The sequence below is a fragment of the Streptomyces sp. SCPE 10 genome (assembly GCF_051980735.1).
Taxonomy (GTDB): domain Bacteria; phylum Actinomycetota; class Actinomycetes; order Streptomycetales; family Streptomycetaceae; genus Streptomyces; species Streptomyces misionensis.
Genome location: NZ_CP197069.1, coordinates 4605888 through 4662974, shown reverse-complemented (window position 1 = coordinate 4662974; position 57087 = coordinate 4605888). Strand labels below are relative to the sequence as shown.

Here is a 57087-nt window from a genome sequence, read left to right as displayed (position 1 = left end):
ACACCGGTCTCGGCGGAGTCGCCGATGGGGCAGCCGCCCAGGAAGTGCGCGGTGAGCGGAGTGCCCATCAGCTCGCCCACGTTGCTGCCCGGAAAGCCGTTGATCTCGGCCGCGAGCGCGGAGGCGGCCTCGGTGGCGGCGCGGATCTGCTTGGGGTTGGGCGAGCCGTGCCCCTGCCGGGCGGTGAGCAGGCCCTTGCCGACACCGTCGGGCTTCAGATATGTCGTCAGCGAGTTGTCCAGGGACTGCATCACCAGACCGATGATGGTCCGCTCCGACCAGCGCCGGTTGGACAGGGAACGCAGGACGAGCACCGGGTGCCGGGCCGCGTTCGCCAGCCAGGCGAGCGCCCGGGAGGAGCCCTCGGCGTACGGCACCTGGAGGATGGACAAGCCGCCCATGGCGTTGGAGCCCTTGCCGTAGCGGACGGGCTCGATGTGGGTGTTCTCGTCCGGGTGGATCGACGAGGTGATCGCGACGCCCCGGGTGAAGTCGGCCCGCGCCGCGCCGTGCGCCTTGCGGTAACGGCGGTCGAGGGTCTGCGCACCCACCAGCGCCTCGGAGTTGGTGCGGGTCAGATCGCCCAGCCGCTTGGACAGGTACGGCAGTTGGCCACCCGCCCGCATGCGGTGCAGCAGCGTCTGGGTGCCGTAGGTGCCGGCCGCGAGGACGACCCGGCGCGCCGTGAAGACCCGGCCCTCGCCCTTCTTCCTCCGGTCGGTCGGCAGGGTGGCCACCGCGTAGCCGCCGCGCGAGTCGTCGGTGACGGACACCACGGTGGTCATCGGGTGGACCACCGCGCCCGCCTTCTGGGCGAGATGGAGGTAGTTCTCGTTCAGGGTGTTCTTGGCGCCGTGCCGGCAGCCGGTCATGCACTCGCCGCACTCGGTGCAGGCGTTGCGCTCCGGGCCCGCCCCGCCGAAGTACGGGTCGGGCACCCGCTGTCCGGGCGCGGCCTTGGCGGTGCCGTCCGCGTCCTTGCCGTCCCCGAAGAAGACGCCCACCGGGGCGAGATGGAAGGTGTCGCCGACGCCCATCCGCCGGGCCGCCGCCTTCAGATGGACGTCGGAGGGGGTCATGGTGGGGTTGAGCCGCACCCCGAGCATGCGCCGGGCCTGGTCGTAGTACGGCCGCAACTCCTCCTGCCAGTCGGTGATGTCCTTCCACTGGGGGTCGTCGAAGAACGCCTTCGGCGGCACGTAGAGGGTGTTGGCGTAGTTGAGCGAACCACCGCCCACGCCCGCACCGGCCAGCACCATCACATTGCCCAGCAGATGGATGCGCTGGATGCCGTACATGCCGAGCCTGGGGGCCCACAGGTAGTTCTTCAGGTCCCAGGAGTTCTTCGGCAGCGACGCCCGGGTGAAGCGGCGGCCGGCCTCCAGGACGCCCACCGTGTAGCCCTTCTCGGACAGGCGCAGGGCCGACACGGACCCGCCGAACCCCGACCCGACCACGATCACGTCGTAGTCGTACCCGTCGTTCTTCTCCTGCGACTGCGACACATGCACTCCTCGTCGGGAACGGATCTCAGCGGGGACCGGGTCTTCTCACGGAGGGGACCGGGTGTTCTAGCGGAAACGGAACGCCTTGAGCAGCCGCAGGCTCGTGGTCATGAAGCGGGCGTAGCCCTCGTCCGTCATGCCCAGCGACGGCGCCATCGGCAGCAGCCGCTGCTGGGCGACCGTCTGGGCCTCGGTGTACTTGAGGATGCCCTCGGAGCCGTGGCGGCGGCCGAGCCCGGAGTCCTTCATGCCGCCCATCGGGGACTGGACGCTGCCGTAGGCCGGTGCGTAGCCCTCGTTGACGTTCACCGTGCCGGTGCGCAGGCGGGCGGCGATGTCCCGGCCGCGGCGGGCACTGGTCGTCCAGACGGAGGAGTTGAGGCCGTAGGGCGTGGCGTTGGCCCGCTCGACGGCCTCGTCGTCGGACGAGAAACGGTAGAGGGAGACGACCGGTCCGAAGGTCTCCTCCTCGCAGACCGCCATGGAGCCGTCGACGCCGTCGAGGATGGTGGGCTCGAAGAAGAAGGGGCCGATGTCGGGCCGGGCGACACCGCCCGCGACCACCGTGGCGCCCTTCTCGACGGCCTCGCGCACATGCCGTTCGACGTTCTTCAGCTGGCGCTCGCCGACCAGGGACCCCATCTCGGCGCCGTAGGCGAGGGAGTTGCCGAGCCGCATGGCCTTGGTGCGGGCGGCGAAGCGCTCCAGGAAGGCGTCGGCGATCGACTCGTGGACGTACAACCGCTCGATGGAGATGCAGAGTTGACCGGCCGAGGAGAAGCAGGCGCGGACGGCGCCGGCGGCGGCCTTCTCGATGTCGGCGTCGTCCAGCACCAGCATCGCGTTCTTGCCGCCGAGTTCGAGGGAGGCGCCGACCAGCCGGGCGGCGGCGCCCTGGGCGACCTCGCGGCCGGTGCGGGTGGAGCCGGTGAAGGAGATGTAGTCGGCGTGCTTGACCAACTCGGGCCCCACCACGGGACCTTCGCCGAGGACGACCTGGAAGACGGCCTCGGGCAGCCCGGCCTCGATCAGCAGGTCGCGGGCCCACAGGGCGGTCAGGCAGGTCTCGGTGTCCGGCTTCATCACCACGGCGTTGCCCGCGACGAAGGCGGGCAGCGCGTCGCCGACGGACAGCTCCAGGGGGTAGTTCCAGGGGGCGATCTGGCCGACGACCCCGCGCGGGTGGCGCAGCTCGGTGACCTTCGTCAGGGTCGGCACGGCGCCCGTGTGCCGTTTGGCGCGCAGGTAGGAGGGGGCCTTGCGGCCGTAGTGGCGGGCCGCGACGGCGACGGCCAGCACCTCCTCGTGGGCGTGCAGCCGGGCCTTGCCCGTCTCCAGCTGGACCAGGTCGAGGACCTCGGCCTGGCGCTCCAGCAGCAGGTCGTGGAAGCGCAGCAGGACGGCGGCCCGCTGCCGTACCGGGGTCCGCTCCCAGGCGGCCTGGGCGACCCGGGCCGCCTCGAAGGCCTCCAGCACGTCCTCGGGCGTGGACTCCGGCAGGTCGGCCAGCTTCTCGCCGGTGAACGGCGTGTGGTTGGCGGTCCGGCCGGAACCGGTGACGCCCTTGGTCAGCTTGGCCACCAGCGCAGGGGTGACCACGTCGGCGGCGGTGCGGGCGCCCTCGGGGGCGGGGGCGAGGGGGTTGGTACCGGCGATGTCCGGGGCCTGCGTGTCCGTCATGAGGCGCAGGGTATGCCCCGCCACAGGCTTTGTGTACCCGTCGGTAACGGGGATTCACCGACTGCTCACACGCTGCCAGCGATCACTGGCATCGATTGCCCTGATCAGGGCGTTGCCGGCTCGAACACCCGGCCGATCAGTCGTCGGCGGGTTTTTTCGCGAGGAAGAGACCGAGGGCGGCGAGGGGGGTGCGGCGGCGGGGTGCGGCGAGGTCGGGAACGAGACGGCGCAGGGGGCCGGGCCGGGGCGCGGCCGGGGATTCCGTCCGCGGCTCGGCCCCGGGCGGCACCTCCGGCGCAACGTCCCTGACCTCCGATGCGTCCGCGGCACCGGATACGCCCGTGTCCTCGGGCGCGCCCTTGCCCTCCGGGCCGCCCGTGCCCTCTGCCGCACCCGTGCTCTCCGCCGCGTCCGTGCCGTGCGCGGCCACGTCGTCCGGGTCGTCCCCCACCCCCAGGTACTCCCGCAGCGCCCACGTCACCTGCTCCGCGCCGGGCCGGGCCTCCGGTCGCTCGGCGAGCAGCCGGTCCAGGAGGGGGCCGAGCGGGCCGGGGTCCGCGTCGCCGACGGCGGTGCGCAGCAGGGCGCCCAGACTCCACAGGTCGGAGGCCGGTCCGGCGCCGGGGCCCGCCGCGCGCTCGGGAGCGGTGAAAGCGGCGGGCGCGTCCCCGGCGGGCCCGTCGCCTATGCCGAAGTCGGTGAGGACGACCCGGCCGGTGCCGGACTCCAGCAGCACGTTGGCCGGCTTGAGGTCGCGGTGCACGATGCCGACGGCGTGTGCTGCGCGCAGGGCGCCGAGGACGGCGAGCCCGATGCGGGCGGCCTCGGCGGGCGGCAGCGGTCCGCGGCGCAGGGCCCGGGCCAGGGACTCGCCCTCCACCAGCTCCATCACGATCCAGGGCACACCGGCCTCGGTGACGACGTCGTACACGGTGACGGCGCAGGGGTGCCGCACCCGGGTCGCGGCGCGGGCCTCCCGGTAGAGGCGGTGGGCGAGCCGGCCGCTCTCCTCGTCCTTCGCCGGGTCGCCGGGCAGCAGGGGTTCCTTGACGGCGACGCGACCGTGCCCCTCCCCGTCCTCGTCCCAGGCCCGCCACACGGTCCCGGTGGGGCCGGTGCCGAGCCGGTCGGTCAGCCGGTAGCGCCCGCCGATCAGCCGTGCGCCGGGCGGGTGTGCGCCGTCTTCAGCCATGCCCCATCAGTACCCCGCGCGGCACGCCGTTGTCGAAGCGGAACGGTCCGGCCGTCCACCACCGCGGCGCGAACCCGCCACCCGCCACCCGGACTTCGACGACACCGGTGCCCGGGGCGTGCGCGGGTATCGCCAACACCCCTTGGTGCGCCGCCCTTTGCCGCACTCGCCGCCTGCTCGCGGCCGCCCGGTCCGGGTCGAGGCCCCTCTCCCTCCCGACGGCGTCGGCGTGTTCCCGTTCGGGAAGGTGGCCGGGTGCCCCCTGGGCGGCGGCCACGGAGCCGTGTGGGGTGCCCGGTTCAGGAACCCCCGGGCGTGAAGGTGTCCAGCGCGACGTCGAAGTACTCCCGTGCCTCGCGCACCTTCCCCACCGGTGCCGACACCCAGACGTCGTACAGCCGGCCGGACTCCTCCCAGCACAGGTCGTAGGTGTGCCGCGGGCCCTCCGCCGCGCTGTAGCCGTTCCAGGCGAACTCCCAGAGGGCGGCGGGGTGTCCGTCGTGCGTGGTGCGGGTGACCCGGCCGTCGTGGTAGCCGGGGTTGGACACGGTTCCGTCGGCCGCCTGCGCCCTCATCACCGCCTGCGGGCCGCCGGGCTGGGCTGCGGAGACCCTGACGCCGAGGCGGTACGTCCCCTCCGGCGAGAGGTAGAACACCCGCTCGCCCTGCGGGCTGCGGGTGAACTCCCGCGGCACGGCGAGCGAGAAGCCGGCCGGGTCCCGGGCCGTGCGGTAGCCGGAGGGCGCACCGCGCACTCCGGTGGTGGCGGTGCCGGTGGGACCCGGCACGGAGGGGGTCGCGCTCTGTCCGGCCGAGGGCGACGGGGCACGGCTCGTGCCGGGACCGGTCGCCGGGGGCGTCGCCGTACCGCCCGGGTTGCCGCCGCCCCCGCCCGCGTGCCGGTCGAGCAGCAGGGTCGCGGCCGAGACGCCCGCACCCGCCAGCGCGGCGACGAGCAGCGCCGCCACCAGCAGCCCGCGTGTCGACGACCGCGCGGGCACCGGCTCGGTGGCGGCCCCGGGCGCGCCGGGCGGCGGGCCGGGCACGCCGGGCCGGACCGCGGGCTCCGGCGCGGGCACGGTCTTCGGCGTCCGGCCCATCCCGAGCCGGTGCGCGCGCGGCGCGCCCACCGCCTCCGGGGTGTTCGGGGTGTGCCCGGTCTCCAGATACACGCGCAGCATCCGCTCGGCGGCCTGCGCGCCGAGCCGGAGGTCCGGGTCGCGCTCCAGCAGGCCCCGGACGACGGGCAGCAGCGGCTCGGCCTGGGCGGGCGGGCGGATCTCCGCGGTGACCACGGCGTGCAGGATGCCGCCGAGCGAGTCGCGGCGGAACGGCGACTCGCCGCTGAGCGCCGTGCACAGCAGCGCGCCCAGCGACCACAGGTCGGACTCCGGGCCGGTGCGCACCCCGGACATCCGCTCCGGGGCGGTGTACTCGGGCGAGCCGACGAAGGAGCCGGTCTCGGTGAGCGTGGTGGCGCCCGAGACCTGGGCGATGCCGAAGTCGGTGAGGACGACCCGGTCGGTGGCGGTCTCGATCAGCACGTTCGCGGGTTTGATGTCCCGGTGCAGCACCCCGGCCTCGTGCGCGGTGTGCAGGGCGCCGAGCAGGGCGATCCCGATGCGGGCGGCCTCCACCGGGGTCACCGGGCCGTGCCGGGCGATCCGGTCGGCGAGCGAGCAGCCGTCGATCAACTCCATGACCAGGTACGGGCGTTCGTCCTGCTCGACCACGTCGTGCACGACGATGATGTGCGGGTGCCGCAGCTGGGCGACCGCGCGGGCCTCCCGGAGGGTGCGGTCGCGGCGGCGCCGGACGTCGTCCTCGGGGAGCGAGTCGTCCGCGAGGAGTTCCTTGACCGCGACCAGCCGGCCCAGCAGCTGATCGCTCGCCCGCCACACGACGCCCATGCCACCGCGCCCGATACGCGCCTCCAGGCGGTAACGGCCGGCGATCACCCGGAAGTCGGCGCCCTCGGTCCCCATGGGGCCCATCATGCCGCACCGGACCCACCCGCTCCGTGGCCCCGATCGGCCAAGCCCCACCGCTCAGCGACTCGTTTTCAGCCGTTTCAGTCGCAAAGCGCACCCGTTCGGGGTAGAGGTCGTCAGCTCGTCGGGTTCGGCTGCTGCCAGCTCTGGAGGACCCACTTGAACTGCTTGGCGGTCCTGGGCCAGTCGGCGGCGGGGCCGGACATGTAGATGGCGTACTCGGCGCCCTCCCGGCCGAAGTACGTCTCCTCGACGGCGTGCCGGGGACCGGGCACATAGGGCGGGTCCTTCGCCAACGCGGTCCAGGTGTACTCCCACATCGAGCCCTTGCGGTCGCGGTAGACGTTCCGCTTCAGGGTGACCCGCCGGTAGTCGACCAGCCGCTGCAGCTGCTGCTCCAGGTCCGCCTGGTGCTCGTAGGGGTCGGCGAAGTCCGGTGAGGAGTCGATGGATATGCGGACGAAGTGCTTGCCGCCGTCCGGGGTGTAGTCGATCTGCTTCAGCGGGCCGTTGATGCCGTAGACCTGCCGCTTCCAGCCCTTGGGCAGGGAGATGCTGAAGCCCAGCGGATCGTGGTGGGTCTCCCAGCTGTCCGGGACGGTGCCGTCCGTGCCCGGCCGGTCGCCGGGGCTCGCCGAGGAGGTCGGCGCCGGGGCGGGATCGCCGGACGTCGCGTCGTCGTTCCGCGCGTCGTTCCACTGCTGGAAGCCCACCGCCGCACCGCCGCCGAGCACGGCCGCGACGGCGACGACGAGCGCGAGCGTCCGCAGCCGGCGTCGGGGGCGCACCGGTCGTGCGCCGGTGTGCGCCGGCACCGGGCCCACCGTCGTGGGTCCCACGGGCGTCACCCCGCCGGCCCCGTGACCGTAGCCGGGGGCCGCGGAACCGGCGCCGTGCCCATGGGTGTTCGTGCCGGAGCCGTACACCACGGTGCCGGCGGCCGGTGCCCCGGTGCCGGGCCCGCCCGGACCGGGACCCTGCGCACCCGGACCGGTCCCGTGCGTACCCGTACCCGGCCCGTACGCGCCCGAGTCCGGCCCGTTCAGGCCCGAGCCCTGGGTCGGCACGAACGCCTGGGCGCTGTGCGGCCGCCGGCCCTCCGCGGCCTCGGCGAGCATCTGCTCGGCCTCCTCCGCGCCCGGCCGCTGGGCCGGATCCTTGTGCAGCAACGCGGCGATGACCGGGCCGAGCGCCCCGGCGTGCCGCGGCTCCTCGGCGTTCTCCTCGACGACCGCCTGCATGGTGCTCAGCGGGGAGGTGCGGCGGAACGGCGAGCGCCCCTCGACCGCCGTGTACAGCGTGGCGCCGAGCGCCCACAGGTCGGAGGCGGGGCCGGGGTCGTGGCCGCGCACCCGCTCGGGCGCGAGGTAGTCGACCGAGCCGACGACCTCTCCGGTGCGGGTGATGGTGGAGTCGCCCTCGATCTGGGCGATGCCGAAGTCGGTGAGCAGCACCCGGCCGTCCCGGCCGAGGAGAACGTTGCCAGGCTTGACGTCCCGGTGCAGTACGCCGGCGGAGTGCGCCGCGCGCAGCGCCCGCAGCACCCACATCCCGATGCGGGCCGCCTCCCGGGGCTCCACGCGCCCCCGCTCCTTGACCTCGTCGGCCAGCGAGTTGCCCTCGACCAGCTCCATCACGATCCAGGGGCGGCCGTCGTGTTCGAGGACGTCGTGCACGGTGACGACGGCGGAGTGGTTGATGCGCGCGGCGGCCCGCGCCTCGGCCCGGGTGCGGGCCAGCAGCACGGCCTGCTCGCTGTCGGGGACGTAGAGCGCCGCGGTCAACTCCTTGACGGCGACCGTCCGGTGCAGCACCTCGTCGTGCGCCCGCCACACCCGGCCCATGCCGCCGCTGCCGATGGAGTCGGCGAGCCGGTAGCGGCCCGCTATGAGCAGGCCCTGCATCTGATTCACGTTGCCCCGCAATGCTCTTGTCAGGGTCAGACTAAGGACCGGCCCGTTCGGGGGGAACAAGCGGGGTCCGTTGGAAACCGCACTGTGACGATGGTCATTTCCGCGCCAGAAGGGGAACCGGCGCGCCGGGGCAGGGGTGTTGTGTACGCCTTGCTCAGCCGGTGTAGCGGTACGTCGCGGTAGCTTCCTCGTACAGCCGTGTCACCTCGTCCCGGTCGGCGTCCGGGCCGCGGACCTGGAGGACGTGGTAACGGCCGTTCAGCAGGATCGCCATGTTGCGCACGAACAGGTCCCGGCCCTGTCCGTCGGTCCAGGTGAACTGCCCCTCGGCCATGGTCCGTCCGCCCACCTCGATGGTGCGCAGCCCGGTGGCGGTGGCCCAGCTGGAGTCGCGGTACGGCTGGAGTTCGCGCTCCTTGTCCCGCTGATAGGCCATCGGATCGCCGCCGTACGAGGCGGCACCGTCCCGCCCGGGCACGACCAGCAGCTCGAAGTCGCCGTGTGAGTAGACGACTTCGCCGCTGCCGTTCTTCGGTGCGCGGGTCCAGCCCTTGGCCACGGCGATCTCGAAGCCCTCGGGGTCCTCGCGCAGGGTGAAGCCGTCGGGAACGGCGGAGGCGCCGCCGTTCTGGGTCTCGGTGGCGGACGGGCTGCCCTGGGTGCGCGAGGGCGCGGGGGCCGGCTGCCCGGTGGTGCGGTCCGCGCCGCCCGGTGCCCCGCTGTGCGCGTGCTGCTTCGGCATGAACAGCATCGCGTACGCGACCGCGCCGGCCAGCAGCAGGAGGATCAGCAGGAGCAGGATCCGGCCGAGCCGGCGCGGTGAACCCGCCTCCTCGCGGTCCCGCTTGTGCCGCCCGTGCGGATGGTTCTCGGGCAGCCGGGCGCGGCGGCGGCGCACCAGCTCGCCGCGGCGCCGCACGATCGGCAGCCGGCGCGGGTCGGCGGGCGGGACGGGTACGACCCGGGTGCCGGCCTCCGGCTCGGGCGCGGAGCGCACCAGCGAGCGCAGCCAGCCGCTCAGCTCCTCGAAGTCCGGCCGCTCGGTGGGGTCCTGACGCAGCAGCGACTCCACGACCGGCCGCAGCGGTCCGCACTCCTCGGCGTACGCGGGCGGCTCGGCGCACACCAGTTGCACCAGTTCGGCGGTGGACTCCTCGGGATACGGCGCGTGTCCCTGCACCGCCCGGAACAGCAGCGCGCCCAGCGCCCACAGATCGGTGGCGGGCCCGACCGGCGCCGCCAGCTGCCAGTTCTCGTGCACGGGCCCGGCCTGCTCCGGCGCCCACCGCTCGGTCACCGGTCCGACCACCGCCATCCGCGCCTGCCGCGCCCGCTCGGCGGCGAGCGCGCCGGCGGGCCGCCGACCGGCGGCGGTACCGGGGTGGTCCCAGCCGGCGCCGGTCTGCGGGGGGACGGCGGGCACGGGGGCCGGGGCCTGCCGCCGGGCGGGTTCCAGGTCGTGCCGGGCGATGTCCGGTGCGCCGCCGCGCACCCCGTAGGGGTCGGCGGTGAGGCCGGGCGGGGCGGCGGGGTACGAGGACTCCGCCGTGGCGCCGTCCCGGGCAGGGCCGGTGCCGTCCTCGGCGGGCCGCCGGGCGCCCGGCAGCGCGGCGCGTTCGTTCTGCCGGGCCTCCTGCACCCGGGCCGCGGCGCGGGCGCCCGCCCGGTACGCGGCGATGGCGCCGGCCCGCGCGGCACGGATGTCCGCGCCGCTCTCCAGCGCCTGCCGCCCCACCGGGCCGGGTCCTGGCGGCCCACCGGGTCCGGCGGGAGCGGCGCCGGGAGCCCCGGTGCCGGACGCCCGCGCCTGGATGGCGGCCCGGCGCGCGGCCTCGGCGTCCACGGCACCGGGCGCGGTCGCGCCGCCGCCGGGGAACCCGCCGTCCCGAGCCGGGTGCCGGTCCCCGGACGGCTCCGGGGAGCCCTCCGTGTCGTCCTCGCGCCCCGGGACCGGGTCGTAGCCGCACAGTGCCTCCTCCGCCGCGCCGGAGGCGAGGCCGGTCAGCAGGACGCGGCCGTCGTCGCAGACGAGGACGGTGCGGGCGGTGACGTTGCGGTGCACCCAGCCGTGGGCGTGCAGCACCCGGAGCGCCATGAGCACGTCGGAGGCGACCTCGGCCGCCCGGTACGGCGTCAGCGGCCGTTCGGCGAGCAGCGCGGACAGCGGACGCGCCGCCACCCACTCGCTGACGATCCAGAGCGACCCGCCCTCGGCGAAGACGTCGAACACCTGGTCGAGGCGCGGGTGGTCGGGGACGGCGGCCGCCGCCTGTGCGGCCTCGACGGCGCGCCGCACCGCGGGATCGGCGGGCTGCCGTGTCGCGGCACCCGCGCCCGCTGTGGGACGCGCCCCGCGCCCGCGCGCCGTGAACCCCTCGGGCAGTCCCTCCGCGTCGAGCACCTCCGCCTCGACGACCTCGGGCAGCGGCACCTGACGGACCAGCACTTCCTGCCCGCTGTAGGTGTCGAAGGCGCGGGTCTCGGTGAGTTCGTACGCGTCGGACGGCGGCAGCGGCAGACGGTAGCGGTCGGCCAGCACCCGGCCCGCGTAGTCGTCCATTCCGCCTCCCCCTCCCCCGGCTTCGTACGGTCCGCAACCATTCACGATACGTGCCGGAGGCAACCCGCACGGTGCGGATGACGGATTATCAGGCCTCGAACACGCCTCGATGGGGCTTCGAACGGGCCACGATCGGCCGTGCCCCGACTAGGACTTGGGCCGGAAGGACCCGGTCAGGGTCTGCCACGTGTCCTTGCGCAGGTCGCCGTCCCACGCGCCGGCCTTCGCGGTGTACATCAGCGCGTACCCGAGATGGCCGTTCACCACGAAGCCACGGTCGATCGTGCGGTACCGGGTGCCGCCGTCGACGTAGGTGAACTCCCAGTCGGCCGTGTTCCAGCCGCGGTAATCCACCTTCTCTATCCGGACCTTGTGGTACTGCGAGCGCACCATGTAGCGCTCCTGGTTCTTCCAGTCCGCCACCGGGTCGTCCTTGGGCGTGCCGGTCCAGGCGACGAGCAGCTTCTGCCCGTCGGGCCCGGTGTAGCGGTCCCCCGCGGACCCGTGGGACTGGTACGACCAGCCCTTGGGCAGCCCGATCGCATACCCCTGGCCGCCCTTGCGGGTGGTGACGGCGGGCGCGCTCCCGCTCGCGTCGGCGGTCGTGCTCGCCGCGGTGCCGGGCGCGGCCGCGGTGCCGGCGGGCGCGGAGGTCCCGCCGTCCGTACGGGTGCCGCCGTCCGGTTCCTTGCCCTGGCTGTGCCCGGCGGAGGCGCTCGCGCCGGCCGGGGTCTTGGCGGCGCCCTTGTCGTCCTTGTCGTCGCCGCCGAACGCGAGGGCCAGGACGGTGCCGAGCACGGCGAGGGCGACCACCACGGCGACGATCACCAGCGTGCGCCTGGGCACCACGTCGGTCAGCGGCGCCCTCGGGGCCTGCCGCGGCGGCAGGTCCAGGTCCGGCGGCGGCACCACGGGCCAGCCCGAACCGGCCTTCGCGGAGCCGGGATTGGCGGGGTTGCGCACCCCGGGGCCGGGCACGGCGGCGGCCTGGCCCGTGGGAACCGTACGGTCACCGGCCGGCCCGCCGGCCGCCGATCCGCCCCCGGCCTTCGTCCCCGCCGGGTCACCGCTCTTCGGCCGGGTCGTGGCCGCCGCGGCGCCGGCCGCGCCGGCCGCCTTGCGGACCGAACGCAGCGCGCCGCGCAGCTTCTCCGCGGCCTCCTCACCCCGCTTGCCCTCGCCGCCGGGCTGCACCGGCAGCGGCACCAGGCGGGTGGCGTCCAGCGCCTCCGGTTCGGGCGCGTGGATCACCTTGTTCAGCAGCGCCCGGGCCCCGGCGTCGTCGAGCCGCTTGGCCGGGTCCTTGCTGAGCAGGCCGTAGATGACGTCCCGCAGCGGGCCCGCGTTCTTGGGCTCCTCCAGCGGCTCGGTCATCACCGCGGTGAGGGTGGCGATCGCCGAACCCTTGTCGTAGGGGGGCACGCCCTCGACCGCCGCGTACAGCAGACCGCCGAGCGACCACAGGTCGGCGGCCGGTCCGGGCTTGTGGCCGCGGGCGCGCTCCGGGGAGATGTAGGAGGGGGCGCCGACGAGCATGCCGGTGGAGGTGATGGACGGGTCGCCCTCGACCTGCGCGATGCCGAAGTCGGTGAGGACGACCCGGCCGTCGTCGGCGATGAGCACGTTGGACGGCTTCACGTCCCGGTGCAGGATGCCCTCGCGGTGGGCGGAGCGCAGTACGTCCAGGACGGCGAGGCCCACCTCGGCGGCGCGCCGGGGCTCCAGCACGCCGTCCTCGCGGATGACCTCGGCGAGGGACTTGCCCTCCACCAGTTCCATGACGATCCAGGGCCGGTCGTCCTCGTCGACCACGTCGAAGACCGTCACCGCGCTGTTGTTGCGGATCCGGGCGATCGCCTTGGCCTCGCGCAGGGTGCGCGTGATCAGGCGCCGCTTCTCGTCCTCGTCGATGTTCGACGGGAACCGCAGTTCCTTGACGGCGACCGTCCGGCCCAGGGTCTCGTCCTCGGCGCGCCAGACCGTGCCCATGCCGCCGCGGCCCAGCACGTCTCCCAGCCGGTACCGCCCGGCGAGGAGACGCCGTCCGCTCTTGTCCTGACGAGTCTCCTGACGAGATGTCCCCGCCCGCTCCGCCTCCGACATGCGTCCCCTCATACAACCCGCCCTGACAGAGCCTCCATTGTCTCTCACCCGGCAAGTGGTCCATGCCCTGGGGCCCTCTCCGGCTCCGCCTCCCGGGCCCGCCGAAGCGCCCCTTGGGCCCGGTGGCATGACGGCCCGTGAGAATGCGGCGACCCGCGGTGCCGACCCTTCGGGCACACCCGGCCAAACCGCCGCCCCGGCCCGCTCCGAGGGGCGGCGGGGCCGCCGCCCCGGGTCCGCCGCCGGGCGCCCGCGGTCAGGTGAGCGGCACGATGTCCGGCGCCCCGAGCCGCGCCGCGTCCGCCGTCAGGTCGTCGGGCTGGAGCTGGGACTCCCGCTCGGCCTCCACGCGCTTGTCGTAGTGCTCGACCTCGCGGGCGATCCGGTCCTCGTCCCACCCCAGGACCGGCGCCATCAGCTCGGCCGCCTCGCGGGCGCTGCGGGTGCCCCGGTCGAAGGTCTCGATGGAGATGCGGGTGCGCCGGGTGAGGACGTCGTCCAGGTGGCGGGCGCCCTCGTGCGAGGCGGCGTACACCACCTCGGCGCGCAGATAGTCGTCGGCGGCGCGCAGCGGTGCGCCGAGCGCGGGGTCCGCGGCTATGAGGTCGAAGATCTCCTCGGCCATCGAGCCGTACCGGTTCAGCAGGTGCTCCACCCGGACCACGTGCAGTCCGGTGCGGGCGGCGATACGGGCCCGCGCGTTCCACAGCGCCTGGTAGCCCTCGGCGCCCAGCAGCGGGGTCTCCTCGGTCACGCAGTCGGCGACCCGCTGGTCCAGGCCGTGCACCGCCTCGTCGACGGCGTCCTTGGCCATCACCCGGTAGGTGGTGTACTTGCCGCCCGCCACGACCACCAGGCCCGGCGCCGGGTGGGCCACCGTGTGTTCGCGGGACAGCTTGCTGGTGGCGTCGGACTCGCCGGCCAGCAGCGGGCGCAGCCCCGCGTACACCCCCTGCACGTCGTCCCGGCCGAGTGGCACGGACAGCACCGAGTTGACGCGTTCCAGCAGGTAGTCGATGTCGGCGCTGGAGGCGGCCGGGTGGGCCTTGTCGAGGTCCCAGTCGGTGTCGGTGGTGCCGATGATCCAGTGCCGGCCCCAGGGGATGACGAAGAGCACGGACTTCTCGGTGCGCAGGATCAGCCCGGTGGTGGAGTGGATGCGGTCCTTGGGCACAACCAGGTGGATGCCCTTGGAGGCGCGCACGTGGAACTGGCCGCGCTCGCCCACCATGCCCTGGGTGTCGTCGGTCCACACACCGGTGGCGTTGACGATCTGCCGGGCGCGGACCTCGTACTCCCCGCCGCCCTCCACGTCCCGCACCCGGGCGCCGACGACCCGCTCGCCCTCGCGCAGGAACCCGGTGACGCGCGCCCGGTTGGCCACCTTGGCGCCGTAGAACGCCGCCGTGCGCACCAGGTTGGCCACGAAGCGGGCGTCGTCCACCTGGGCGTCGTAGTACTGGAGGGCGCCGACGAGGGCGTCCTTGCGCAGGCAGGGCGCCACCTGCAGGGCGTGACGGCGGCTCAGGTGGCGGTGCACGGGCAGTCCCCGGCCGTGCCCGCGGGCCATGGACATCGCGTCGTAGAGCGCGACACCGGAGCCCGCGTACAGCCGCTCCCAGCCGCGGTGCTGCAACGGGTAGAGGAACGGCACCGGTTTGACCAGGTGCGGGGCGAGCCGCTCCAGGAGCAGGCCGCGCTCCTTCAGCGCCTCGCGGACCAGCGCGAAGTCGAGCATCTCCAGATAGCGCAGACCGCCGTGTATGAGCTTGCTGGACCGGCTGGAGGTGCCGGAGGCCCAGTCCCGCGCCTCGACCAGGCCGGTGGACAGGCCACGGGTGACGGCGTCCAGCGCGGTGCCCGCACCGACCACGCCACCGCCGATCACCAGTACGTCCAGCTCGCGCTCGGCCATGGCCGCCAGTGCCTCGGCGCGCTGCGCCGGTCCCAGAGTCCCTGTCCTCACCGCTGCCTCCCGCTGTCGCTGCCTCGCGTCGGCCGCACCCGGTGGGCGAAGCCCGGATCACCCCCACCTCCTGCCCAAATTCTGACCGGCTTGCCCGACTTCAGCCACCACGGGCCCACGACCTGTGGACAACCGGCGCACAACCCCGGGAAGACACACGAACAGAATCCCACATAACGGTCATATTTACTCCTAGTGTGACAGTGCGCTCGCTCATCTCGTCCACAGCGGTTGCGCATCCGTTCCGCTTCGGTTAATGGGAAGGACGGCCCACGCCATGCCCGCAGACCTCGCCGTCATCGGACTCGGCCCCTACGGTTTGCCGCTGGCCCAGGCCGCGGTGGCCGCCGGCATCTCCACCCTCGGCTATGCCACCGGCCCCGAGGCGGGGCCGCTGAGCCCCGCCGAGCTGCGCCGGATGCACGCGTCCGGGTTCCGGCGCGCCACCGACCCGGCCCAGCTCGGCCGGGTGCGCACCGCGGTGATCTGCGCGCCGACCCCGCGCGGCGCCGACGGCGGCCCGGATCTCGGCCAGGTCGAGGCCGCCGCCCGCGCCCTGGCCGAACGGCTGCGCCCGCACACCACGGTCATCCTGGAGTCCGCCGTGCCGCCGGGGACCACCGAGGAGTTCCTGCGCCCGCTGCTCGAAGAGGGCTCCGGGCTGCGCGCGGGCCGCGACTTCCACCTCGCCTACTCCCCCAGCCGGGTCGACCCCGGCAACCGCGCGCACACCCCCGCCGGCACCCCCAAGGTCATCGGGGGCCTCACCCCGGCCTGCACCGAGTCGGCCGCCACCTTCTACGGCCGGCTCACCGACAAGGTGGTCCGCGCGCGGGGGCTGCGCGAGGCCGAGGCGGTGCAGCTGCTGGAGACCAACTTCCGGCACGTCAACATCGCGCTGGTGAACGAGATGGCCGTGCTCTGCCACGAACTCGGCGTCGACCTGTGGGACGTCATCCGCTGCGCGGAGACCAAGCCGTTCGGCTTCCAGGCGTTCCGGCCGGGGCCCGGCGTCGGCGGCCACGCCGTCCCGCAGGACCTGACCGGCCGGGCGAGCCGCGCCCTGCGCATGGTGGAGCTGGCCCAGCAGGTCAACAACCGGATGCCCGGCTACGTCGTCCAGCGCGCCGCCACCCTGCTCAACGAGCACGGCAAGTCCGCGCGGGGCGCGCGGGTGCTGCTGCTCGGCGTGACCTACAAGGCGGACCTCGCCGACCAGCAGGGCGCCCCCGCCCGCGAGATCGCCGCGCGCCTGATGGAGCTGGGCGCGTCCGTGAGCTACCACGACCCCTACGTGCCCGCCTGGAGCGTCCTGGACCGCCCGGTCCCGCGCGTCGACTCGCTCTACGAGGCCGCCGCGGACGCCGACCTGACGATCCTGCTCCAGCAGCACCGCACCTACGACCTCCAGGGCCTGTCCGTGAAGGCTCAGCTCCTGCTGGACACCCGGGGAGCCACCCCCACGGGAGCGGCGCACCGGCTCTGAGGGCGGGTCACGAGAGCCGCGCACCGGCTCCGAGGCGGGGTCACGATAGGAAAACAAACCCGGCGTTGTCAGCCCTGCCTGTTAATCTCCCCCGGACTTGCCGCATCCGAGTGCGCGCCGGTCGACACCTCACTTCATCCAGTTGTGCCACAGCACGGGGGGATTCCTGTCATGAGCCAGTCAGCACCACCGCCGCAGCCGCAGCCGGGCCCGGTGGCCGCCGATCCGTACGCGCAGTAGGCCCCGGCCGGCGCCCCGTACCCGCCGCAGCCGGGCGTCCCGGGCGCCGCGCCGATGGCGCCGCCCGCCGGGCCGACGGCCCCCGCCGCGCCCGCGCCGGTCCGCGACAACCTGGTCGTCGGCCTGGTCTCCGCGGTCGTCGCCGCCGTGGTCGCCGCGGCGCTCTACGGCGCCATCATCGGCGCCACCAAGCACGAGATCGGCTACGCGGCCGTGGGCGTCGGCTTCGTCGTCGGCCTCGCGGCGGGCAAGGCGGGCGGCCGCAACCCCGTCCTGCCCGTCGCCTCCGTGGTGCTGGCGCTGGTCGCGGTCTACTTCGGCCAGCTGGTGGGCGAGGCCATGATCGGGGCCAAGGCGACCGGCCTCGGCTTCTCCCAGGTCTTCTTCGACCACTTCGACGTGGTCCAGCGGGCCTGGAAGGAGGACGCCGACCTGCTCACTTTCGTCTTCTTCGCCATCGCCGGCTTCGCCTCGTTCTCGGCCGCCAAGAAGGCCGCGCTGTAGGACGCACGGCAGGGGCCCGGCCACCGCGTCGGTGACCGGGCCCCTGCCGTCGTACGAAGCCCTCGCGGCGCCGGGTCAGCGCTTGTGCTGGCTGTCCGCGACGGTCACCTCGACCCGCTGGAACTCCTTGAGTTCGCTGTAGCCGGTGGTGGCCATGGCGCGGCGCAGGGCGCCGAAGAGGTTCATCGAGCCGTCCGGGGTGTGCGACGGGCCGGTGAGGACCTCTTCGATGGTGCCGACGGTGCCGAGGTCGACCTTCTTGCCGCGGGGCAGCTCCTCGTTGACCGCCTCCATGCCCCAGTGGTGGCCCTTGCCGGGCGCGTCCGTGGCCCGGGCCAGCGGGGAGCCCATCATCACCGCGTCGGCGCCGCAGGCGATCGCCTTGGGCAGGTCGCCGGACCAGCCGACACCGCCGTCCGCGATGACGTGCACGTAGCGGCCGCCGGACTCGTCCATGTAGTCGCGGCGGGCCGCGGCCACGTCCGCGACGGCCGTGGCCATCGGAACCTGGATGCCCAGCACGTTGCGGGTGGTGTGGGCGGCGCCGCCGCCGAAGCCGACCAGCACACCGGCCGCACCGGTGCGCATCAGGTGCAGCGCGGCCGTGTAGGTGGCGCAGCCGCCGACGATCACCGGGACGTCCAGCTCGTAGATGAACTGCTTCAGGTTCAGCGGCTCGTGCGAGGACGACACGTGCTCCGCGGAGACCGTGGTGCCGCGGATGACGAAGATGTCCACGCCCGCGTCCACGACCGCCTTGGAGAACTGCGCGGTGCGCTGCGGGGAGAGCGCGGCCGCCGTGACCACGCCGGAGTCGCGCACCTCCTTGATGCGGGCGCCGATCAGCTCTTCCTTGATGGGCGCCGCGTAGATCTCCTGGAGGCGGCGGGTGGCGCGCTCGGCCGGCAGCTCGGCGATCTCGTCCAGCAGCGGCTGCGGGTCCTCGTACCGGGTCCACAGGCCCTCGAGGTTGAGGACGCCGAGGCCGCCCAGCTCGCCGATGCGGATCGCGGTGGCCGGGGAGACCACGGAGTCCATGGGGGCGGCCAGGAAGGGCAGCTCGAAGCGGTAGGCGTCGATCTGCCAGGCGATCGAGACCTCCTTCGGGTCCCGCGTACGGCGGCTGGGGACGACGGCGATGTCGTCGAAGGCGTACGCCCGGCGGCCGCGCTTGCCGCGCCCGATCTCGATCTCAGTCACGTCTGTGGCCTTTCCCTGATGCGTTTCAGCGCCTTCCAGTATCGCCGACGGGTACGACAAAGGCGGCCCCGGATGTCCCGGGGCCGCCTTCGGTGCGGCCTGGTGGTTACTTGGCGCTGTAGTTCGGCGCCTCGACCGTCATCTGGATGTCGTGCGGGTGGCTCTCCTTGAGGCCCGCCGAGGTGATCCGGACGAAGCGGCCCTTGGACTCCATCTCCGCGATGGTGGCGGCGCCCACGTAGCCCATGGTCTGGCGCAGGCCGCCGACGAGCTGGTGCAGCACGTTGGACAGCGGGCCGCGGTAGGGCACCTGGCCCTCGACGCCCTCGGGCACGAGCTTGTCGTCGGACGCCACCTCGGCCTGGAAGTAGCGGTCCTTGGAGTAGGACTTGCCCTGGCCGCGGGACTGCATGGCGCCCAGCGAGCCCATGCCGCGGTACGACTTGAACTGCTTGCCGTTGATGAACAGCAGCTCGCCCGGCGACTCCTCGCAGCCCGCGAGGAGGCTGCCCAGCATCACCGTGTCGGCACCGGCGGCGAGGGCCTTGCCGATGTCGCCCGAGTACTGCAGGCCGCCGTCGCCGATCAGCGGGATGCCCGCCGGACGGGCGGCGAGAGACGCCTCGTAGATGGCCGTGACCTGCGGGACGCCGATGCCGGCGACCACGCGCGTGGTGCAGATCGAGCCCGGGCCGACGCCCACCTTGATGCCGTCGACACCGGCGTCGATGAGCGCCTGGGCGCCGTCGCGCGTGGCGACGTTGCCGCCGATCACGTCCACGTCGACGGCGGACTTGATCTTCGCCATCCAGCTGAGGGCGTTGCTGTTGTGGCCGTGCGAGGTGTCGACGACCAGGAAGTCCGCGCCGGCCTCGGCGAGCGCCTGGGCGCGCTCCAGGGCCTCGGGGCTGGCGCCCACGGCGGCGCCGACGAGCAGGCGGCCCTCGGCGTCCTTGGCGGCGTTCGGGTACTTCTCGGCCTTGACGAAGTCCTTGACCGTGATCAGGCCCTTGAGGACGCCCTCGTCGTCGACCAGCGGCAGCTTCTCGATCTTGTGCTTGCGCAGCAGCTGCATGGCCTCGGGGCCGGAGATGCCGACCTTGCCGGTGACCAGCGGCATCGGGGTCATGACCTCGTGCACCTGGCGGGTGCGGTCGCTCTCGAAGGCCATGTCACGGTTGGTGACGATGCCCAGCAGCCGGCCGGCCGGGTCGGTGACCGGGACACCGCTGATGCGGAACTTGGCGCACAGGGCGTCGGCCTCGGCGAGCGTGGCCTCGGGGTGCACGGTGATCGGGTCGGTGACCATGCCGGACTCGGACCGCTTCACCAGGTCCACCTGGTTCACCTGGTCCTCGACGGACAGGTTACGGTGCAGCACGCCGACGCCGCCGAGGCGGGCCATGGCGATCGCCATGCGCGACTCGGTCACCTTGTCCATCGCCGCCGACAGCAGCGGGATGTTGACGCGGACGTTGCGCGAGATGTGGGACGAGGTGTCGACCGCGTTGGGGAGCACCTCGGAGGCGCCCGGCAGCAGCAGCACGTCGTCGTAGGTCAGCCCGAGTGTCGCGAATTTACCGGGCACTCCGTCGACGTTGGCAGTCATGACACCTTCCCCAAATGGCCTTGATCGGTGCGGATGTCCATGCTAACGGGAAGCGCGGCCAGCAAATTCCACGGCGGAAGATCACCTTCGGCTTCGTATGTTCATACGGTGTTGCCGTGAGGTTCCCGCTACTGCTCGGCCAGTGCCCGCAGCCGGCTCAGCGCCCGGTGCTGGGCGACCCGGACCGCTCCGGGTGACATTCCCAACATCTGCCCCGTCTCCTCCGCGGTGAGGCCCACGGCGATGCGCAGCAGCAGCAGTTCGCGCTGGTTCTCGGGGAGGTTGGCGAGCAGCTTCTTGGCCCACTCGGCGTCGCTGCTGAGCAGGGCGCGCTCCTCCGGGCCAAGCGAGTCGTCCGGCCGTTCCGGCATCTCGTCGGAGGGCACCGCCGTGGAACCGGGGTGGCGCATGGCGGCGCGCTGGAGGTCGGCGACCTTGTGGGAGGCGATGGCGAAGACGAACGCCTCGAAAGGCCGGCCGGTGTCGCGGTAGCGGGGCAGTGCGAGCAGCACCGCCACGCAGACCTCCTGGGCGAGGTCCTCCACGAAGTGGCGCGCGTCGCCGGGCAGCCGGGACAACCGGGTGCGGCAGTAGCGCAGCGCCAGCGGGTGGACGTGCGCGAGCAGATCGTGGGTGGCCTGCTCGTCCCCGTCGACGGCACGAAGCACGAGCGCACCGATCGACCCCTGGGCCGTGCCCGCATCGTCGTCGCGCATCGGTCCATGGTGCCTTGTGGCCGTCCGGTCCGTCGCATCGTGCTGATGGTTGTGCACCGAAGCGTTATGAGCAGGTGCGCCGGCACTCATTCCCTGCGCCCTCCCCTTCCGCTCGACCGACTCGTCCCCGAGAGACTCCACACCTCAAGGATGCGGCATCCGCGCCGAAACGAGCAGCGCCCGTCCGGTGGTCCCGCCCGCACACCGCCGCGCGGCGCCGGTCGAACACCCCTCCCGGCGGAGCGTACGCGGTGCCCACCGGACGGCGGCGGGGCCCGGCTCCGGGGCGGTGACCTCGGCCGACACCGAGGCCGACCGGGGAGGCCGACGGGTGTGGGAAACCGGTGGCGGCGCGGGCGGCCGAAAGGGTCGCGGCAGCGGTACGACCCGGCACGGGCGGCAGGTCCCGCCACCGCCTTCGACGGCGACACGGGGCAGCCGACGGGATCCCGACGCCGTCACCGGCCGACGCGGGGCAGCCGGCGGAGTTCACCCCCGCGCACGGGGCCCGGAAGCCGACGGGCCCGGCACCGGGCAGCGCGGCACCGTCACCGGTGCCCGCTCGCGGGAAGCCCCCGGCAGGCAGGCCGCGACGCGGCCGGTTCGGCCACCGCGCGGGGTGTCCGCCGGACGCCCGGACGGCGCGGGCCTCGGTTCGGCCCACCCGGCCGGTCACCCGGGCACGGAAAAGCGCGGGCGCGCCCCGGGAAGATGCCCGGCCCCGCGCGACATGCCGCGCGGGGCCCGCCGGGTCGTCCTACCTGACCAGGCCCCAGCGGAAGCCGAGGGCCACCGCGTGGGCGCGGTCCGAGGCGCCGAGCTTCTTGAACAGGCGCCGGGCGTGGGTCTTCACGGTGTCCTCGGAGAGGAACAGCTCGCGGCCGATCTCGGCGTTGGAGCGGCCGTGACTCATGCCCTCCAGGACCTGGATCTCCCGCGCGGTGAGCGTGGGCGCGGCGCCCATCTCGGCCGAGCGGAGCCGGCGCGGGGCCAGCCGCCAGGTGGGGTCGGCCAGGGCCTGCGTCACCGTGGCCCGCAGTTCGGCGCGCGAGGCGTCCTTGTGCAGGTAGCCCCGGGCGCCGGCGGCCACCGCGAGGGCCACGCCGTCGAGGTCCTCGGCCACGGTGAGCATGATGATCCGGGCGCCGGGGTCTGCGGACAGCAGCCGGCGCACGGTCTCGACGCCGCCCAGGCCGGGCATGCGGACGTCCATGAGGATGAGGTCGGAGCGGTCGGCGCCCCAGCGGCGGAGGACTTCCTCGCCGTTGGCCGCCGTCGTCACACGCTCGACACCGGGCACGGTCGCGACCGCGCGGCGGAGCGCTTCTCGGGCAAGCGGGGAGTCGTCGCAGACGAGGACGGATGTCATGACCGCCCTCCGCAGCTGATGCGCGTCACCTTGAGCCTCCAGGCTGGTACGGAATCGTCACCTGTGCGGTCGACCGTCTCGGACGCCTGCCCGAGCTCTTGTTTTTTCAACCGCCTCCGCACTCTCAACGACGGTCACTCGAAAGAGTTACGGGGCTGCATACCGTCATCGGCACTCTACGTGAGGGCACCGACACGGTGCAGACATGCCCAACGGACCCTCAACTTTTCATCACAACCTATGACCCATTCAGCTGCTTTTCTTCCCGTTTCGTAGTGTTCGGGGCTAGATTCGCAATGAGTCATATTTACATCTCCTTAGACCGGAGATGTACGGTCGTTGCCACCGTATCCGCCCAGAACGGCTACAAGGGGTCACGTAATGGCAGATTTCTCCCGCCTTCCCGGACCGAACGCGGACCTGTGGGACTGGCAGCTGCTGGCTGCTTGCCGCGGGGTGGACAGCTCGCTCTTCTTCCACCCGGAGGGCGAGCGCGGGGCGGCTCGGAGCGCTCGCGAGAACTCGGCCAAGGAGGTCTGCATGAGGTGCCCGGTCCGTGCGGAGTGCGCGGCGCACGCGCTTGCCGTGCGCGAGCCGTACGGCGTCTGGGGCGGCCTGACCGAGGATGAGCGCGAAGAGTTGATGGGGCGGGCACGCAACCGCCTGGTGGCGGCCTCGACCACCAGCGGCGATACCGCCCAGGATCAGTGAAGGAACGTTTCTGCATCGCACCTGCGGCCCGTCGGGTGCGCTGATGTCTCCACTCCACACCGGGCACGCCGAGTGCGTGCCCGCGACCTTGTGACCCCTGTTCCGCGTTACCCCGCGCGCCCGGCCGCGCGGCCCAGCTGTTCCAGCGTCGCCGCCACCGCCGGCACCTGCGCCAGGTCGGGCAGCGTGAGCGCGACGATCTCCCGGCGCACCGCCGGCTCCAGCCGTACCGTGCTCACCCCTCTCGGCCGTACCGACTCCACCGCCAGCTGCGGCAGTACCGCCACCCCCAGTCCCGCGCCCACCAGCCCGGCCACCGCCGGGTAGTCGTCCGTGGCGAAGTCGATGCGCGGCGCGAACCCGGCCCCTTGGCAGACCTCCACCAGCTGGCCCCGGCAGCGCGGGCAGCCCGCGATCCAGGGCTCCTCGGCCAGTTCCCCGATGGCGACGCTCCGGGCGCGCGCGAGCCGGTGCCGCTCGGGCACCAGGGCCACCAGTCGGTCGGTCAGCAGGGGGCGCACGACCAGGTCGTCCCAGTCCTCGGTGACCGCCGCCCCCTCGTAGCGGAAGGCCAGCGCGAGGTCGCAGTCGCCCTCGCGCAGCAGCTCGACGGAGCGCGGGGGCTCGGCCTCCTCCAGGGAGACCCGGGTGCCGGGGTGGGCGGCACGCAGGGCGGCCAGGGCGGTGGGGACGAGGGTGGAGCTGCCGCTCGGGAAGGAGACCAGGCGGACCCGGCCGGCCCGCAGGCCCGCGATGGCGGCGACCTCCTCCTCGGCGGCGGTGAGTCCGGCGAGGATGCCGGAGGCATGCCGGACCAGGGCCTCGCCGGCCTGGGTCAGCCGCATCTCGCGGCCGGTGCGGACCAGCAGCGGAGTGCCGACCGAGGCCTCCAGGGCCTTCATCTGCTGGCTGACGGCGGGCTGGGTGCAGCCCAGCTCGCGCCCGGCGGCCGAGAAGGAACCGGTGGCGGCGACGGCGCGCAGGACACGGAGATGACGGGCCTCGATCACCCCTCAAGCATAAGGCAGGCTTGGGGACCTCACTGGATAATCGCTCGACGCTTTGAGGAAGATCTCGTACGGTGCGGCCATGGAACTTCTCTCGGTCAACGTCGGGCGGCCGCGCCCGGTGCCGTACACGGACCAGGCGGAGGGCGTCACCGGCATCGACAAGCGGCCGGTGACCGGCCCGGTGCGGGTGTCGGCGCCGGGCCCCAAGGGCACCGGCGGGAGCGGGCTGGCCGGGGACGCGGTGTGCGACCTGCGCCATCACGGCGGTGACGACCAGGCGGTGTACGCGTTCGCGCGCGAGGACCTGGACCACTGGGAGCGCGAGCTGGGCCGTCCGCTGGCCAACGGCTGCTTCGGGGAGAACATCACGACCAGTGGTCTCGACGTCTCCGGGGCGCTGATCGGCGAGCGCTGGCGGATCGGTCCGACGGTGGTCCTGGAGGTCACCTCGGGCCGCATCCCGTGCCGCACCTTCCAGGGCCATCTGGGCGAACGCGGCTGGGTCAAGAGGTTCACCCGGAAGGGCGCGACCGGTGCCTACCTCCGGGTGATCGAGCCGGGCGAGATACGCGCGGGCGACCCGGTGGAGATCATCCACCGGCCCGGGCACGGGGTGACCGCGGCGATGGAGTTCCGCGCCGCCACCACGGAGCGGGAACTGCTGCCCCGGCTGCTCGCGGCGGCCGACGCCCTGCATCCGGAGACGCTGGCCGCGGCCCGGAAGTACGTGGCCGCGCAGACCCGCTGAGCGGCCGTCACCGCATGGTGGACGCCGGTGCTCCGCAAGCCCGCGATCACTACGCTTGGGTCATGACAACGGCTCTGATTACGGGATCGACCGCGGGGATCGGTGCCGCGTTCGCGCGGCGGCTGGCGGCTGACGGGCATGACCTCGTCCTGGTGGCGCGCGACACCAGGAGGCTGCGCGAACAGGCGACCGAGTTGCACGACCGGCATGGCATCGAGGCGGAGGTGCTGGCCGCCGACCTGTCCGAGGACAAGGGCATCGAGACGGTCGCCGACCGGCTCGGCGACCGCAGGAACCCGGTCGACCTGCTGATCAACAACGCCGGTTTCGGCAACAAGGGCCGTTATCTCGAGGTCTCCATGGCCGACGAGCTGACGATGCTCAAGGTGCACTGCGAGGCGGTGCTGCGGCTGACCTCGGCGGCGGCCGAGGCGATGCGCGAGCGGGGCCGGGGCGGCGTCGTCAACGTCGCCTCGGTGGCCGCCTTCGTGCCCCGCGGCACCTATGGCGCCTCCAAGGCGTGGGTCGTGCAGTTCACCCAGGGCGCGGCGAAGGACCTGGCCGGCACCGGCGTGCGGCTGATGGCCCTGTGCCCGGGCTTCGTGCGCACCGAGTTCCACCAGCGGGCCGGGATGGGCACGGACAACATCCCCGGCTGGATGTGGCTGGACGCCGACAAGCTGGTCGCCGCGGCCCTCACCGACCTGGCGCGGGGCAAGTCGGTGTCCATCCCGGACCCCCGCTACAAGGCGCTGATGGGTCTGGTGAAGGTCACCCCGCGCGGGCTGCTCGGTGGTGTCACCTCCCGCACCGGCCGCAAGTACGGGCCCCGGTAGGCGGCCCGCGCGCGAACGGGTGCCGTCGGCGGTCCGGTGGGAAAATGGAGGGACCAGCGAGGCCGGAGGCGGCGCCATGACGGACCTGGACGCGGTACGACAGGACAGACGGACGGCCGAGGACACCGTACGGCGGTTCTTCACCACGCTCACGGCCCCCGGCGAGCCGCCCCCGCTCAACGACCTGCTGGACGAGGACGCGCACAGCCACGACCCGATGAACCCGCAGGACACCATCGGCCTGGACAACATCCGCGCCGAGCACCGCATGTGGCACGCCGCCTTCGACGCCGCCTTCACCGTCGAGGACCTCCTCGCCCAGGGCGACCGTGCCTGCGCCCGCTGGACCTGGCGTGCCACCCACACCGGCGAGTTCCTCGGCATCGCCCCCACCGGCCGCCGTGTCGCCATGACCGGGACGACCTTCTTCCGCCTCGGCGCCGACGGCAAGATCGCCGAGCTGTGGTGGCAGCACGACCAACTGGGTCTGATGGAACAGCTGGGCGCGCTGGACGAGTTGGAGCAGTGAGGTCCGCGGCGGGCACCTCTTGCACCGGGGGCGTGATCATGGCATCTTGCGGACGACCACCGATCTCCCTGCGCGACCTGTAAGGGGGTCTTCGTTCCTCAGGAGGCCCTTGTGCACGTCACCGACGCGACCGTCATGCCCGGCAACTGGGAGCACTACCGGACCGCGGTCGTCGAGATCCGGTTCCCCGAGCGAACGGTTCGTGTCGAGCCGCGCGCCTCCGGTACGGCCGAGGGTGCCTTCCCGGAAGCGGCCGGCCGCGCGGCCGTGCATGTGATCACCGCCTGGAACCCGCGGGGTCGTACCGCGTCCGCCGGCGCCAACACGCGCGCCCACCGCCTGCTGCTCGGCGAGGTCCACCGCCTCGGTCTCGCCTGGTGGCCCGCGGAGGGCGGCGACCCGGGCGGTACGTACCGGGAGGAGAGTGTGGCCGTCGTCGGCCTGGACGATGCCGCGGCGCGCGGACTGGGCCGCCGCTTCGGACAGGACGCGGTCTTCGCCTGGACCCCCGGCGCCTGGCGAGTCCTCGCGTGCGGCACCGGTGCCGCGTCGGTGAGCGGCTGGGCGGCCCGCGCACGGGGCCGCGTCCGCTCGCGGCCGGCCGGCTGAGGCCCGCTCCGGCCGGCCCCGGACAGCACTTCGCCCCGCCGCGGCGCGACGGGGCGAAGTGACCTGGCGTCTACCGGCTGACCGGTCTCGCGTCAGTGGGCGTGGCCGTGGCTGTGGCCCGCGGCGGCGGCCGGCTCCTCCTCTTCCTTCTTCTCGACGACCAGGGTCTCGGTCGTGAGCAGCAGGGAGGCGATGGAGGCGGCGTTCTCCAGGGCGGAGCGGGTGACCTTGACCGGGTCGATGACGCCGGCCTTGATCAGGTCGCCGTACTCGCCGGTGGCGGCGTTGTAGCCCTGGCCCTTGTCGAGGTCCTTGACCTTGGAGACGATGACGTAGCCCTCCTGGCCGGCGTTCTCGCCGATCCAGCGCAGCGGCTCGACGACCGCGTTGCGGACCACGGCGACACCGGTGGCCTCGTCGCCGGTCTTGTCGAGGTTGCCCTCCAGGACCTTGGAGGCGTGGACGAGCGCGGAGCCACCACCGGAGACGATGCCCTCCTCGACCGCGGCGCGGGTCGCGGAGATGGCGTCCTCCAGACGGTGCTTCTTCTCCTTCAGCTCCACCTCGGTGGCGGCGCCGACCTTGATCACGCACACGCCGCCGGCCAGCTTCGCGAGGCGCTCCTGGAGCTTCTCGCGGTCCCAGTCGGAGTCGGTGTTCTCGATCTCGGCCTTGATCTGGGCGACGCGGCCGTTGAGGTCCTCGGCCTTGCCGGCACCCTCGACGATCGTGGTGTCGTCCTTGGTGACGGTGACGCGGCGGGCGGAGCCGAGCACGTCGATGCCGACCTGGTCGAGCTTGAGGCCGACCTCCTCGGAGATGACGGTGGCGCCGGTGAGGACGGCCATGTCCTGGAGCATCGCCTTGCGGCGGTCGCCGAAGCCGGGGGCCTTCACCGCGACGGCGTTGAAGGTGCCGCGGATCTTGTTGACGACCAGGGTCGACAGGGCCTCGCCCTCGATGTCCTCGGCGATGATCAGCAGCGGCTTGGAGGAGCCGGCCTGGATGACCTTCTCCAGCAGCGGCAGCAGGTCCGCGATGGCGGAGATCTTGCCCTGGTTGATCAGGATGTACGGGTCGTCGAGGACGGCCTCCATACGCTCCTGGTCGGTCACGAAGTACGGGGACAGGTAGCCCTTGTCGAAGGCCATGCCCTCGGTGAAGTCCAGCTCCAGACCGAAGGTGTTGGACTCCTCGACGGTGATGACACCGTCCTTGCCGACCTTGTCCATGGCCTCGGCGATCAGCTCGCCGACCTGCTGGTCCTGGGCGGACAGCGCGGCCACGGCGGCGATGTCGGACTTCTCGTCGATCGGACGGGCGGTGGCGAGCAGGTCGTCGGAGACGGCCTTCACCGCGGCGTCGATGCCCTTCTTCAGGGCGGCCGGGGAGGCACCGGCGGCGACGTTCTTCAGACCCTCGCGCACCAGCGCCTGGGCGAGCACGGTGGCGGTGGTGGTGCCGTCACCCGCGATGTCGTTGGTCTTGGTCGCCACCTCCTTCACCAGCTGCGCGCCGAGGTTCTCGTACGGGTCCTCGATCTCCACCTCGCGGGCGATGGTGACGCCGTCGTTGGTGATGGTGGGAGCGCCGAACTTCTTGTCGATGACGACGTTGCGACCCTTGGGGCCGATCGTCACCTTCACCGTGTCGGCCAGCTTGTTGACGCCGCGCTCAAGGGCGCGACGGGCGTCCTCGTCGAACTTCAGGATCTTCGCCATGACAGCGGGAGCCCTCTCGGAAATCTGTGGGTACAAAGACGAACTGCGCCCCGGGCGCCCGGCTTCGTTATCGGTCGCGGGGGCCAGGGGCGCAGCTCAAAGCAAAGGTTTGCTCGGGGTGATTACTTCTCGATGATCGCGAGAACGTCGCGAGCCGAGAGGACGAGGTACTCCTCGCCGCTGTACTTCACCTCGGTGCCGCCGTACTTGCTGTAGAGGACGACGTCGCCGACCTTGACGTCGAGCGGAAGGCGCTCGCCGTTCTCGAACCGGCCCGGGCCCACGGCGAGGACGGCGCCCTCCTGGGGCTTCTCCTTCGCGGTGTCCGGGATGACCAGGCCAGAGGCCGTGGTCTGCTCGGCGTCCAGCGGCTGGACCACGATGCGGTCCTCGAGCGGCTTGATGGCAACCTTGGAGCTGGCGGTCGTCACGATCCGACCTCCCCCTTCGGAGATCTCACGGGGTTAACTGTCTGAGGTGGCGACCAGGTCGATCCGTCGTCGCGGGTGCCGGACCTGCCCGTCGCGTTGTTGGCACTCTCCAGGGGGGAGTGCCAGACCCGAGACTATGACTGCGATTAGCACTCGGTCAAGCGGAGTGCCAATGACGTCGTGGCGCGTCGGCCGTTCCCGGTCCGCTACAGGTAGTCCTCGAGGCGGCCCACCGTCAGGTTCCGCCGCTGGATGCCGCGCAGGAGACGGGACGCGGGGGCCCTGGGGGTGACGCGGACGATGTCACCGGGGCGGAGGTGGCGGGGGCCCCGGGGGTAGGTCAGCCCGGCGGGGGTCAGGGTGGCGCGCCAGAGGGCGAGGGCGGTGATGCCGCAGCCGGCCGCCGCGCGCCGGGTGGTGCGGTCGTAGGCGCCGCCGGGCGGGCGGAAGAGGCGGGCGCGCAGCCGGTCCCGGCGGGCGCAGATCGCGGTGCGCTGGGCGGTGTACGGCCGGCCGGCCAGCGGTGGGCGGTCGGGGGTGCGGTTCTCCACGGCGGCACCGGCGGCGCGGAGCGGGGCGAGGGCGTCCGGCCGGGTGCCGTCGGGCACGAACAGGCTCACCGGGAGCCGGAGTTGGCGGACCATGGCGGTGAAGCCGGGGTCCTGCCCGGTGTCGTCGTAGGTGAGGAAGACGACCCGGTCGCGGGTGGGGACGTGGTCCACGACCGGGGGCAGCGGGGCGGGTCCCCGAGGCGCCGCGAGACGGCGGGCGGGGGGTACCGGGGGACGGGCGAGCGGTGCGGTCAGGCCCCAGCGGCGGTAGGGCGGGACGGACGCGGGGGCGTGCGGGTGCACGCCCTCGGCCGCCTTCCTGCCCAGCCGTTCGATGGGGTCGACGGACTGGGCGCAGCCCACGAGCAGCAGCAGCGAGCAGAGCGCCGCGGCACCGGCCGCGGCGCGGCCCGGGCGCCGCCGCGCACGGGCCGCCCGCCGGCCCTCCCCCGGTCGGCTCACCTGGGGTCCCCCGGCCGGCTCACAGGTAGTCCTCCAGGCGGGCCACGGCGTAACCCTCGCGGGTGACCTTGTTGAGGAAGCGGCGCATGTCGTCGACCATCGTGCCGTCCCAGTCGCCGCGGCCCCGGAAGTGGGTGAGCACGATGTCGCCGCGGCGCAGCTGCTGGTCGTCCTCGCGGAACTCCCAGTGGTCGACGTAGACCTCCTCGTTCCAGATCGGCGCGTACTTGATGCCGCAGGACTTGGCGGCGACCAGGGTGTCCTGGTTGTAGTTGCCGTAGGGCGGGCGGAAGAGCGTGGGGCGCTTGCCGTACTGCTTGCGCATGATGTCCTGCATGTCGCAGATCTCGTGGCGCTGCTCGTCGTAGGACAGCCCCGGCAGGTAGGGGTGGTGCAGGGTGTGGTTGTTGACGCCGTTGCCGTAGGACTGGGCCTTGCGGAAGTAGCCGTAGTCGTCCTTGACCAGGTAGTCGCTGAGGAACGCGGTGTACGGGACCTTCAGGTCCCGCATCATCTCCAGGAACCGGGGGTCCTTCTCCGAGCCGTCGTCGATGGTGAGGAAGACGACCTTGTTGTCGGTGGGGACGGTAGTGAAGACGGGGGGCAGGCCCCAGTCCTCCTGGTGGTCGACCTCGAAGCCCGCGCGCGCGGTGATGCGGGGCTTCTTCGCGGGTGGCGGCGGGGGCGTGAGCGGGACCTCGTCCAGCCCCCATCTCTTGGCCGCGGCGACCAGCCGGGCGTGTTCCGCGGCCCGCGCGGCCCGGGCGTCCGGGGCGTGGGCGGCGGCACCGCCCTGGCCCGCGGCCGGGCGCGGGGCGTGGGAGCCGGCCTCGGAGCAGCCGGTGACGAGGGCGGTGGAGGCGAGGACCGCGGCGCCGCAGCCGAGGGCGAGGCCCCGCCCGCGCGACCGGCTCCGGCCGCCCCGTACCCGATTTTTGTCATTTTGTACTACTAGACGCATGGTGCTGGATCTTCGCAGGCCCGGCGCCCGCGGCCCGGCCGACAACGCCGTCCGGAGGCGCACCATCCACCGACTGGCCCACAATGACCCGGTGAACGACCTCGCTCCCCTCCTCACCCCCGAAGGCCGGGCCCTCCTCGAAGAGGTCCGCGACACCGCCCCGGCCGACGAACTGGCCGTCGCCACCCGGCTGCGCCGCGACCACCCCGCCGCACTGGTGTCGGCCGCGCTCGGCCAGGCCCGGCTGCGGCAGCGGGCGGCGGCCAAGTTCGCGAAGGCGGACGCGGAGCGGATGTTCTTCACCCCGAACGGGGTCGAGCAGTCCACCCGGGCCGGCGTGGCGGCGTACCGGGCGCGGCGGCTGACCGATCTCGGGGTGACCTCGGTGGCGGACCTGTGCTGCGGGATCGGCGGGGACGCCATCGCGCTGGCGCGGGCCGGCATCCGGGTGCTCGCCGTGGACCGGGACCCGCTGACGGCGGCCGTGACGCGGGCGAACGCCGAGGCCCTCGGGCTCGCCGACCTGATCGAGGTACGCGAGGCCGACGTCACCGAGGTGGACACCGCCGGGTACGACGCCGTGTTCGTGGATCCCGCGCGACGGGGCACCTCGGCCAGGGGCGGCGGCCGGGTCTTCGACCCCGAGGCGTACTCGCCGCCGCTGTCGTGGGCGGTGTCCGCCGCGCGCCGGGCGCCGCACGCCGCGCTGAAGATCGCCCCGGGCGTGCCGCACGAGGCGGTGCCCCCGGAGGCCGAGGCCGAGTGGATCTCCGACGGCGGCGATGTGAAGGAGGCGGTGCTCTGGTTCGGCACCGGGTCGCCGGGCGCGGTGCGCGCCACCCTGCTGCCCGGCCCGCGCACGCTGCTCGGACGGGGGCTGCCGAACCCCGAAGTGCGGCCGGTGGGACCGTACTTGTACGAGCCGGACGGCGCCGTGATCCGCGCGCACCTGGTCGCCGAGGTGGCGCAGGAGGTCGGCGGGGGCCTCCTGGACGAGACCATCGCCTACGTCACCGCCGACACGCTGCACCCCACGCCGTACGCCACCGCCTACGAGATCACCGACCGGATCCCGTTCAACGTGAAGAAGCTGAAGGCGCTGCTGCGCGAACGCGGGGTCGGCACGCTGACCGTGAAGAAGCGCGGGTCGGCGGTCGAGCCGGAGGAGCTGCGCCGGAAGGTCAAGCCGCAGGGGCCGAACGCGGCGACCGTGTTCCTGACCCGGGTGGCGGGCGCGCCCACCATGCTGATCGGCGGTCCCGCCCGGCCGCCGGCGGCCCCCTGACGGGCCGCCCGGCGGCCCGACCCCCGGGCAAGCCTCCGAGCGCAGGGTCAGCGGCGCAGGGACTCCCACAGGTTCCGCGCGTCCGGCTCCTTCGCGATCACCCGGTTGGGGTCTGAGGGCGCCTGGACGACCGGCATCATCACCGTCTTCACATGGTCGGCGCTCAGCCCCTTCAGGCTCTGCCCCAGGCTGGTCAGTTCGGCGAGCGAGTCCAGGCCGGTGTCGGTGGTGATGCTCGCGGTGACCGCGTCGGCGACCTGGTAGAGCCTGGCCGGGTCGGCGAGCAGGTTCGTGCCGGAGATCTGCTCCAACAGGGCCTTCACCAGCAGCTGTTGGAGCCCTATGCGGCCCAGGTCGCTGCCGTCGCCGATGCCGTGCCGGGTGCGCGCGAGGGCCAGCGCCTGTGTGCCGTCGAGGTGGTGGGGGCCCGCCTTCAGATGGAGGTGGCTCTTGTCGTCGTCGATGTCCTGGCTCGTGGTGACGTCGACCCCGCCGAGCGCGTCCACCAGCTTGGCGAAACCGGCGAAGTCGATCTCGACGAAGTGGTCCATGCGCACACCGGTGACCGACTCGGCCGTCTTCACCGCGCACACCGGACCGCCCACCGAGAAGGCGCTGTTGAACATGGAGCCGTACGCCACCGCGGTCTCGCCCCCGGAGGGCAGCGGGCAGGACGGGCGGGTGACGAGGGTGTCGCGCGGGATGCTGACCACGGTGGCGGCGGTGCGCCCCGCGTCGATGTGCACCACCATCGCGGTGTCCGAACGGGCGCCCTCGCTGTCGCCGCCGCCCAGCGCCTTGTCGGCCTTGCCGCTGCGCGAGTCCGAGCCGAGGACCAGGATGTTCAGGGCGCCGGACGGGAGCGGCGCGGCGGCCGAGGACGCGCTCGGGGCCGGAGCGGGCGCCGGACGGTCGTCGCCGAGCGCGCTGTTGATGTCGACGCTCTTGATGTTGTGGTTGAGATGCCAGTACGCATAGCCCGCGGTGGCCGTGGCCAGTACCAGGGCGGCCGCCAGGGTGAGACCGGCGATCCGCAGCGTTCTCGATCGCCGGCGCACGCGTATGTCCGCGTCGCCGTGCTCCTCGTGTCGCGTCACGACAGGAACGTAAGTCCGAATTATTAGCGGGCCGTTAGTTGAAGCATCACAATTTGGTTTTCTTCCGAAATTTTCATGGAGCCGCCCGCACACCGGCCCCGAAAATTTCGATCACTGCGCCGGCCGCACCGGTGCCGTGCTCGACCGCACCACCAGGCTCGTGGCCAACTCCAGCCGGGTGGCCGCCCGTTCCTCCTGCGCACTGCCCAGTTCGAGCACCAGCCTGGCCGCCGCCTCGGCCATCTCGGTCAGCGGCTGCCGTACGGTCGTCAGCGGCGGGCCCACCCAGCGGGCCACCGGCAGGTCGTCGAAGCCGACCACGCTGAGGTCCTCGGGGATGCGCAGCCCCAGCTCGCGGGCGGCCTCGTAGAGGCCCAGCGCCTGGAGGTCGTTGCCGGCGAAGATCGCGGTGGGCCGGTCGGGGCGGCGCAGCAGCTCCAGGCCCAGGCGATAGCCGGCCTCGTGGTGGAAGTCCCCGTCCAGGACGAGCGAGGGGTCGACGGGCAGCCCGGCCGTCTCCATGGCGGCGCGGTAGCCGTCGATCCGGGCACGGCTGCACATCATCCGGGTGGGCCCGCTGATCGCGCCGATCCGGGTGTGGCCCAGCTCGATCAGATGGCGGGTGGCGGCCAGGCCGCCCTGCCAGTTGGTGGCGCCGATGGACGGCACGTCCGGGCCCGGGTCGCCGGCCGGGTCCACCACCACGAACGGGATGGACCTGCTGGTCAGCAACGCCTGCTGGCCCGCGTCCAGTTCGGACAGGACCAGCACCACCCCGTGCGGGCGGCGGGCGGCGACCTGGTCGGCCCAGGAGCGGCCGGGGGTGAGCCGCCCGGCGGACTCGGACAGCACCACGCTGAGCCCGGCCGACTGCGCCACGTTCTCCACGCCCCGGATGACCTCCATCGCCCAGGCGCTCTCCAGCTCGTGGAAGACCAGGTCGATCAGCGGCGAGCGGGAGGCCTCGGCGCGCCGCCGCCGGTAGCCGTGGGTGCGCAGCAGCTCCTCGACGCGGGTACGGGTCGAGGGTGCGACGTCGGCTCTGCCGTTGAGCACCTTCGAAACAGTCGGAGCGGAGACCCCTGCCTCTCGGGCGATCTCGGCGAGCGTCGCGGTCTGCGCTTCTGCGGGCTTCCCTGGCTTCATGTCCGCGATCGTATCCCTGCGCGACCCCTTGACGAAGCCCCTGTTCCGCCATACGTTCCCGGAACATTCGGAATCTCACTCGAAATATTGCGAGAGGCCAGGGTCAATGGAGTCCACCTCGTCCAACGGCGGGCACATGTTCAGCAGGCGCTGGGTGCTCGGCGCCGGCGCCACCACACTCGTCACCGCCGGAACTGCCGGACTCACGGCCTGCGGCTCCTCCGGAGGTTCCGGAAACGGGGGCGCGCTCACCGCCTTCGTATACGGCGACGGCGACGCCAAGGTCCAGGTCCAGGCGATCGACCGGTTCAACGCGTCGGCCGCCGCGAAGAAGGCCAAGGGCAAGATCAAGCTGGAGAAGGTGCCCGGCTCGGAGTACCCGACGAAGCTGCGCACCGCGATGGGCTCCCCCAACGCGCCGGACATCTTCTTCAACTGGGGCGGCGGCTCCATCAAGGCGTACCGGGATGCCAAGCAGCTGGTGGACCTCACCGACGTCATCGAGTCCGACCCGGTCCTGAAGAACGGCTTCCTGCCCTCGGTGCTCACGGCGGGCGGCCTCGGCGGGCGCAAGTACGGCATACCGATGCGCGGCATGCAGCCCGTGATCCTCTTCTACAACAAGACCCTCTTCGCCGAGCAGAAGCTCCAGCCGCCCACCACCTGGGACCAGCTGCTCGACATCAACAAGAAGCTCAAGCGGGCCGGGATCACCCCCTTCGCGCTGGGCGGCGCGGACATCTGGCCCGAGCTGATGTGGCTGGAGTACCTGGTCGACCGGATCGGCGGCCCCCAGGTCTTCGACCGGATCAAGAACGGCGACGCCTCCGGCTGGGGAGACCCGGCCGTCCTCAAGGCCGCCCAGACGGTCAGGGAACTCGTCGACGACGGCGCCTTCGGCAAGGGCTTCAGCTCGGTCGCCTACACCAACGGCGGCGCCCCGGCCGTGTTCGCCAAGGGCAAGGCCGCGATGCACCTGATGGGCTCCTGGGAGTACAACACCCAGCTCGGCAAGTTCCCGGACTTCGCCCGCAAGGAGCTGGGCTGGACCGCGTTCCCGACGGTCGAGGGCGGCGCGGGCGACATCCGCAACGTCGTCGGCAACCCCACCAACTACTGGTCGGTCAACGCCCGTACGTCCAACAAGGACGCCGCGTTCGCCTTCCTGCGCGACTGCGCCTCGGAGACGTACGCCAAGGAGCTGGTCGCCATCGGCGCCATCCCGACCACGGCCAACGCCGAGAAGCTGCTCGACGCCTCGCCGAACCCGGTGTTCGCCAAGTTCCAGTACCAGATGGTGCAGCAGGCGCCGGCGTTCACGCTGAGCTGGGACCAGGCCGTCGACCCGAACGTGTCGACGCCGATGCTCACCGAGGTCAACAAGCTGTTCGTCGGCAAGTCCTCGCCGAGCCAGTTCGTGTCGGCGCTGCAGGGGCTGAAGTGAGCGACACCGCGACGAAGGGCGGCTCGCGCACCGGCGCGGGCCGCCCGCGGCGGAGTGCCGGGGCGAACGCGGGCCGCCCGCACGCCGCCCTGGCCCTGCCCGCCGTACTGTTCTTCGCCTTCTTCGCCGTCGTCCCCATGGTGCTGGCCTTCTGCCTCTCCTTCACCAAGTGGAACGGGCTCGGCAACCCCGAGCCGGCGGGTTTCGCCAACTGGCAGAAGCTGTTCGACGACGGCCGGCTCACCCAGTCCCTCACGGTCACCGTGCTGCTCACGGTGGTCAGCTGGGCCTTCCAGACGGTGATCTCGCTGCTGCTCGGCGTCTGGGCGGCGGGCAGGCAGCGCAACCGCGCGATCCTGTCGGCGGTCTTCTTCGTGCCGTTCCTGCTGTCCTCGACGGCGATCTCGCTGCTGTTCTACGCCCTGCTCGACCCCAACTTCGGCATCGTGCCCGGCGACACCCTCGGCTCCACCAACGGCGCCTTCCTCGCCATCGTGTTCGTCGGCGGCTGGCAGTTCATCCCCTTCCACACCCTGATCTACCAGGGCGGGGCCCGCCAGATCCCCGAGGTCCTCTACCAGGCTGCGGCCATCGACGGCGCGGGCCGCCTGCGCCAGTTCTTCTCCATCACGCTCCCCCAGCTGCGCAACACCGCGACCACCTCCGGGGTGCTGATGGTGGTCGGCTCGCTGACCTACTTCGAGACCGTCCTGATCCTCACCCAGGGCGGCCCCGGCACCGACACGGCGATCGTGCCGTACCTGATGTACGAAGCCGGCTTCAAGAGCTACGACTTCGGCTACGCCAGCGCCATCGCCTCCTTCCTGGTGGTGGTCGCGACCGCGCTGTCGCTGCTGCTGGTCCGGCTGTCCGGCTTCGGCGCGATGCGCAGCACCCGGGAAGGAATGTGACGAGGTGTCTCACGACACACTGCCCCACCCCGTGAAGACCGGCGCCGCGCCCGCGGCCCGGCCGGACGGGCGCCGCCGCCGGCACTGGACCCAGCGGCCCAATCCGCTGGCCGGCCTCGGCTCCTTCGTCTGGCTGGTCGTCGTCATCGTCCCGATCTACGCGATGATCTCGGCCTCGCTCACCCCGCAGGACCAGGCGCTGGGCCACAACGCCCTGAAGCCGCCCGGCAGTCCGACCTGGTCCAACTACAGCACCGTGCTGCACAACTCCTTCTTCCACCTGCTGTGGAACACCGTGCTGGCGGCCGCCGCCGTCGTGGTGATCGTGCTGGTGCTGTGCGTACCGCTCTCCTACGTCGCGGTACGCACCCGCGGCTTCTGGTCGGGGGCCGCCTTCCGGCTGTTCCTGCTCGGCGTGGCCATCCCGGCGCAGGCGGTCGTCGTACCGCTGTACCTGATGATCACCAAGCTGAACCTCTACGACAGCCTGCTCGCGATCATCCTGCCGACGGCCGCGTTCGCGATGCCGGTGGCCATCCTGGTCCTCACCGGCACCATGCGGGACATCTCCGAGGAGGTGTACGAGGCGATGGCCCTGGACGGCGCCTCGCCCACCCGGATGCTGTTCCAGCTGGTCATCCCGATGTCCAAGGGCGGCATCAGCACCGTCGTGATCTACTCGGCGCTCCAGGCGTGGAACGGCTTCCTCTTCCCGCTGATCTTCACCCAGTCCGAGGGACCGCGCGTGCTGACCCTCGGTCTGTTCACCTACATGAGCCAGTTCGGCGTGAACATCCCCGCCCTGCTCGCCTCGGTCGTCCTCTCCGGCATCCCGATCTTCGCCGTCTACCTGGTGGCCCGCCGCGCGCTGGTGGGCGGCCTGATGGGCGTCGGCGGCAAGTGATCGCCGACCGGTCCCCCTTCCCCGACAGGAGTTCCATGAGCACCGCCCCCTGGCGCGACCCCGCGCTGCCCGCCGCCGCCCGTGTCGACGACCTGATCTCCCGGATGACCCTGGAGGAGAAGACCGCCCAGCTGTACGGCGTCTGGGTGGGCGCGGACACCGACGGCGACGGGGTCGCGCCGCTCCAGCGCGAGATGACCGCGGACTACGACTGGGACGAGCTGATCACCCTCGGCCTCGGCCAGCTGACCCGCTCCTTCGGCACGGCCCCGGTGGCCCCTGAGCTGGGTGCCCAGGCACTGGCCCGCGCCCAGCGCCGGATCGCCGAGGCGAGCCGCTTCGGCATCCCGGCGGTGGCCCACGAGGAGTGCCTGGCGGGCTTCACCGCGTGGCAGGCGACGGCGTACCCGGTGCCGCTGGCCTGGGGCGCGACCTTCGACCCCGCCCTGGTGGCGGAGCTGGGCGAGCGCATCGGCCACGACCTGCGCTCGGTCGGCGTCCACCAGGGCCTGGCGCCCGTCCTGGACGTGGTCCGGGACCTGCGCTGGGGCCGGGTGGAGGAGACGATCGGCGAGGACCCGTACCTGGTCGGCACGATCGGCACGGCGTACGTGCGGGGCCTGGAGTCGGCCGGGATCGTGGCCACGCTCAAGCACTTCGCCGGGTACGCGGCCTCGGCGGGCGCCCGCAATCTGGCGCCGGTGCGGGCGGGCGCCCGGGAGCTGGCCGACGTGACGCTGCCGCCGTTCGAGATGGCGCTGCGCGAGGGCGGGGCCCGCTCGGTGATGGCCGCGTACACCGAGACGGACGGCGTCCCGGCCTCGGCGGACCCCGCGCTGCTCACCCGGCTGCTGCGCGACGAGTGGGGGTTCACCGGCACGGTCGTCGCCGACTACTTCGGCATCGGCTTCCTCCAGTCGCTGCACCGGGTGGCCGCCGGCCCCGCCGAGGCCGCGCACGCGGCGCTGGAGGCGGGCATCGACGTCGAGCTGCCCACGCTGAACTGCTACGGCAAGCCGCTGGTGGCGGCCGTGCGCGAGGGGCGGGTGCCCGAGGCGCTGGTGGACCGGGCGCTGCGCCGGGTGCTGCTGCAGAAGTGCGAGCTGGGGCTGCTGGACCCCGACTGGTCGCCGGAGACCGGTGCGGAGATCGACCTGGACTCGGCCGGCAACCGCGCGCTGGCGCGCCGGCTCGCCGAGGAGTCGGTGGTGCTGCTGGACAACCCGGACGGGGTGCTGCCGCTGGCGCCGCAGGCGCGGATCGCGGTGGTCGGGCCGCGCGCCGCCGACGCGCTGGCGATGCTGGGCTGCTACTCCTTCCCGTCCCATGTGCTCACCCACCACCCCGAGGTGCCGACGGGCATCGACATCCCGACCGTGCTGGACGCCGTACGGGCCGAACTGCCCGACGCCAAGGTGACGTTCGCGGAGGGCTGCGGGGTGTCCGAGCCGGACACCTCCGGGTTCGCGGAGGCGGTGGCGCGCGCCGCGGAAGCGGAGGTGTGCGTGGCCGTCCTCGGCGACCGGGCCGGGCTGTTCGGCCGCGGCACCTCGGGCGAGGGCTGTGACGCGTCGGACCTCCAACTCCCGGGCGTGCAGGCCGAGTTGCTGGACGCGCTGGTCGAGACGGGGGTGCCGGTCGTCCTGGTGCTGCTGACCGGCCGCCCGTACGCGCTGGGCCGCTGGCAGGGCCGCCTCGGCGCGGTCGTACAGGCCTTCTTCCCCGGCGAGGAGGGCGGTCCGGCGCTGGCCGGGGTGCTGTCCGGCCGGGTGAACCCCTCGGGCCGGCTCCCGGTGAGCGTGCCGCGCGAGCCGGGCGGCCAGCCCTGGACCTATCTCCAGCCCCCACTGGGCCTTGCCGGGGAGGTGAGCAACCTGGACCCGACCCCGCTGTTCCCGTTCGGCCACGGCGGCTCGTACACCACGTTCGCCTGGGAGGACGTCCACAGCCCCGCGGCGGAGCTGCCGACCGACGGCTCGTACGACCTCTCGCTCACCGTGCGCAACACGGGCGAGCGCGCCGGGGCCGAGGTGGTCCAGCTGTATCTGCACGACCCGGTGGCCTCGGTGACCCGGCCCGACGTCCGTCTGATCGGTTACCAGCGGGTGGAGCTGGCCCCCGGCGAGTCCCGCCGGCTCACCTTCCACTTCCACCCCGACCTCTCGGCCTTCACCGACCGCACGGGCAGGCGGGTGGTGGAACCGGGCGACCTGGAGCTGCGCCTGAGCGGGTCGAGCGCGGACATCCGGCACCGGGCCCGGCTGCGGCTGACCGGGCCGGTGCGTCCGGTGGGGACGGAGCGGCGGCTGCGCTGCGAGGTGACGGTGACGGAGGGCTGAACCGGGGGCGCGGGGCCATGGGGTGTACGCCGAGGGCGCGAAACTCGGCAAAGAACAAGCCCTGTGCGCCCCGCGTTCAGGACTGGTTCGGCAAGCTCCTGCGAGGGTCGTCCCTCATCTGACATCCCCTCACAGGAGTACCACCCGTGACGACCCCGCACTCCGTGACGCGGAAACTGCCCGAGGTCACGCTCGCCTTCTGGATCATGAAGATCGCGGCGACGACCCTGGGCGAGACCGCGGGCGACCTGTTCTCCCAGACCCTCCGGCTGGGCTACTTCCTCACCACCGTCGCCCTGTTCCTGGTCTTCGTGGTGACACTGGTGGTCCAGCTGCGCTCGGCGCGCTACCGGCCGTTCTGCTACTGGACGGTGATCCTGTCGACCTCCATGGCCGGCACCACCCTGTCCGACTTCATGAACCGCGCGGCCGACGCGCGCTACCTGCCGGCCGGGGACACGAGGCTGGGCCGGGGCCCGCAGGGCCTCGGCCTCGGCTATCCGGAGGGCGCCGCCATCCTGGTGTCGGTCCTGGTGCTGGTCTTCCTCGGCTGGAAGCTCAGCGGGATGACCTTCCGGATCACCGAGATCGTCACCTTCCGGGGCGAGGCGCTGTTCTGGACGGCGATCCTCGTCTCCAACACGCTCGGCACGTCGATGGGCGACTTCCTCTCCGACAGCTCGGGCCTCGGCTATCTGGGCGGCGCCGCCCTGGTGACCGGGCTGCTGCTGGTGCTGGTCGCGCTGATCAGGGTGCCGGCGGTGCCGAACGTGCTGCTGTTCTGGATCGCCTTCGTACTGACCCGCCCGCTCGGCGCCACCGCCGGCGACCTGCTGACCAAGCCGGTGGCCAAGGGCGGCCTCGACCTGGGGACGACGGGGGCGTCGGCGGTGCTGCTCGCGGTGCTCGTCGGGCTGATGGTGCGGGCGACGAGAACACCCCGCCCCCGGGATTCCGGGAGCGGGGTGTGAGTGGAGCGCCGGGCAGGCCTTGCACCTGCATCTCCCCGCAGGAAGCGGGGCGTCTTTCCTTGGACCACCAACGCACTGCGTTCGTACCGGAGTTCCGGCCGTTCGCTGTGTGATGATCATAGACCGATGCGGGCGGGCACCGCAAACTCAGTCGGCGGCCACCGGCTCGAAGCGCCAGCGGTGCACCGGCCGGGAGATCAACTCGGGCCCCGGGTCCGGCAGTTCGGGCACCACGGCGTCGTACGGCGCGTCCCACCAGGTGATGACCAGCACCCGGTCCTGCGGGGCGCGGAAGATCTCGCGGCGCAGCGGCCGCTGCGGCAGGACCTGCCCGCGCGCCCACGCCAGCAGCTCCGGGCCCCGGCCCTCGGGGGCTCGTGCCTCCCACATCAGCGCGACCGTCATGAGTACAGGTTCTCCTTGCTGACCTCGTGCACATGGTCGTGGCCGTGGTGGTGGCTGGGCACGTGCGACTCGGTCACCGGCAGGGAGGAGTCCGCCGACAGGTCCCAGCTGGAGGCGGCCCGGTTGCGGGCGACCATCTCGGCGCCGAGCGCGGCCACCATCGCGCCGTTGTCCGTGCACAGCTTGGGGCGCGGCACCCGCAGCCGGATGCCGGCCGCCTCGCAGCGCTCCTGGGCGAGGGCGCGCAGCCGGGAGTTGGCCGCGACCCCGCCGCCGATCATCAGGTGGTCGACGCCCTCGTCCTTGCAGGCCCGCACGGCCTTGCGGGTGAGCACGTCCACCACGGCCTCCTGGAAGGAGGCGGCCACGTCACGCACCGGCACGTCCTCGCCGGCCGCCCGCTTGGCCTCGATCCAGCGGGCCACGGCGGTCTTCAGGCCGGAGAAGGAGAAGTCGTAGGCTGGGTCGCGCGGGCCGGTCAGACCGCGCGGGAAGGCGATGGCCGCGGGGTCGCCCTCGCGGGCGTACCGGTCGATGACCGGGCCGCCGGGGAAGCCCAGGTCGAGCACGCGGGCGATCTTGTCGAAGGCCTCGCCGGCGGCGTCGTCGATGGTGGCGCCCATCGGCCGCACGTCGGAGGTGATGTCGGAGGACAGCAGCAGCGAGGAGTGGCCGCCGGAGACCAGCAGCGCCATCGTCGGCTCCGGCAGCGGGCCGTGCTCCAGCTGGTCGACGCAGATGTGCGAGGCCAGGTGGTTGACGCCGTACAGGGGCTTGCCGAGGGCGTAGGCGTACGCCTTGGCGGCGGAGACGCCGACGAGGAGGGCGCCCGCGAGGCCCGGCCCCGCGGTCACGGCGATGCCGTCGAGGTCCTTGGCGGTGACGCCGGCCTCCTTGAGCGCGCGGTCGATGGTGGGGACCATCGCCTCCAGGTGGGCTCGGGAGGCCACCTCGGGGACGACGCCGCCGAAGCGGGCGTGCTCGTCCACGCTGGAAGCGACGGCGTCGGCCAGCAGGGTGGTGCCGCGCACGATGCCGACGCCGGTCTCGTCGCAGGAGGTCTCGATGCCGAGGACGAGGGGTTCGTCAGCCATTGATCTCGGTTCCTTGAACAGATGCGGAAGGGTCGGTCAGGCGCATCACCAGGGCGTCCACGTTCCCCGGCTGGTAGTAGCCGCGTCTGAACCCGATGGGGGCGAAGCCGAAGCGCTCGTACAGCTTCTGCGCGCGGACGTTGTCGACCCGGCATTCGAGCATCACCTCGCGGCACTCGAACGCGGTCGCCGCCCGCAGCAGGTCGGTCAGCAGCCGCCCGCCCAGGCCGGAGCCCTGCTGGTCCCGGGCGACGGCGATGGTCTGGACGTCGGCCAGTTCCCCGGAGGCGGCCAGGCCGGCGTAGCCGACGATGCGGCCCTCCGACTCGGCCACCACGTAGCGGCGGGTGGCCGCCGGGCCCCGGGAGTGGGCCAGCTCGGACCAGAACATGCCCCGGGACCAGGCGTCCTCGGGGAACAGGTCCTTCTCCAGCTCCAGGACCGGGTCGATGTCCCACCAGCGCATCTCGCGCAGTCGTGCGGTCACTTGGGGGTGACCACCTTGTAGTTCTTGGGCACCTGGGCGTCCGGGCGGCGCAGGTACATCGGCCGCGGCGCCTCCAGCTCCTCGCCCGCGGCCAGCTTCCCGGCGGCGAGCGCGGCCAGCGCGGCGGCGGACACGTGCTCGGGCTCGTGGGCGCTCGGGAACGTGTCCGGGTAGAGCAGGGCACCGGCGCCGACCGCGGGGAGCCCGGCGACCTTCTCGGCGATGTCGGCCGGGCGGTCCACGGCCGGGCCGGTCAGCCGGGTGCGGGAGTCGGCGTACGTCGCCCAGTAGACCTCCTTGCGCCGGGCGTCGGTCGCCACGACGAAGGGGCCTTTCTCGATGTCGGCGGCGTAGGCGAGGCCGTCCAGCGTGCACACGCCGTGCACGGGGACGCCGAGCGCCAGCCCGAAGGTGTCGGCCGTCATCAGGCCGACGCGCAGCCCGGTGTAGGGGCCGGGACCGGTGCCGACGACGATCCCGGTGACCGCCTCCAGCGTGCGGCCGGCCTCGGTGAGGACCCGGTCGACGGCCGGCAGCAGCAGCTCCCCGTGCCGGCGCGCGTCCACCTGGCTCGACGAGGCGATGACGTCCGTTCCGTCGTGCAGGGCGACGGTGACGGCGGGCGTTGCGGTATCCAGAGCGAGCAAGAGCACGCGAACAGCCTACGGCGCCCGCGCCTCGTGCACGCCCGCCCGGGGCGGACGGTCACCGGCTGCTACGGTCTGTACGAAGTACGACATATGGCGCGAGGCAGAGGTGGCGCAGGTGACAGGGACCAGCTCGGGAATCGTGGCGGGCCTCACCGCGGCGGCCATCGGAACGGTCGGGTTCCTCGCCTACCAGGCGCAGGCGACCGTACCGGCGGGCCTGGGCGACCGGCCGTCGGCGAACGGCTCGCCCGGTGCCCCGGCCACCAAGGCGCCCCGGGACCGGCGCCACCCGACCGCCCTGCCGGACGGTTCGGGCAAGGGTGAGCGGGTCGTGTACTCGGTGGACGACGACCGGGTGTGGCTGGTCGGCGCGGGCGACCGGGTGCTGCGCACGTTCCGGGTACGGCCGGGCACCGTGGACCCGCCGGTCGGCACGTACTGGGTGACCTCGCGCTCGCACGCGGTCACCGGGACCGACGGCATCCCCATCGAACACGTGGTCCGCTTCACCACCACGGTCGACGGCGTCACCATCGGCTTCAGCGCCCCCGTGCGCAGCGACGCCGTACCGGCCGCGGACGCGGGCACCAAGACGGGCGGCATCCGCGAGACCCGCCCGGACGGCGACGCCATGTGGAAGTTCGCGACGATCGGCGAACGGATCGTGGTGATCCGCTGACGTCCCGCCGGCCAAGTCCGGGCGAGCGTCGGGGCTCACCCCGCACGGGCCGGGCTCAGGCCGCGCGGCGCGTCCGGTCCGGGCGGCGAGGGGCGCGCGGTTCCGGGGTCCTCGGCGGGCGGGAGATCACCGCCGCGGCCGCGCAGGCCGCCAGCAGGGTCTGCATGGGCACCGGGGCGGGGCCGGGCTGCCGCGGGGGGCGGGAAGGGGGCATGGGGCGCCTCCTGAGGTGCGGTGCGGCGCAGTAAGGCATACCTCACTACGAGCTGAACCCCATGTCATCACGCCACGGCGGCCCGCGCAACATCTTGCCGACGGCCTGTCGGAAAAAACCGGCGGCTCAGGCCGCAAACCGGCGGCTCAGGCCGTGAGCGTCTCCAGGCCCGCGTCGGCCCACCGCTCCCCCAGCCCGGTCAGGGTCAGGTGCCGTACCTCGTCCGTGGTGTCGCCGACGGCGCGGTGGATGACGATCTGGAGCCGGTCCTCGGTCAGTTCCTCGACCTTGCCCTCGCCCCACTCCACGACGATCACGGAGTCCGGGAGCGAGACGTCGAGGTCCAGGTCCTCCATCTCGTCCAGGCCGCCGCCGAGCCGGTAGGCGTCCACGTGGACGAGGGGCGGGCCGTCACCGAGGGAGGGGTGCACCCGGGCGATCACGAAGGTCGGCGAGGTGACCGCGCCGCGCACCCCGAGCCCCTCGCCGAGCCCGCGGGTCAGCGTGGTCTTGCCCGCGCCCAGTTCCCCGGAGAGCATCACGAGGTCACCGGCGCGCAACAGCTTGGCGAGGCGCCGGCCCAGCTCCCGCATCTGCTCGGGGGAGGTGATCGTCAGCCGGGTCCCGGCGGGGTCGTGCTCAGCGGGGTCGTACGGTGCTGCTGGACGTTCCATAGGCACTTACGGTAGTCCCTGCCGGGACCGCGCCCGCGCGGGTGAGCAGGTCGGCGAGGCGGTCGGTGACCACCTCCGGGTGCTCCAGCATCACCAGGTGCCCGGCGTCCGGCACCAGCACCAGCTCCGCGTCGGGCAGCCGGTCGGCTATCGCCTCGCTGTGCGCGCTCGGCGTCACCAGGTCCTGCACGCCGGCCAGCACCAGCACCGGCATGTCCCGGAAGCAGGCCAGCGCCCCGGTCTTGTCGTGGTCGGTGAAGGCCGGATAGAACTCGGCGACCACGTCGATCGGCGTGGACTCGATCATCCGCTCCGCGAACCGCTCCACGGCCGGGTCGACGTCCCGCCCGGCGAAGGAGTACCGCTTGATGATCCCGGCGAACAGGTCGGCGGTGGCCCGGCGCCCGCGCTCCACCAGCTCCGCCTGCTGCCCGAGCGCCTTGAGCACCCCGGGCAGCACCCGGCGTATCGCGTTGACGCCGGCCACCGGAAGCCCGAAGTTGACCTCGCCGAGCCGGCCCGAGGAAGTGCCCACGAAGGCGGCGGCGACCACCCGGTCCCGGATCAGCTCCGGGTGCTCGGCGGCGAGCGCCATCATGGTCATCCCGCCCATCGAGTGGCCCACCAGCACGATCGGCCCGTCCGGTGCGGCGGCGTCGACGACGGCCTTCAGATCGCGGCCGAGTTGGTCGATGGTGAGCGGCTCCCCGTCCCGGTTCTGCGCCACGCCCCGTCCGGAGCGGCCGTGGCTGCGCTGGTCCCAGTGCACGGTGCGCACCACCCCGCGCAGGGCCGCGCGCTGGAAGTGCCAGGAGTCCTGGTTCAGGCAGTAGCCGTGGCAGAAGACGACGGTGACCGGCGCGGGCGCCTTGCGGCCGAAGAGCCGCAGCCGGCGCGGGGAGGGGGCCGCGCCGGTGTCCGGTTCGACCTCGTCGACCTCGTAGTACAGCTCGGTGCCGTCGTCGGCGTACGCCTTGCCCGGGGTGCCGCGCAGGGTGCCGTAGGGGCCCGCGGCGTCCAGCGCGAGGCGGGCCTTGCGGCGCATCGAGCGCCCCACCGTCATCCGCTCGACGGCGACGCCGGCCGCCGCTCCCGCGGCGAGCACGCCTATCGCGGCGCCGACGACGCCGGTCGCCCTGCGCCAGCTCCCGGCCGTCCCCTCGGCGGAGGCGGCGGCCGCGGCGGCGACGACGTCCGCGACGGCGTCCGCCCTGCTCTCGTTCACGTACCGCTCCTCCTCGCCGTACAGATGTTCGCTGGGACGGGCCCGCGGTGCGTGGGTGACCGCTGTGCCCGCCGGCCTTCCCGGACGGGCTATCCGCGCTCGTCCTCGTCGACGTAGACGCGGGGCACACGGCTCCCGATGCGCGTGACGATCTCGTATCCGATCGTGCCGCAGGCCGCCGCCCAGTCCTCGGCGGTGGGCTCGCCGCGGTCGCCGGGCCCGAACAGCACGGCCTGCGTACCGACCGGCGGTTCGTCGCCGCCGAGGTCCACCACGAACTGGTCCATGGCGACCCGCCCGGCCGCGGTCCGCCACTTGCCGTCGACCAGCACCGGGCCCGCGCCGGAGGCGTGCCGCGGGACACCGTCGCCGTAGCCGAGGGGGACGAGACCGAGGGTGGTGGGTCCGGGGGTGACGTAGTGGTGGCCGTAGCTGACGCCGTGCTCGCCCGGCACGTGCTTGACCAGCGCCAGCGAGGCGCTGAGCGTCATCACCGGGCGCAGTCCGAAGTCGCCGGGGGCGCCGATCTCGGGGCTGGGCGACAGACCGTACATGGCGATGCCCGGGCGGACCAGGTCGAAGTGGGTCTCGGGCAGGGTGAGCGTGGCGGGCGAGTTGGCGATGTGCCGCACCTCGGGGCGGACGCCCCGCTCCTCGGCGTAGGCCACCATCTCCCGGAAGCGGGTGAGCTGGGCGGCGATCGAGGGGTGGCCGGGCTCGTCGGCGCAGGCGAAGTGGGACCACAGGCCGGTGACCCGGACCAGGCCCTCGGTCTCGGCGCGCAGGGCGGCGGCGACCAGCTCCTCCCAGTCGGCGCCGGGCTGGCAGCCGTTGCGGCCGAGCCCGGTGTCCGCCTTGAGCTGGACCCGTGCGGTCCGCCCGGCCGCGCGGGCGGCCTCGGTGACCTCCCGCAGCGCCCACATCCCGCTGAGCGACACGTCGACGTCGGCCTCGATCGCCTGCCGCCAGGGCCCGCCGGGCACCCACAGCCAGCACAGCGCCCGCTGGGTCAGCCCGGCCGCGCGCAGCGCGAGGGCCTCCTCGGGCGTGGCGGTGCCGAGCCAGGTGGCCCCGGCCTCGACGGCCGCGCGGGCGCAGCGCACCGCGCCGTGCCCGTATCCGTCGGCCTTCACGACGGCCATCACGGCCGCGTCCCCCACCCGGGCCCGCAGGGCCCGCACATTGGCGCGCAGGGCGCCCAGATCGATCTCGGCGCGGGCGCGCAGGGGGGCGGTCGGCACAGCTGCTGTCTCAGTCATGGCGCCCCCAGTCTCTCAGAGCGCGGTACCGGCCGGATCGTGGTGTCGGCCACGGGCCGCCGTCAGGCGCGGTACGACGACGCGCGGGCGGCGGGCGGAACGCGCCTGACGGGGCGCCACGACCGCGCCCGGCGCGGGCACTCGGCGCCCGCCCCGCGTGGTGAGCCCGGCGCCTTCCCCGCTCAGCGCCGGACGTCCCGCCACGCCGACGGGATGCGGTCGGCCACGTCGTGCGCACCCGCGGGAGCACCCTCGGCCGCGAACCGGCCCGCCAGGCCGTGCAGATACGCGGCGACGCTCCCCGCGTCCCGCGCGGCCAGCCCCGAGGCCAGCAGCGAACCACCGAGACCGGAGAGGACATCGCCGCTGCCGGCGGTGGCGAGCCAGCCGGTGCCGGTGGCGTTCACCCGTACCGCGCCGCCCGCCGCGTCGGCGACCAGCGTGGTCGAGCCCTTGAGCAGCACCGTCGCCCGGTACACCGCCGCCAGTTCGCGCACCGCGGCGAGGCGGGCGCCCTCGACCTCCTCGCGGGCCACCCCCAGCAGCGCGGCGGCCTCCCCCGCGTGCGGTGTCATCAGGGTGGGCGCCGTGCGCGCCCGTACGGCGTCGCGTTCCGCGAGGCGCAGCCCGTCCGCGTCCAGCAGCACCGGCACCTCGGAGGCCAGCACCTCGGCGACGGTCGCCGCGTCGTCCCCGGCGCCCGGACCGGTCACCCATGCCTGCACCCGGCCCGCCTTGGCGGGGCCCCGGTCGGAGACCAGGGTCTCCGGGAAGCGGGCGATGACCGCCTCCGCGGCCGGCCCGACGTAGCGCACCGCCCCGGCGCCGCCGCGCAGCGCCCCGGCGACGGCGAGCACCGCGGCGCCCGGATAGCGCGCGGACCCGGCCGCGATGCCGACCACGCCCCGCCGGTACTTGTCGCTCTCGGCCGCGGGCACCGGCAGCAGCCGTGCCACGTCCACGTGCTGGAGCGCCTCCAGTTCGGCCTCGGCGGGCAGCTCCAGGCCGATGTCGACCAGCCGCACCACCCCGGCGTGCTCCCGCGCCGGATCCACCAGCAGTCCGGGCTTGTACGTGCCGAAGGTGACGGTGAGGTCCGCCCGCACGGCGGCCCCCCGCACCTCCCCGGTGTCCGCCTCGACCCCGCTCGGCAGGTCCACCGCCACCACGGCGGCCCGGGACCGCCGCACCGTCTCCACGAGCCGTGCGGCCTCGGGCCGCAGCCCGCCCTTGCCGCCGATCCCGACGATGCCGTCCACCACGAGATCGGCCCGCAGCAGCGCCTCCTCGGCGGAGCCGGCCGCGCCGACGACGCCGCCGGCCCGCCGCAGTGCGGCCAGTCCCTCGGTGTGCGCCCGCTCGGGCGCGAGGAGCACGGCCGTCACCCCGGCCCCCCGGCGCGCCAGCCGGGCGCCCGCGTACAGCGCGTCGCCGCCGTTGTCGCCGCTGCCCACGAGCAGGACCACCCGGCTGCCGTACACCCTGCCCAGCAGGTCGGCGCAGGCGGCGGCGAGGCCGGCGGCCGCCCGCTGCATCAGCGCCCCCTCCGGCAGCCGCGCCATCAGGGCCCGCTCAGCCGCCCGTACCGTCTCCACGCCGTACGCACTCCGCATGGCACCGAGTGTGCCCCGTAACCCCCACCGGTCACACCCGGGCCCGCTCAGCCCTCGGCGATCACCACGGCCGAGGCGACACCCGCGTCATGGCTGAGGGACACGTGCCAGGACCGCACCCCCAGCTCGGCGGCGCGCGCGGCCACGGTCCCGCGCACCCGCAGCCGGGGCCGCCCGCTGTCCTCGACGTACACCTCGGCGTCCGTCCACAGCAGGCCGGGCGGCGCGCCGAGCGCCTTGGCCAGCGCCTCCTTCGCGGCGAACCGGGCCGCCAGCGAGGCGATACCGCGCCGCTCCCCGCTGGGCAGCAGCAACTCCCGTGTCACGAACAGCCGGTCGGCCAGCTGGGGGGTGCGCTCCAGGGACGCCCGGAAGCGGTCGATCTCCGCCACGTCGATCCCGACTCCGATGATGCTCATGGACAGCACCCTAAACAGACGGCCCCGATACGCCCTCTACGCTTCGGTCATGACCAGCACCGCGTCCCAACAGTCCTATCTCGCCGACCTGTTCTCGCTCGACGGCCGCGTCGCCGTGGTGACCGGCGGCAGCTCCGGCATCGGCCGGGCCATCGCCGGGGCACTGGCCCGGGCCGGCGCGAGCGTGGTGGCCGTGGCCCGCGGCGAGGAGCGACTGGCCGCGGCCGTCGGCGAGCTGACGGCCGACGGGTGCCGGGCCGCCTGGGTCGCGGGCGATCTCGGCAGCCGCGAGGCGGTGCGGGCGGTGGCCGAGGAGGCGACGGCCGTGTACGGGGAGCCCGACATCCTCGTCAACTGCGCCGGGATCAATCTGCGGCCCCCGATGGACGAGCTGGACGAGGACGTCTGGGACGCCACCATGGCCGTGAACCTGGAGGCGCCCTTCCTGCTGGGCCGGCGGTTCGGGCCCGGCATGGCCGAGCGCGGCTTCGGCCGGATCATCCACATCAGCTCCCAGCAGGCGCACCGCGCGTTCGTGTCGAGCGGCGCGTACGGCGTGTCCAAGGGCGCCCTGGAGTCGCTGGCCCGCTCGCAGGCGGAGGCCTGGTCGCCGTACGGGGTCACCTGCAACACCCTGGTGCCGGGCTTCGTGATGACCCCGCTCAACGCCCGGCTGTCGGCCGACCCGGAGCGGGTGGCGGCGCTGGCCGCGCGCACCATGGCCGGGCGCAACGGCCTCGCCGGGGACTTCGCGGGCGCGGCCGTCTTCCTCGCGAGCCGCGCCTCCGCCTACGTCACGGGCCAGTCGATCTGCGTGGACGGAGGCTTCTCCGTCCACTGAGCACCGGCGCCGCCGCTACTCCACCGTCACCGACTTCGCCAGGTTCCGCGGCTGGTCCACCTCGTTGCCCCGCGCGGCGGCCAGCTCGCAGGCGAAGACCTGGAGCGGCACGGTGGCCACCACCGGCTGCAGCAGGGTGGGCGTGGCCGGGATGCGGATCAGGTGGTCGGCGTACGGGACGACCGCCTCGTCCCCCTCCTCGGCGATCACGATGGTGCGCGCCCCGCGCGCCCGGATCTCCTGGATGTTGGAGACAATCTTGTCGTGCAGGAGGGAGCGGCCGCGCGGCGACGGCACGACCACCACCACCGGCATGTCCTCCTCGATCAGCGCGATCGGTCCGTGCTTCAGCTCGCCCGCCGCGAAGCCCTCGGCGTGCATGTAGGCGAGTTCCTTGAGCTTGAGCGCGCCTTCGAGGGCGACCGGGTAGCCGACGTGCCGGCCCAGGAAGAGCACGGTGTCCTTGGCGGCCAGCGTGCGGGCCAGCGCCCGGACCGGCTCCATGGTCTCCAGGACGCGCTCGACCTCGACCGAGATCCGGGACAGGTCCTTGATCACGGCGTGGACCTCGTCGCCCCACTTGGTGCCGCGCACCTGGCCCAGGTAGAGGGCGACCAGATAGCAGGCGACCAGCTGGGTGAGGAACGCCTTGGTGGAGGCGACGGCGACCTCGGGCCCGGCGTGCGTGTAGAGCACCGCGTCCGACTCGCGCGGGATGGTGGAGCCGTTGGTGTTGCAGATGGCCAGCACCTTGGAGCCCTGCTCGCGGGCGTGCCGCAGGGCCATCAGGGTGTCCATGGTCTCGCCGGACTGGGAGATGGCGATCACCAGGGAGCGGCTGTCCAGGATCGGGTCCCGGTAGCGGAACTCGCTGGCCAGCTCCACCTCGCAGGGGATCCGCGTCCAGTGCTCGATGGCGTACTTGGCGATCAGGCCGGCGTGGAAGGCCGTCCCGCACGCCACGATCACGACCTTGTCGATCTCGCGCAGCTCGGTCGGGGAGATCCGCAGCTCGTCCAGGGTGAGCGAACCCGACGGGTCGATCCGGCCGAGGAGGGTGTCGGCGACCGCCTTGGGCTGCTCGGCGATCTCCTTGAGCATGAAGTAGTCGTAGCCGTCCTTCTCGGCGGCCGAGGCGTCCCAGTCCACGTGGTAGGTGTGCACCTCGGCGGGGCGGCCGTCGAAGCCGGTGACGGTCACGCCGTCCCGGCGCAGCTCCACCACCTGGTCCTGGCCCAGCTCGATCGCCGAGCGGGTGTGCGCGATGAACGCGGCGACGTCCGAGGCCAGGAACGCCTCACCCTCGCCGACGCCGACCACCAGCGGGGAGTTGCGGCGCGCGCCGACCACCACGTCCGGGGCGTCGGCGTGCACCGCGACCAGCGTGAACGCGCCCTCCAGGCGCCGGCACACCAGCCGCATCGCCTCGGCGAGGTCACCGGTCACCGAGTACTCCTCGGCCAGCAGATGGGCGACGACCTCGGTGTCCGTCTCGGAGTTCAGCACATGGCCGCGCTCGGCCAGCTCGGTCCGGAGCACCGCGAAGTTCTCGATGATGCCGTTGTGGACGACGGCGACCCGGCCCGCGTTGTCGAGGTGCGGGTGCGCGTTGTCGTCCGTGGGGCCGCCATGGGTGGCCCAGCGGGTGTGCCCGATGCCCGTCGAACCGGCCGGCAGCGGCCGCTCGACCAGCTCCTTCTCCAGGTTGACCAGTTTCCCGGCCTTCTTCGCGGCGGCCAGACCGCCGTCCGCCGGCAGGGCGACGCCCGCCGAGTCGTAACCCCGGTACTCCAGCCGCTTCAGCCCGGCCATCACGACATCGAGCGCCGACTGCGACCCTACGTATCCCACGATTCCGCACATGGGCGGCAGCCTACGGTCCGCCCCGCGCCGGAAACCGTCATCCCCTGCCCGAATTCGGAAATTCCCACAGGCATACGAAGGCCCGCCCGGGCCGGTGCGGCGCGCACGACGGGCGTCCGAGGGGCGTGACGGACCCCACCTCCCGTGCCGTTCAAACTCCGTTAACAATGGAATGTGATCTCACCGGTCCCCTCGATGCCCCGGAGCGCCCACCGGCACAGGCCGGAGGCGACTCCCTACGTCGACCTCACCCGAGCCGAGTGGAGCGCGCTGCGCGACAAGACGCCGCTGCCGCTCACCGCCGAGGAGGTGGAGAAGCTGCGCGGTCTGGGCGATGTGATCGACCTGGACGAGGTGCGGGACATCTACCTCCCGCTGTCCCGGCTGCTGAACCTCTACGTCGGCGCCACCGACGGCCTCAGAGGCACGCTGAACACCTTCCTCGGCGAGCAGGGCTCGCAGTCCGGCACCCCGTTCGTCATAGGCGTGGCCGGTTCCGTCGCCGTCGGCAAGTCCACCGTCGCCCGTCTCCTCCAGGCCCTGCTGTCCCGCTGGCCCGAGCACCCCCGCGTGGAGCTGGTCACCACCGACGGCTTCCTGCTGCCCACCCGGGAACTGGAGGCCCGCGGCCTGATGTCCCGCAAGGGCTTCCCCGAGTCGTACGACCGCCGGGCGCTGACCCGCTTCGTCGCCGACATCAAGGCCGGCAAGAGCGAGGTGACCGCTCCGGTCTACTCGCACCTGATCTACGACATCGTCCCCGACCAGAAGCTCACCGTCCGCCGCCCCGACATCCTGATCGTGGAGGGCCTCAACGTCCTCCAGCCCGCGCTGCCCGGCAAGGACGGCCGCACCCGGGTGGGCCTCGCCGACTACTTCGACTTCAGCGTGTACGTCGACGCGAGCGCCGAGGACATCGAGCGCTGGTACCTCAGCCGCTTCAAGAAGCTGCGCCAGACCGCGTTCCAGGACCCCCACTCGTACTTCCGCAAGTACACCCAGGTCTCCGAGGAGGAGGCCCTCGACTACGCGCGCACCCTGTGGCGCACGATCAACAAGCCCAACCTGGTCGAGAACATCGCCCCCACCCGCGGCCGCGCCACCCTGATCGTCCGCAAGGGAGCGGACCACAAGGTCCAGCGGCTGCGCCTGCGCAAGCTGTAGGGCGGGACCGCGCAGGCCGCGGGGACGGTACGGCGCGCCCGTGAGAAAGGGCGCCATGCCGTATCTGCGCCTGATCACCCCGGCCGGCCGGCCCGACCAGGGGTGGTGCGGCCGATCGAGGACACGGTCGGCACCGCCCACCTCGCGATGCTCCCCGGGGCCGCCCGCGGCTCGCGCCGCGCCCGCTGGCCGCCCGGCCGGCGGGCGTGGCCGGGACGCTCCCCGGCCGCCGCCGACGCGGCGGGGGCGCCGGCCTACGGCGACAGCGGCCAGAGGGAGAGCGGGGCCGTGCACCGGTACGGCCCCACCGGGTGGGCGCGAGCGACCGAAACGGTTCCCCGCGCCCCGACCGGCCCTATCCCAGGGCCGACTTCACCGCGTCGGCGAGCCGCCCGGCCACCGACCGCGCCTGCTCGATGTCCGCGGCCTCGACCATCACCCGGACCAGCGGCTCGGTACCGGAGGGCCGCAGCAACACCCGCCCGGTCTCCCCGAGTTCCCGCTCCGCCTCGACGACGGCCGCGGCCAGGTCCGCGGAGGTCCGCACCCGCGACTTGTCGACGTCGGGCACGTTGATGAGCACCTGCGGCAGCCGCTCCATCACGGACGCCAACTCCCGCAGGCTGCGGCCGCTTTCGGCGACCCGCGCGGCCAGCAGCAGACCGGTCAGCGTGCCGTCGCCGGTCGTCGCGTGGTCGAGGACGATCACGTGCCCGGACTGCTCGCCGCCGAGCGCGAACCCGTGCCGCTTCATCTCCTCCAGCACGTACCGGTCGCCCACGGCCGTCTGCACCAGCCGGACCCCGGCCTTCTCCATCGCCAGCTTGAAGCCGAGATTGGACATCACGGTCGCCACCACGGTGTCGGCCCGCAGCTCGGAGCGCTCGCGCATCGCGAGGGCGAGCACGGAGAGGATCTGGTCGCCGTCGACCTCCTCGCCGGTGTGGTCCACCGCGAGGCACCGGTCGGCGTCACCGTCGTGGGCGATGCCGAAGTCCGCGCCGTGCTCGACCACGGCCGCCTTCAGCGGGCCGAGGTGCGTGGAGCCGCAGCCGTCGTTGATGTTGAGACCGTCGGGCGCGGCGCCGATGGTGACGACCTGCGCGCCGGCCCGGGTGAACGCCTCCGGCGAGACCCCCGAGGCCGCGCCGTGCGCTTCGTCCAGGACGATCTTCAGCCCGTCCAGCCGGTTGGGCAGCACCGACAGCAGGTGCGTGACGTACTGCTCGAAGCCCTCGTCGTAGGAGCGCACCCGGCCGACGCCGGCGCCGGTCGGCCGCTGCCACGGCTCGCCGTGCCGGTGCGACTCGTACACCGCCTCGATCCGGTCCTCCAGCTCGTCGGCGAGCTTGTGGCCGCCGCGCGCGAAGAACTTGATGCCGTTGTCCGGCATGGCGTTGTGGCTGGCGGAGAGCATCACGCCGAGGTCGGCGCCGAGGGCGCCGGTGAGGTGGGCCACGGCGGGCGTCGGCAGCACGCCGACCCGCAGGACGTCCACGCCCGCGCTCGCCAGGCCCGCGACGACCGCCGCCTCCAGGAACTCCCCGGACGCCCGCGGGTCCCGACCGACCACGGCCTTCGGCCGGTGGCCCTCGAAGGTGCCCGCCTCGGCCAGCACATGCGCCGCGGCCACGGAGAGGCCGAGGGCCATCTCGGCCGTCAGATCCGCGTTGGCGACACCGCGCACGCCGTCCGTGCCGAAGAGTCGTCCCACTTGTCCTCCTGAGGAAGCATCGATGGCGTAAGCGGACGGGCGCCGGGTCGATGGGGGCGCCTCGCCATCCGATCGCACAAGCCTTTGAGCGTCTTGTGTCGTTATACGCCCTTGGCTGAGATAAACGAACGCCCCGACGGCACAAGTGGCGTGCCGCCGGGGCGTTCGGAGTACGAGCAGGCAGCTCGGGCTTGCTTAGCGCTTGCTGTACTGCGGAGCCTTGCGGGCCTTCTTCAGACCGGCCTTCTTCCGCTCGACCGCACGGTCGTCGCGGCGCAGGAAGCCGGCCTTCTTCAGCGGGCCACGGTTGTTGTCGACGTCCGCCTCGTTCAGCGCACGGGCGACACCGAGACGGAGCGCACCGGCCTGACCGGAGACACCGCCACCCGCGATGCGGGCGATGACGTCGTAACGGCCCTCGAGCTCGAGCACCTTGAAGGGCTCGTTGACCTCCTGCTGGTGCACCTTGTTCGGGAAGTAGTCCTCGAGGGTGCGGCCGTTGATCTTCCACTTGCCGGTGCCCGGAACGATCCGGACGCGGGCAATGGCGTTCTTGCGGCGGCCCAGGCCGGCGGCCGGCTGGGGCTCGCCGAAGCGGGAGGCCAGGGACTCCGAGGTGTACTCGCCCTCGACGGGGACCTCGGACTCGGTGGTGTAGCTGTCGATGTCAAGCTCTTCGAGCGGCTGCTCGGCAGTGGTCTCGGCCACGATTCTCCTCAGATTCTCTTCAGTCTTAGGGGGTGGCCGGACTTACTGCGCGACCTGGGTGATCTCGAACGGCACCGGCTGCTGGGCAGCGTGCGGGTGCTGGTCACCCTTGTAGACCTTCAGCTTCGAGAGCATCTGACGGCCCAGGGAGTTCTTGGGGAGCATGCCCTTGACGGCCTTCTCGATGGCCTTCTCGGGGTTGTTGGCCAGCAGGTCGTCGTAGCGGACGGACCGCAGACCACCCGGGTAGCCGGAGTGGCGGTAGGCCATCTTCTGGGTCCGCTTGTTGCCGGACAGGTGCACCTTGTCGGCGTTGATGATGATGACGAAGTCACCAGCGTCTACGTGCGGCGCGTAGATCGGCTTGTGCTTGCCCCGGAGGAGGGTCGCAGCAGTGGTGGCGAGACGGCCCAGGACAACGTCCTGAGCGTCGATGACGTGCCACTGGCGCGTCACATCGCCGGGCTTGGGGCTGTACGTACGCACGGTTCGTAGCCTTCGCTTCGAGTGAATGGTCCTGAACAGGTCACCGAAACGATCACGACAGCCTTGACCGCACTGCGGTGACGCAAACCGCGCGCTGGTCGCTGGTCATCGGCCCGGTGGACCGGTGTAAGGGCCCGTCCCGTGAGAATGAGCAAGCCAATACACAACGAAGAAGCAGGTTACCCGGCGGCCCCCGGACGGGTCAAAACGAGGCAGGACACCCGGCGGGCCCTGCGCCGCGTCCCCCGCGTCTAAGATGCGCCCCATGAGTAACGGGCAGGGGGGACCCCAGTCTCAGTGGGATCCCTGGAAACCGCAATCCCAGCAGCCCCAGCAGCCCTGGGGCAGCGGCGGCGACGACGGGACACCGGACTGGGCCGCCCTCGCGGAGGCGTCGGAGACCCGCGGCAAACGGCGCAAGCTGCTGTTCATCGGCGGCGGCGCGCTCGCCACGATCGCCATCGGCACCGCGGTCGCCCTGGCCGTCGTCTCGGCGAACGGGCACAGCGGCCCCTCGGGCAGCGCCTCGCAGCTGCCCAGCGCCTCCCTGCCCGGCGGCTCGGCCGGCACCGTACCCTCCTTCGCGCCCACCAGCGCCCCGCCGCCGCTGGACCCGAAGGACTTCATATCCAGCGCCAAGAAGGACACCGCCCCGCTGAGCCCCGAGACCCTGTTCCCGGGCACCCGACTGACCATGGGCGGCACGGTGTACGAGAAGGGCGCCACCAGTGACACCACCAGCTGCGCCGGCGCCGCGGGCGGCACCCTGCCCGGGATCCTCGCCGCCAACGGCTGCACCCGGCTGATGCGCGCCACCTACACCCACGGGGACGTCGCGGTCACCGTCGGCGTCGCCCTGTTCGACACCGAGGCCCAGGCCGCCAAGGCCCGC

50 protein-coding genes (2 of these 50 running past the window's edge) are annotated in these 57087 nt (G+C 73.0%); 17 read left to right on the top strand and 33 right to left on the bottom strand.

The window, feature by feature from the left end; all coding sequences use genetic code 11:
* From ACSP97_RS21720 to ACSP97_RS21685, 8 genes are all read right to left on the bottom strand, one after another.
* Window positions 1-1505, bottom strand: partial view of a GMC family oxidoreductase gene (locus ACSP97_RS21720; protein WP_364727674.1) — the 5' portion only. Its footprint begins 292 nt before the window's first position; the window shows 1505 of its 1797 coding nt (coding positions 1-1505); it begins with the start codon at window positions 1503-1505; its stop codon lies beyond the left edge, outside the window.
* 66 nt (window positions 1506-1571) lie between these two features.
* A complete protein-coding gene (locus tag ACSP97_RS21715; RefSeq protein WP_355145539.1) occupies window positions 1572-3185 on the bottom strand; it encodes a succinic semialdehyde dehydrogenase in 1614 nt (537 codons plus the stop codon).
* 136 nt (window positions 3186-3321) lie between these two features.
* Window positions 3322-4377, bottom strand: a complete 1056-nt coding sequence (locus ACSP97_RS21710; RefSeq protein WP_440553857.1) for a serine/threonine-protein kinase — start codon at window positions 4375-4377, stop codon at window positions 3322-3324.
* A gap of 299 nt (window positions 4378-4676) precedes the next feature.
* Window positions 4677-6362: a serine/threonine-protein kinase gene (locus ACSP97_RS21705; RefSeq protein ID WP_358270891.1), complete on the bottom strand. Its 1686-nt coding sequence runs from the start codon at window positions 6360-6362 to the stop codon at window positions 4677-4679.
* 122 nt (window positions 6363-6484) lie between these two features.
* The gene (locus tag ACSP97_RS21700; protein WP_440558461.1) at window positions 6485-8272 is read right to left on the bottom strand and encodes a serine/threonine-protein kinase; all 1788 of its coding nucleotides are present in this window, start codon (window positions 8270-8272) and stop codon (window positions 6485-6487) included.
* Between the two features lie 163 nt (window positions 8273-8435).
* A complete protein-coding gene (locus ACSP97_RS21695) occupies window positions 8436-10841 on the bottom strand; it encodes a protein kinase (protein ID WP_358680232.1) in 2406 nt (801 codons plus the stop codon).
* 147 nt (window positions 10842-10988) lie between these two features.
* Window positions 10989-12944 carry a serine/threonine-protein kinase gene (locus ACSP97_RS21690; RefSeq protein ID WP_440553854.1) on the bottom strand — a complete coding sequence of 652 codons (1956 nt, stop codon included), beginning with the start codon at window positions 12942-12944 and terminating at the stop codon, window positions 10989-10991.
* Window positions 12945-13200: 256 nt separating this feature from the next.
* A complete protein-coding gene (locus tag ACSP97_RS21685) occupies window positions 13201-14910 on the bottom strand; it encodes a glycerol-3-phosphate dehydrogenase/oxidase (RefSeq protein WP_440553852.1) in 1710 nt (569 codons plus the stop codon).
* 277 nt (window positions 14911-15187) lie between these two features.
* On the opposite strand from ACSP97_RS21685, the gene ACSP97_RS21680 reads away from it, so the two are divergent.
* On the top strand, window positions 15188-16396 hold the full coding sequence (locus tag ACSP97_RS21680) for a nucleotide sugar dehydrogenase (protein ID WP_355324311.1): 1209 nt from the start codon (window positions 15188-15190) through the stop codon (window positions 16394-16396).
* Window positions 16397-16690: 294 nt separating this feature from the next.
* The gene (locus ACSP97_RS21675) at window positions 16691-17140 is read left to right on the top strand and encodes a hypothetical protein (protein ID WP_440553850.1); all 450 of its coding nucleotides are present in this window, start codon (window positions 16691-16693) and stop codon (window positions 17138-17140) included.
* 75 nt (window positions 17141-17215) lie between these two features.
* Here ACSP97_RS21675 and ACSP97_RS21670 read toward each other — a convergent pair whose 3' ends face one another.
* The 4 genes from ACSP97_RS21670 to ACSP97_RS21655 form a co-directional block, all read right to left on the bottom strand.
* Window positions 17216-18340: a GuaB3 family IMP dehydrogenase-related protein gene (locus ACSP97_RS21670; RefSeq protein ID WP_070026275.1), complete on the bottom strand. Its 1125-nt coding sequence runs from the start codon at window positions 18338-18340 to the stop codon at window positions 17216-17218.
* Window positions 18341-18446: 106 nt separating this feature from the next.
* A complete protein-coding gene (gene guaB / locus ACSP97_RS21665; RefSeq protein ID WP_355145523.1) occupies window positions 18447-19949 on the bottom strand; it encodes an IMP dehydrogenase in 1503 nt (500 codons plus the stop codon).
* Between the two features lie 128 nt (window positions 19950-20077).
* Entirely contained in the window at window positions 20078-20665 is a 588-nt protein-coding gene (locus ACSP97_RS21660; RefSeq protein WP_146463621.1) for a sigma-70 family RNA polymerase sigma factor, read from the bottom strand.
* A gap of 757 nt (window positions 20666-21422) precedes the next feature.
* The gene (locus ACSP97_RS21655) at window positions 21423-22034 is read right to left on the bottom strand and encodes a response regulator transcription factor (RefSeq protein WP_003948568.1); all 612 of its coding nucleotides are present in this window, start codon (window positions 22032-22034) and stop codon (window positions 21423-21425) included.
* Window positions 22035-22415: 381 nt separating this feature from the next.
* On the opposite strand from ACSP97_RS21655, the gene ACSP97_RS21650 reads away from it, so the two are divergent.
* Window positions 22416-22745, top strand: coding sequence for a WhiB family transcriptional regulator (locus tag ACSP97_RS21650; protein WP_070026278.1), 330 nt, complete (start codon window positions 22416-22418; stop codon window positions 22743-22745).
* 107 nt (window positions 22746-22852) lie between these two features.
* Here the strand turns inward: ACSP97_RS21650 and ACSP97_RS21645 are convergent, their stop codons facing one another.
* Entirely contained in the window at window positions 22853-23755 is a 903-nt protein-coding gene (locus tag ACSP97_RS21645; RefSeq protein ID WP_355145520.1) for a LysR family transcriptional regulator, read from the bottom strand.
* A 79-nt stretch (window positions 23756-23834) separates the two neighbouring features.
* Here ACSP97_RS21645 and ACSP97_RS21640 point away from each other — a divergent pair, with 79 nt between their 5' ends.
* The 4 genes from ACSP97_RS21640 to ACSP97_RS21625 all read left to right on the top strand — a co-directional run bounded on the left by ACSP97_RS21640 (window position 23835) and on the right by ACSP97_RS21625 (window position 26477).
* The gene (locus ACSP97_RS21640; protein ID WP_355145518.1) at window positions 23835-24503 is read left to right on the top strand and encodes an MOSC domain-containing protein; all 669 of its coding nucleotides are present in this window, start codon (window positions 23835-23837) and stop codon (window positions 24501-24503) included.
* Between the two features lie 62 nt (window positions 24504-24565).
* Entirely contained in the window at window positions 24566-25339 is a 774-nt protein-coding gene (locus tag ACSP97_RS21635) for an SDR family NAD(P)-dependent oxidoreductase (protein ID WP_355145516.1), read from the top strand.
* Window positions 25340-25415: 76 nt separating this feature from the next.
* Complete coding sequence (locus ACSP97_RS21630) at window positions 25416-25868, top strand: ester cyclase (protein WP_355145514.1); 453 nt, start codon at window positions 25416-25418, stop codon at window positions 25866-25868.
* A gap of 111 nt (window positions 25869-25979) precedes the next feature.
* Window positions 25980-26477: a DUF3293 domain-containing protein gene (locus ACSP97_RS21625; protein ID WP_355145512.1), complete on the top strand. Its 498-nt coding sequence runs from the start codon at window positions 25980-25982 to the stop codon at window positions 26475-26477.
* 92 nt (window positions 26478-26569) lie between these two features.
* Here ACSP97_RS21625 and groL read toward each other — a convergent pair whose 3' ends face one another.
* From groL to ACSP97_RS21605, 4 genes are all read right to left on the bottom strand, one after another.
* Entirely contained in the window at window positions 26570-28198 is a 1629-nt protein-coding gene (gene groL / locus ACSP97_RS21620; protein WP_070026283.1) for a chaperonin GroEL, read from the bottom strand.
* Between the two features lie 122 nt (window positions 28199-28320).
* A complete protein-coding gene (gene groES / locus ACSP97_RS21615; protein ID WP_070026284.1) occupies window positions 28321-28629 on the bottom strand; it encodes a co-chaperone GroES in 309 nt (102 codons plus the stop codon).
* A gap of 206 nt (window positions 28630-28835) precedes the next feature.
* Window positions 28836-29642 carry a polysaccharide deacetylase family protein gene (locus ACSP97_RS21610; RefSeq protein ID WP_440553842.1) on the bottom strand — a complete coding sequence of 269 codons (807 nt, stop codon included), beginning with the start codon at window positions 29640-29642 and terminating at the stop codon, window positions 28836-28838.
* Between the two features lie 19 nt (window positions 29643-29661).
* The gene (locus tag ACSP97_RS21605; RefSeq protein ID WP_355145509.1) at window positions 29662-30603 is read right to left on the bottom strand and encodes a polysaccharide deacetylase family protein; all 942 of its coding nucleotides are present in this window, start codon (window positions 30601-30603) and stop codon (window positions 29662-29664) included.
* Between the two features lie 91 nt (window positions 30604-30694).
* Between ACSP97_RS21605 and ACSP97_RS21600 the strand changes: the two genes are divergently transcribed.
* Entirely contained in the window at window positions 30695-31888 is a 1194-nt protein-coding gene (locus ACSP97_RS21600) for a THUMP-like domain-containing protein (RefSeq protein WP_355146021.1), read from the top strand.
* Window positions 31889-31935: 47 nt separating this feature from the next.
* Here the strand turns inward: ACSP97_RS21600 and ACSP97_RS21595 are convergent, their stop codons facing one another.
* Window positions 31936-32985: an LCP family protein gene (locus tag ACSP97_RS21595; protein ID WP_358680249.1), complete on the bottom strand. Its 1050-nt coding sequence runs from the start codon at window positions 32983-32985 to the stop codon at window positions 31936-31938.
* Window positions 32986-33096: 111 nt separating this feature from the next.
* Complete coding sequence (locus ACSP97_RS21590; protein ID WP_355145505.1) at window positions 33097-34131, bottom strand: LacI family DNA-binding transcriptional regulator; 1035 nt, start codon at window positions 34129-34131, stop codon at window positions 33097-33099.
* Between the two features lie 106 nt (window positions 34132-34237).
* On the opposite strand from ACSP97_RS21590, the gene ACSP97_RS21585 reads away from it, so the two are divergent.
* The 5 genes from ACSP97_RS21585 (at window position 34238) to ACSP97_RS21565 (ending at window position 40700) form a co-directional block, all read left to right on the top strand.
* The gene (locus tag ACSP97_RS21585) at window positions 34238-35575 is read left to right on the top strand and encodes an ABC transporter substrate-binding protein (protein ID WP_355145503.1); all 1338 of its coding nucleotides are present in this window, start codon (window positions 34238-34240) and stop codon (window positions 35573-35575) included.
* Window positions 35572-36486 carry a carbohydrate ABC transporter permease gene (locus ACSP97_RS21580; protein ID WP_355145501.1) on the top strand — a complete coding sequence of 305 codons (915 nt, stop codon included), beginning with the start codon at window positions 35572-35574 and terminating at the stop codon, window positions 36484-36486. Before ACSP97_RS21585 ends, ACSP97_RS21580 begins: the two co-directional genes overlap by 4 nt.
* Window positions 36487-36490: 4 nt before the next feature.
* Window positions 36491-37390: a carbohydrate ABC transporter permease gene (locus ACSP97_RS21575; RefSeq protein WP_382008302.1), complete on the top strand. Its 900-nt coding sequence runs from the start codon at window positions 36491-36493 to the stop codon at window positions 37388-37390.
* Window positions 37391-37425: 35 nt separating this feature from the next.
* On the top strand, window positions 37426-39729 hold the full coding sequence (locus ACSP97_RS21570; protein ID WP_440553838.1) for a glycoside hydrolase family 3 N-terminal domain-containing protein: 2304 nt from the start codon (window positions 37426-37428) through the stop codon (window positions 39727-39729).
* Window positions 39730-39875: 146 nt separating this feature from the next.
* Complete coding sequence (locus ACSP97_RS21565; RefSeq protein WP_440553836.1) at window positions 39876-40700, top strand: COG4705 family protein; 825 nt, start codon at window positions 39876-39878, stop codon at window positions 40698-40700.
* Window positions 40701-40847: 147 nt separating this feature from the next.
* Here ACSP97_RS21565 and ACSP97_RS21560 read toward each other — a convergent pair whose 3' ends face one another.
* The 4 genes from ACSP97_RS21560 to tsaB are packed head-to-tail and all read right to left on the bottom strand — an operon-like array spanning window position 40848 to window position 43339.
* Entirely contained in the window at window positions 40848-41105 is a 258-nt protein-coding gene (locus ACSP97_RS21560) for a hypothetical protein (protein WP_355145495.1), read from the bottom strand.
* Complete coding sequence (gene tsaD, locus ACSP97_RS21555) at window positions 41102-42199, bottom strand: tRNA (adenosine(37)-N6)-threonylcarbamoyltransferase complex transferase subunit TsaD (protein WP_440553834.1); 1098 nt, start codon at window positions 42197-42199, stop codon at window positions 41102-41104. The genes ACSP97_RS21560 and tsaD overlap by 4 nt, the downstream gene beginning before the upstream one ends.
* Entirely contained in the window at window positions 42192-42665 is a 474-nt protein-coding gene (gene rimI, locus ACSP97_RS21550) for a ribosomal protein S18-alanine N-acetyltransferase (protein ID WP_355146017.1), read from the bottom strand. Before rimI ends, tsaD begins: the two co-directional genes overlap by 8 nt.
* 17 nt (window positions 42666-42682) lie before the next feature.
* Entirely contained in the window at window positions 42683-43339 is a 657-nt protein-coding gene (tsaB, locus tag ACSP97_RS21545; protein ID WP_355145491.1) for a tRNA (adenosine(37)-N6)-threonylcarbamoyltransferase complex dimerization subunit type 1 TsaB, read from the bottom strand.
* A gap of 112 nt (window positions 43340-43451) precedes the next feature.
* On the opposite strand from tsaB, the gene ACSP97_RS21540 reads away from it, so the two are divergent.
* Window positions 43452-44015: a hypothetical protein gene (locus tag ACSP97_RS21540; RefSeq protein WP_355145489.1), complete on the top strand. Its 564-nt coding sequence runs from the start codon at window positions 43452-43454 to the stop codon at window positions 44013-44015.
* Between the two features lie 55 nt (window positions 44016-44070).
* Here the strand turns inward: ACSP97_RS21540 and ACSP97_RS21535 are convergent, their stop codons facing one another.
* The 6 genes from ACSP97_RS21535 to ACSP97_RS21510 all read right to left on the bottom strand — a co-directional run bounded on the left by ACSP97_RS21535 (window position 44071) and on the right by ACSP97_RS21510 (window position 49419).
* Window positions 44071-44229: a hypothetical protein gene (locus ACSP97_RS21535; RefSeq protein ID WP_355145487.1), complete on the bottom strand. Its 159-nt coding sequence runs from the start codon at window positions 44227-44229 to the stop codon at window positions 44071-44073.
* 146 nt (window positions 44230-44375) lie between these two features.
* The gene (gene tsaE / locus ACSP97_RS21530) at window positions 44376-44903 is read right to left on the bottom strand and encodes a tRNA (adenosine(37)-N6)-threonylcarbamoyltransferase complex ATPase subunit type 1 TsaE (protein WP_355145485.1); all 528 of its coding nucleotides are present in this window, start codon (window positions 44901-44903) and stop codon (window positions 44376-44378) included.
* Window positions 44869-46128 (bottom strand): alpha/beta fold hydrolase, encoded by a 1260-nt coding sequence (locus ACSP97_RS21525; RefSeq protein ID WP_440553831.1) that lies wholly within the window; start codon window positions 46126-46128, stop codon window positions 44869-44871. The genes tsaE and ACSP97_RS21525 overlap by 35 nt, the downstream gene beginning before the upstream one ends.
* 89 nt (window positions 46129-46217) lie before the next feature.
* The gene (gene alr, locus ACSP97_RS21520; protein ID WP_355145481.1) at window positions 46218-47387 is read right to left on the bottom strand and encodes an alanine racemase; all 1170 of its coding nucleotides are present in this window, start codon (window positions 47385-47387) and stop codon (window positions 46218-46220) included.
* Between the two features lie 182 nt (window positions 47388-47569).
* Complete coding sequence (locus tag ACSP97_RS21515; protein WP_440553829.1) at window positions 47570-49000, bottom strand: NAD(P)H-hydrate dehydratase; 1431 nt, start codon at window positions 48998-49000, stop codon at window positions 47570-47572.
* 47 nt (window positions 49001-49047) lie between these two features.
* A complete protein-coding gene (locus ACSP97_RS21510) occupies window positions 49048-49419 on the bottom strand; it encodes a holo-ACP synthase (protein ID WP_355145477.1) in 372 nt (123 codons plus the stop codon).
* A 49-nt stretch (window positions 49420-49468) separates the two neighbouring features.
* Here ACSP97_RS21510 and ACSP97_RS21505 point away from each other — a divergent pair, with 49 nt between their 5' ends.
* Window positions 49469-50260 carry an SDR family NAD(P)-dependent oxidoreductase gene (locus tag ACSP97_RS21505; protein ID WP_440553815.1) on the top strand — a complete coding sequence of 264 codons (792 nt, stop codon included), beginning with the start codon at window positions 49469-49471 and terminating at the stop codon, window positions 50258-50260.
* A 15-nt stretch (window positions 50261-50275) separates the two neighbouring features.
* Here the strand turns inward: ACSP97_RS21505 and glmS are convergent, their stop codons facing one another.
* Window positions 50276-52123, bottom strand: a complete 1848-nt coding sequence (glmS, locus tag ACSP97_RS21500; protein WP_355145473.1) for a glutamine--fructose-6-phosphate transaminase (isomerizing) — start codon at window positions 52121-52123, stop codon at window positions 50276-50278.
* A 195-nt stretch (window positions 52124-52318) separates the two neighbouring features.
* Here glmS and coaA point away from each other — a divergent pair, with 195 nt between their 5' ends.
* A complete protein-coding gene (gene coaA / locus ACSP97_RS21495; protein ID WP_440558460.1) occupies window positions 52319-53287 on the top strand; it encodes a type I pantothenate kinase in 969 nt (322 codons plus the stop codon).
* A gap of 355 nt (window positions 53288-53642) precedes the next feature.
* Here coaA and glmM read toward each other — a convergent pair whose 3' ends face one another.
* The 3 genes from glmM to rplM all read right to left on the bottom strand — a co-directional run bounded on the left by glmM (window position 53643) and on the right by rplM (window position 56195).
* Window positions 53643-55001, bottom strand: coding sequence for a phosphoglucosamine mutase (gene glmM, locus ACSP97_RS21490; RefSeq protein ID WP_355145471.1), 1359 nt, complete (start codon window positions 54999-55001; stop codon window positions 53643-53645).
* Between the two features lie 195 nt (window positions 55002-55196).
* Window positions 55197-55709, bottom strand: a complete 513-nt coding sequence (gene rpsI, locus ACSP97_RS21485) for a 30S ribosomal protein S9 (protein WP_003998795.1) — start codon at window positions 55707-55709, stop codon at window positions 55197-55199.
* Between the two features lie 42 nt (window positions 55710-55751).
* Window positions 55752-56195 carry a 50S ribosomal protein L13 gene (rplM, locus tag ACSP97_RS21480; RefSeq protein ID WP_070026304.1) on the bottom strand — a complete coding sequence of 148 codons (444 nt, stop codon included), beginning with the start codon at window positions 56193-56195 and terminating at the stop codon, window positions 55752-55754.
* Window positions 56196-56460: 265 nt separating this feature from the next.
* Between rplM and ACSP97_RS21475 the strand changes: the two genes are divergently transcribed.
* On the top strand, window positions 56461-57087 hold the 5' portion of the coding sequence (locus ACSP97_RS21475; protein WP_355324353.1) for a hypothetical protein. 261 nt of this gene lie beyond the right edge of the window; the window shows 627 of its 888 coding nt (coding positions 1-627); its start codon is at window positions 56461-56463; its stop codon lies off the right edge, out of view.

What these genes read in the sequence shown, in the direction of transcription:
- ACSP97_RS21590 (WP_355145505.1), bottom strand. Translation starts at nt 34,131, where the DNA reads ATGAAGCCAGGGAAGCCCGCAGAAGCGCAGACCGCGACGCTCGCCGAG.
- ACSP97_RS21710 (WP_440553857.1), bottom strand. Translation starts at nt 4,377, where the DNA reads ATGGCTGAAGACGGCGCACACCCGCCCGGCGCACGGCTGATCGGCGGG.
- ACSP97_RS21510 (WP_355145477.1), bottom strand. Translation starts at nt 49,419, where the DNA reads ATGAGCATCATCGGAGTCGGGATCGACGTGGCGGAGATCGACCGCTTC.
- alr (WP_355145481.1), bottom strand. Translation starts at nt 47,387, where the DNA reads ATGACTGAGACAGCAGCTGTGCCGACCGCCCCCCTGCGCGCCCGCGCC.
- glmS (WP_355145473.1), bottom strand. Translation starts at nt 52,123, where the DNA reads ATGTGCGGAATCGTGGGATACGTAGGGTCGCAGTCGGCGCTCGATGTC.
- guaB (WP_355145523.1), bottom strand. Translation starts at nt 19,949, where the DNA reads ATGACTGCCAACGTCGACGGAGTGCCCGGTAAATTCGCGACACTCGGG.
- ACSP97_RS21655 (WP_003948568.1), bottom strand. Translation starts at nt 22,034, where the DNA reads ATGACATCCGTCCTCGTCTGCGACGACTCCCCGCTTGCCCGAGAAGCG.
- ACSP97_RS21605 (WP_355145509.1), bottom strand. Translation starts at nt 30,603, where the DNA reads ATGCGTCTAGTAGTACAAAATGACAAAAATCGGGTACGGGGCGGCCGG.
- groL (WP_070026283.1), bottom strand. Translation starts at nt 28,198, where the DNA reads ATGGCGAAGATCCTGAAGTTCGACGAGGACGCCCGTCGCGCCCTTGAG.
- ACSP97_RS21560 (WP_355145495.1), bottom strand. Translation starts at nt 41,105, where the DNA reads ATGACGGTCGCGCTGATGTGGGAGGCACGAGCCCCCGAGGGCCGGGGC.
- ACSP97_RS21705 (WP_358270891.1), bottom strand. Translation starts at nt 6,362, where the DNA reads ATGGGGACCGAGGGCGCCGACTTCCGGGTGATCGCCGGCCGTTACCGC.
- tsaE (WP_355145485.1), bottom strand. Translation starts at nt 44,903, where the DNA reads ATGGAACGTCCAGCAGCACCGTACGACCCCGCTGAGCACGACCCCGCC.
- ACSP97_RS21660 (WP_146463621.1), bottom strand. Translation starts at nt 20,665, where the DNA reads ATGCGCGACGACGATGCGGGCACGGCCCAGGGGTCGATCGGTGCGCTC.
- ACSP97_RS21715 (WP_355145539.1), bottom strand. Translation starts at nt 3,185, where the DNA reads ATGACGGACACGCAGGCCCCGGACATCGCCGGTACCAACCCCCTCGCC.
- ACSP97_RS21585 (WP_355145503.1), top strand. Translation starts at nt 34,238, where the DNA reads ATGGAGTCCACCTCGTCCAACGGCGGGCACATGTTCAGCAGGCGCTGG.
- ACSP97_RS21650 (WP_070026278.1), top strand. Translation starts at nt 22,416, where the DNA reads ATGGCAGATTTCTCCCGCCTTCCCGGACCGAACGCGGACCTGTGGGAC.
- ACSP97_RS21680 (WP_355324311.1), top strand. Translation starts at nt 15,188, where the DNA reads ATGCCCGCAGACCTCGCCGTCATCGGACTCGGCCCCTACGGTTTGCCG.
- ACSP97_RS21635 (WP_355145516.1), top strand. Translation starts at nt 24,566, where the DNA reads ATGACAACGGCTCTGATTACGGGATCGACCGCGGGGATCGGTGCCGCG.
- rimI (WP_355146017.1), bottom strand. Translation starts at nt 42,665, where the DNA reads ATGCGCTGGTGGGACATCGACCCGGTCCTGGAGCTGGAGAAGGACCTG.
- ACSP97_RS21695 (WP_358680232.1), bottom strand. Translation starts at nt 10,841, where the DNA reads ATGGACGACTACGCGGGCCGGGTGCTGGCCGACCGCTACCGTCTGCCG.
- ACSP97_RS21505 (WP_440553815.1), top strand. Translation starts at nt 49,469, where the DNA reads ATGACCAGCACCGCGTCCCAACAGTCCTATCTCGCCGACCTGTTCTCG.
- ACSP97_RS21515 (WP_440553829.1), bottom strand. Translation starts at nt 49,000, where the DNA reads ATGCGGAGTGCGTACGGCGTGGAGACGGTACGGGCGGCTGAGCGGGCC.
- ACSP97_RS21700 (WP_440558461.1), bottom strand. Translation starts at nt 8,272, where the DNA reads ATGCAGGGCCTGCTCATAGCGGGCCGCTACCGGCTCGCCGACTCCATC.
- ACSP97_RS21630 (WP_355145514.1), top strand. Translation starts at nt 25,416, where the DNA reads ATGACGGACCTGGACGCGGTACGACAGGACAGACGGACGGCCGAGGAC.
- ACSP97_RS21640 (WP_355145518.1), top strand. Translation starts at nt 23,835, where the DNA reads ATGGAACTTCTCTCGGTCAACGTCGGGCGGCCGCGCCCGGTGCCGTAC.
- ACSP97_RS21690 (WP_440553854.1), bottom strand. Translation starts at nt 12,944, where the DNA reads ATGTCGGAGGCGGAGCGGGCGGGGACATCTCGTCAGGAGACTCGTCAG.
- ACSP97_RS21675 (WP_440553850.1), top strand. Translation starts at nt 16,691, where the DNA reads ATGGCGCCGCCCGCCGGGCCGACGGCCCCCGCCGCGCCCGCGCCGGTC.
- ACSP97_RS21535 (WP_355145487.1), bottom strand. Translation starts at nt 44,229, where the DNA reads ATGCCCCCTTCCCGCCCCCCGCGGCAGCCCGGCCCCGCCCCGGTGCCC.
- ACSP97_RS21570 (WP_440553838.1), top strand. Translation starts at nt 37,426, where the DNA reads ATGAGCACCGCCCCCTGGCGCGACCCCGCGCTGCCCGCCGCCGCCCGT.
- tsaD (WP_440553834.1), bottom strand. Translation starts at nt 42,199, where the DNA reads ATGGCTGACGAACCCCTCGTCCTCGGCATCGAGACCTCCTGCGACGAG.
- coaA (WP_440558460.1), top strand. Translation starts at nt 52,319, where the DNA reads ATGCCCCGGAGCGCCCACCGGCACAGGCCGGAGGCGACTCCCTACGTC.